Source organism: Bifidobacterium catenulatum DSM 16992 = JCM 1194 = LMG 11043 (assembly GCF_001025195.1).
Lineage (GTDB): Bacteria > Actinomycetota > Actinomycetes > Actinomycetales > Bifidobacteriaceae > Bifidobacterium > Bifidobacterium catenulatum.
In genome coordinates, this window is record NZ_AP012325.1 from 1,840,648 (window position 1) to 1,898,318 (window position 57,671).

At 54.6% G+C, this 57,671-nt stretch carries 35 protein-coding genes, 1 tRNA gene, 3 rRNA genes and 2 pseudogenes (2 of these 41 only partly in view); 11 read left to right on the forward strand and 30 right to left on the reverse strand.

The annotated features are described in order from the left end of the window. On the forward strand, window positions 1–932 hold the 3' portion of the coding sequence (locus BBCT_RS07745; protein ID WP_003833959.1) for a ribose-phosphate diphosphokinase. The gene continues 82 nt to the left of window position 1, outside the view; only the last 932 of its 1,014 coding nucleotides appear in the window; the start codon falls outside the window, past its left edge; the stop codon is at window positions 930–932. A 102-nt stretch (window positions 933–1,034) separates the two neighbouring features. On the opposite strand, the gene BBCT_RS07750 is transcribed toward BBCT_RS07745, so the two are convergent. The 5 genes from BBCT_RS07750 to rfbB form a co-directional block, all read right to left on the reverse strand. Next, complete coding sequence (locus tag BBCT_RS07750) at window positions 1,035–2,015, reverse strand: ribokinase (RefSeq protein ID WP_033512735.1); 981 nt, start codon at window positions 2,013–2,015, stop codon at window positions 1,035–1,037. A gap of 119 nt (window positions 2,016–2,134) precedes the next feature. Then, a complete protein-coding gene (locus BBCT_RS07755; protein ID WP_003834081.1) occupies window positions 2,135–3,091 on the reverse strand; it encodes a nucleoside hydrolase in 957 nt (318 codons plus the stop codon). A 275-nt stretch (window positions 3,092–3,366) separates the two neighbouring features. Beyond that, the gene (locus BBCT_RS07760) at window positions 3,367–4,425 is read right to left on the reverse strand and encodes a LacI family DNA-binding transcriptional regulator (RefSeq protein ID WP_003834079.1); all 1,059 of its coding nucleotides are present in this window, start codon (window positions 4,423–4,425) and stop codon (window positions 3,367–3,369) included. 406 nt (window positions 4,426–4,831) lie between these two features. Next, on the reverse strand, window positions 4,832–6,067 hold the full coding sequence (locus BBCT_RS07765) for an ATP-binding protein (protein WP_003834074.1): 1,236 nt from the start codon (window positions 6,065–6,067) through the stop codon (window positions 4,832–4,834). Between the two features lie 420 nt (window positions 6,068–6,487). Beyond that, a complete protein-coding gene (rfbB, locus tag BBCT_RS07770) occupies window positions 6,488–7,537 on the reverse strand; it encodes a dTDP-glucose 4,6-dehydratase (protein ID WP_172620124.1) in 1,050 nt (349 codons plus the stop codon). Between the two features lie 172 nt (window positions 7,538–7,709). Between rfbB and BBCT_RS07775 the strand changes: the two genes are divergently transcribed. Next, complete coding sequence (locus BBCT_RS07775) at window positions 7,710–9,077, forward strand: ATP-binding protein (protein ID WP_003834068.1); 1,368 nt, start codon at window positions 7,710–7,712, stop codon at window positions 9,075–9,077. Window positions 9,078–9,329: 252 nt separating this feature from the next. Next, entirely contained in the window at window positions 9,330–11,948 is a 2,619-nt protein-coding gene (locus tag BBCT_RS07780) for an LTA synthase family protein (protein WP_047750686.1), read from the forward strand. A 62-nt stretch (window positions 11,949–12,010) separates the two neighbouring features. On the opposite strand, the gene glf is transcribed toward BBCT_RS07780, so the two are convergent. Together glf and BBCT_RS07790 are read right to left on the reverse strand one after the other, a co-directional pair. Then, window positions 12,011–13,189 (reverse strand): UDP-galactopyranose mutase, encoded by a 1,179-nt coding sequence (gene glf / locus BBCT_RS07785; protein ID WP_047750687.1) that lies wholly within the window; start codon window positions 13,187–13,189, stop codon window positions 12,011–12,013. Window positions 13,190–13,302: 113 nt separating this feature from the next. Beyond that, window positions 13,303–15,333 (reverse strand): glycosyltransferase, encoded by a 2,031-nt coding sequence (locus tag BBCT_RS07790; RefSeq protein WP_003836699.1) that lies wholly within the window; start codon window positions 15,331–15,333, stop codon window positions 13,303–13,305. Between the two features lie 186 nt (window positions 15,334–15,519). Between BBCT_RS07790 and BBCT_RS07795 the strand changes: the two genes are divergently transcribed. After that, entirely contained in the window at window positions 15,520–16,434 is a 915-nt protein-coding gene (locus tag BBCT_RS07795) for a hypothetical protein (RefSeq protein WP_003836697.1), read from the forward strand. A gap of 70 nt (window positions 16,435–16,504) precedes the next feature. Here BBCT_RS07795 and BBCT_RS07800 read toward each other — a convergent pair whose 3' ends face one another. After that, the gene (locus BBCT_RS07800) at window positions 16,505–17,803 is read right to left on the reverse strand and encodes a DUF2142 domain-containing protein (protein ID WP_231858056.1); all 1,299 of its coding nucleotides are present in this window, start codon (window positions 17,801–17,803) and stop codon (window positions 16,505–16,507) included. Between the two features lie 175 nt (window positions 17,804–17,978). Next, a complete protein-coding gene (locus BBCT_RS07805; protein WP_003836675.1) occupies window positions 17,979–18,971 on the reverse strand; it encodes a glycosyltransferase family 2 protein in 993 nt (330 codons plus the stop codon). 631 nt (window positions 18,972–19,602) lie between these two features. Here BBCT_RS07805 and BBCT_RS07810 point away from each other — a divergent pair. After that, window positions 19,603–19,797 (forward strand): hypothetical protein, encoded by a 195-nt coding sequence (locus BBCT_RS07810; protein ID WP_128805867.1) that lies wholly within the window; start codon window positions 19,603–19,605, stop codon window positions 19,795–19,797. Between the two features lie 21 nt (window positions 19,798–19,818). Here BBCT_RS07810 and BBCT_RS07815 read toward each other — a convergent pair whose 3' ends face one another. After that, complete coding sequence (locus BBCT_RS07815) at window positions 19,819–21,633, reverse strand: GH25 family lysozyme (protein ID WP_003836671.1); 1,815 nt, start codon at window positions 21,631–21,633, stop codon at window positions 19,819–19,821. A 312-nt stretch (window positions 21,634–21,945) separates the two neighbouring features. Here BBCT_RS07815 and BBCT_RS07820 point away from each other — a divergent pair, with 312 nt between their 5' ends. Next, window positions 21,946–22,758: a hypothetical protein gene (locus tag BBCT_RS07820; protein WP_003836668.1), complete on the forward strand. Its 813-nt coding sequence runs from the start codon at window positions 21,946–21,948 to the stop codon at window positions 22,756–22,758. Window positions 22,759–22,928: 170 nt separating this feature from the next. On the opposite strand, the gene BBCT_RS07825 is transcribed toward BBCT_RS07820, so the two are convergent. The 3 genes from BBCT_RS07825 to BBCT_RS07835 form a co-directional block, all read right to left on the reverse strand. Then, entirely contained in the window at window positions 22,929–23,291 is a 363-nt protein-coding gene (locus BBCT_RS07825; RefSeq protein ID WP_003836663.1) for a hypothetical protein, read from the reverse strand. A 924-nt stretch (window positions 23,292–24,215) separates the two neighbouring features. Further along, on the reverse strand, window positions 24,216–25,133 hold the full coding sequence (locus tag BBCT_RS07830; RefSeq protein ID WP_003836658.1) for a DUF4928 family protein: 918 nt from the start codon (window positions 25,131–25,133) through the stop codon (window positions 24,216–24,218). A 12-nt stretch (window positions 25,134–25,145) separates the two neighbouring features. Then, window positions 25,146–26,324, reverse strand: coding sequence for a DNA cytosine methyltransferase (locus BBCT_RS07835; RefSeq protein ID WP_003836657.1), 1,179 nt, complete (start codon window positions 26,322–26,324; stop codon window positions 25,146–25,148). A 97-nt stretch (window positions 26,325–26,421) separates the two neighbouring features. On the opposite strand from BBCT_RS07835, the gene BBCT_RS07840 reads away from it, so the two are divergent. Beyond that, complete coding sequence (locus BBCT_RS07840) at window positions 26,422–27,183, forward strand: helix-turn-helix domain-containing protein (RefSeq protein ID WP_003836656.1); 762 nt, start codon at window positions 26,422–26,424, stop codon at window positions 27,181–27,183. Window positions 27,184–27,354: 171 nt separating this feature from the next. Here the strand turns inward: BBCT_RS07840 and BBCT_RS09010 are convergent, their stop codons facing one another. The 6 genes from BBCT_RS09010 to BBCT_RS07865 form a co-directional block, all read right to left on the reverse strand. Beyond that, the gene (locus tag BBCT_RS09010; RefSeq protein WP_231858057.1) at window positions 27,355–27,675 is read right to left on the reverse strand and encodes an AAA family ATPase; all 321 of its coding nucleotides are present in this window, start codon (window positions 27,673–27,675) and stop codon (window positions 27,355–27,357) included. 563 nt (window positions 27,676–28,238) lie between these two features. After that, window positions 28,239–28,326 (reverse strand) — tRNA-Ser (locus BBCT_RS07845). Between the two features lie 461 nt (window positions 28,327–28,787). After that, window positions 28,788–28,904 (reverse strand): 5S ribosomal RNA (rrf, locus tag BBCT_RS07850). 222 nt (window positions 28,905–29,126) lie between these two features. Further along, window positions 29,127–32,200: ribosomal RNA gene (locus tag BBCT_RS07855) — 23S ribosomal RNA — on the reverse strand. 453 nt (window positions 32,201–32,653) lie between these two features. Further along, window positions 32,654–34,181 (reverse strand): 16S ribosomal RNA (locus tag BBCT_RS07860). The 16S, 23S and 5S rRNA genes sit together here with 1 tRNA gene alongside, the layout of an rRNA operon. A 679-nt stretch (window positions 34,182–34,860) precedes the next feature. Beyond that, window positions 34,861–37,197: a DUF6541 family protein gene (locus BBCT_RS07865; protein WP_231858058.1), complete on the reverse strand. Its 2,337-nt coding sequence runs from the start codon at window positions 37,195–37,197 to the stop codon at window positions 34,861–34,863. Between the two features lie 238 nt (window positions 37,198–37,435). Here BBCT_RS07865 and BBCT_RS07870 point away from each other — a divergent pair, with 238 nt between their 5' ends. Beyond that, the gene (locus tag BBCT_RS07870) at window positions 37,436–38,761 is read left to right on the forward strand and encodes an ABC transporter permease (protein WP_003833945.1); all 1,326 of its coding nucleotides are present in this window, start codon (window positions 37,436–37,438) and stop codon (window positions 38,759–38,761) included. After that, window positions 38,758–39,876: an ATP-binding cassette domain-containing protein gene (locus BBCT_RS07875; RefSeq protein ID WP_003833943.1), complete on the forward strand. Its 1,119-nt coding sequence runs from the start codon at window positions 38,758–38,760 to the stop codon at window positions 39,874–39,876. Before BBCT_RS07870 ends, BBCT_RS07875 begins: the two co-directional genes overlap by 4 nt. A 117-nt stretch (window positions 39,877–39,993) precedes the next feature. Here the strand turns inward: BBCT_RS07875 and BBCT_RS07880 are convergent, their stop codons facing one another. The 7 genes from BBCT_RS07880 to BBCT_RS07910 all read right to left on the reverse strand — a co-directional run bounded on the left by BBCT_RS07880 (window position 39,994) and on the right by BBCT_RS07910 (window position 50,645). Then, window positions 39,994–40,785 carry an HD domain-containing protein gene (locus tag BBCT_RS07880; protein ID WP_003833941.1) on the reverse strand — a complete coding sequence of 264 codons (792 nt, stop codon included), beginning with the start codon at window positions 40,783–40,785 and terminating at the stop codon, window positions 39,994–39,996. Between the two features lie 125 nt (window positions 40,786–40,910). Further along, window positions 40,911–41,795 (reverse strand): class II glutamine amidotransferase, encoded by an 885-nt coding sequence (locus BBCT_RS07885; protein WP_003833940.1) that lies wholly within the window; start codon window positions 41,793–41,795, stop codon window positions 40,911–40,913. A 200-nt stretch (window positions 41,796–41,995) separates the two neighbouring features. After that, window positions 41,996–44,173, reverse strand: coding sequence for a KUP/HAK/KT family potassium transporter (locus BBCT_RS07890; RefSeq protein ID WP_003833937.1), 2,178 nt, complete (start codon window positions 44,171–44,173; stop codon window positions 41,996–41,998). A 223-nt stretch (window positions 44,174–44,396) separates the two neighbouring features. Next, the gene (locus BBCT_RS07895) at window positions 44,397–45,353 is read right to left on the reverse strand and encodes a TatD family hydrolase (RefSeq protein ID WP_003833935.1); all 957 of its coding nucleotides are present in this window, start codon (window positions 45,351–45,353) and stop codon (window positions 44,397–44,399) included. Between the two features lie 92 nt (window positions 45,354–45,445). Next, window positions 45,446–47,896, reverse strand: coding sequence for a glycoside hydrolase family 36 protein (locus BBCT_RS07900; protein WP_033513196.1), 2,451 nt, complete (start codon window positions 47,894–47,896; stop codon window positions 45,446–45,448). A 320-nt stretch (window positions 47,897–48,216) separates the two neighbouring features. Next, window positions 48,217–50,400, reverse strand: coding sequence for a glycoside hydrolase family 127 protein (locus BBCT_RS07905; protein ID WP_003833928.1), 2,184 nt, complete (start codon window positions 50,398–50,400; stop codon window positions 48,217–48,219). Continuing rightward, a complete protein-coding gene (locus tag BBCT_RS07910; protein ID WP_003833927.1) occupies window positions 50,379–50,645 on the reverse strand; it encodes a hypothetical protein in 267 nt (88 codons plus the stop codon). The genes BBCT_RS07905 and BBCT_RS07910 overlap by 22 nt, the downstream gene beginning before the upstream one ends. A gap of 272 nt (window positions 50,646–50,917) precedes the next feature. Between BBCT_RS07910 and BBCT_RS07915 the strand changes: the two genes are divergently transcribed. Beyond that, window positions 50,918–51,235 (forward strand): glycoside hydrolase family 2 TIM barrel-domain containing protein, encoded by a 318-nt coding sequence (locus tag BBCT_RS07915; protein WP_003833924.1) that lies wholly within the window; start codon window positions 50,918–50,920, stop codon window positions 51,233–51,235. A gap of 30 nt (window positions 51,236–51,265) precedes the next feature. On the opposite strand, the gene BBCT_RS07920 is transcribed toward BBCT_RS07915, so the two are convergent. The 3 genes and pseudogenes from BBCT_RS07920 to BBCT_RS09805 all read right to left on the reverse strand — a co-directional run. Next, entirely contained in the window at window positions 51,266–53,053 is a 1,788-nt protein-coding gene (locus tag BBCT_RS07920; RefSeq protein WP_003833920.1) for an ABC transporter ATP-binding protein, read from the reverse strand. 30 nt (window positions 53,054–53,083) lie between these two features. After that, a pseudogene (locus tag BBCT_RS09800) lies at window positions 53,084–53,863 on the reverse strand (ABC transporter ATP-binding protein); the annotation flags it as partial. A gap of 149 nt (window positions 53,864–54,012) precedes the next feature. Next, window positions 54,013–55,015: pseudogene (locus BBCT_RS09805) on the reverse strand (ABC transporter transmembrane domain-containing protein); the annotation flags it as partial. 398 nt (window positions 55,016–55,413) lie between these two features. Here BBCT_RS09805 and BBCT_RS07930 point away from each other — a divergent pair. Further along, entirely contained in the window at window positions 55,414–56,511 is a 1,098-nt protein-coding gene (locus BBCT_RS07930) for an alpha/beta hydrolase (protein ID WP_003833915.1), read from the forward strand. A gap of 700 nt (window positions 56,512–57,211) precedes the next feature. Here the strand turns inward: BBCT_RS07930 and BBCT_RS07935 are convergent. Then, window positions 57,212–57,671: the final stretch of a glycoside hydrolase family 172 protein gene (locus tag BBCT_RS07935; protein WP_047750775.1), read on the reverse strand. 671 nt of this gene lie beyond the right edge of the window; only the last 460 of its 1,131 coding nucleotides appear in the window; its start codon lies off the right edge, out of view; the stop codon is at window positions 57,212–57,214.

Here is a 57,671-nt window from a genome sequence, read left to right on the forward strand (position 1 = left end):
CCGCGAAATACCTGGGAATTGACGTGCTTGAGACCACGGCTTACGATTTCGCCAACGGTGAGATGTATGTGCGTTACACCGAGCCGGTGCGTGGTGCCGACGCGTTTGTGATGCAGGCGCATACCGAGCCGATTAACAAGTGGATCATGGAGCAGCTCATCATGGTTGACGCCATGAAGCGCGCTTCCGCCCGTTCCATCACCGTGGTCGCGCCGTTCCTTGGCTATTCCCGTCAGGATAAGAAGCATCAGGGTCGCGAGCCCATCACCGCCCGCCTGATTTTCGACCTGTTCCGCGCAGCCGGTGCCGACCGTATTATGACGGTTGACCTGCATGCCGCTCAGGAGCAGGGCTTCTTCGATGGTCCGGTCGATCATCTCACCGCTACTCCGGTGCTGCTTGACTATGTGCGCAACAACATGCCGCTTGAGAACACCACCATCGTGTCTCCGGATGCCGGCCGTATCAAGGTTTCCGAGCAGTGGGCCGCGAAGCTGGGCAATCTGCCGCTCGCCTTCATTCACAAGACTCGTGACACCACTCGCCCGAACCATGCCGAGGCGCATGGCATTATCGGCGAGGTCGAAGGCCGCGACTGCGTGGTGGTTGACGACATGATCGACACCGCAGGCACCATCTGCGAGGCTGTGCGCACACTGAACAACTCCGGCGCGAAGTCCGTGACGCTGGTTGCCACGCATGGCCTGCTGTCTGGTCCCGCCGTGGAACGCCTGAGGAATTGCGGCGCCAGAGAAATCGTACTTACCGACACCGTGCCGGTTCCGGAAGAGAAGCGCCTTCCGAATATGACCGTGCTGTCTGTGGCCCCATTGCTGGCCGCCGGCATCCGCTCCGTGTTCGAATCCGGTTCCGTTTCCACGCTGCTCAACGGCTTGCCCGAAGACATGCGTCCGCGCAACATCTACGCCTGATTCGTAATCTTTTCAAAATAAAAACTCGCCACCACCCGGTCGGCGAGTTTTTTATATGTACTCTATTTCCTTTTCTTAAAGAGAGAAAAGAGAGAAATCTAGCTATCGTCCGATATATGCCTCGCGAATTTGCGCGGCATTGCCGTAGGAGGCCTGCGCGCCGTAACCAGTGGCGGCATATGCGGACACGTACGAGGCGAGTTCGGCAGCTTCGGAAAGTGCCATACCTGAGGCAAGACCGGCGAGCACCGTGCCCATGAATGAGTCGCCGCAACCGGTGGTATCCACCGCATTGACCCGCACGGGGGCTATCCGCTGAATCGGCGTTGCCGAAGTGGAATCCAATACCACCGAACCGTCACCGCCGAGCGTCACAATCGCCTGTTCGAAACCGAATCCGTGCATCGCTTCCAGCGCATGCCCCCAGTCGAAACCATCCCAATCGTCGTTTTCCGGCTCGTCAATACCAAGCAACTGCGCCATTTCGTGCTCGTTGACCAACAGAATGTCGGATGCTTCAACTAGTTCGGCCGGCAGCGACGGAGTGAACGGCGAATCGTTGAGTAGCACCTTCACGCCCGCTTCGTGGCATATGCGTGCGGCGGCCGTCACTGTTTCGATCGGGCTTTCCAAGCATAGGCCAAGCACGGAAGACCGTACCAGCGCCTCACGCACGGATTCCACATAATCCACAGTGACCTGCGCGTTCGATCCCGGAGAGTAGACGATGGTGTTTTCGCCAGTTGCGTCCACGGTGATCACGGTTGTACCGGATGCTCCAGGCACGCGGCGAACATGCGTGGTGTTCACACCAGCTTCACCTAGGGCGCCCAGCAGGAAGTCGGCGTTGGAATCGGAGCCTACCGCGCCGAACATTTGCACGGTTGCGCCGATGCGCGCTGCGGCGGCCGCCTGGTTGCCGGATTTACCGCCTGGCAGCAGCTGCAGCGGACCGCCGGTGATGGTCTCCCCCGGCCCTGGCAGACGCTGTGCGGTAACGGTGTAATCCGCATTCATCGAGCCGATTACGGACACCATGCCGTGGATGCGGTCCAATGCAGAGAGAACTTCAGTCGCGCTCATCTTTGTCTTCCTTAAATGAAAAGGAGATTTGTGAAATATTATTTTTCAGTAATCGCAATTTTACAAATCTCCATTGTTTATATTGAGGATGTTTTATGCGATTGTTTGGCCGGTTACGCTTATTCGGCTTTGGTTGCGAGTCCGGAGATGCGGGTCATGAATTCGTTCAGGAAGCGCGGCACATCAACGCCGACTGCCACCTTCATGGTTTTGACTGGATTGTTCAGACGGGTTTCGTCACCGATGGTACGTCCGCGGGTCGGGCCTTCCACGTCGACCTTCATATTGATGTCAAGGGTGGTGACGAGGGTCGGGTCCACTGCCACGCCGACGGCGAGCGGATCATGCAGTCCGCAGCCGCCCAAGTGCGGGGACGTGGTTTCGTAGGCCTTGATGTAGAAGTCGGTCATGTCGGCCAGAAACCTGCCGGCCTTGGTGCCGAGGTCACGCCACTGCTGGGTTTCCTTATAGGTGAGCAGGGTCTGCAGGGTTACGTCGAGGCCGATCATGGTGGTCGGAGCGCCGGAACGGAACAGGTAGTCGGCGGCTTCCGGATCCTGCGAAATGTTGGCTTCCATGCAGGCGTTGCAGTTGCCAGGTACGGTCAGCGCGCCGCCCATGAGCACGATTTGGCCGATTTCGTCTTTGATTTCCGGAGCTTTCTTCAGTGCAGCTTCGATGTTGGTCATCGGTCCGGTCGGCACGTAGACGAGATCCTTGCCGTAGGTCTTCACTGCGTCGATGATGAAGTCGACCGCGGATTCGGTTTCGACGGAACGGTTGGAATCAGGGATGTCCACGTCACCGATTCCGTTGTCGCCGTGGATGAATGCGGAGATCGGCAGCACTTCGAAGTGGTCGGTGGTGCTGGAGTGCGGCAGACCTTGATACACCTTGACTTCCGGATGGCCGAGCAGGTCGGTCACGGCCAATGCGTTGCGCACACCTTGCTCGACAAACACGTTGCCATAGGTACCGGTGATGCCGATCAGCTTGGCTTCCGGGCTTCCCAGGGCATACGAAATGGCAAGTGCGTCATCAACACCGGTATCAAGATCGAGAATCATCTTTTTCATGTGTGTGCCTTTCCTCTTTGACGAGCCTGACGACGGTCCGCCACCATACGGGTGCGCCGTCAGTTATACATCGAACACATTCTTCGGTTGTATTGTGCGTTGACAAGATTTATGATAAAGCGTTTTATCAATAACGCAAATTCGACACCACACGCACGGCGTGTTGCCTTTATTTCCAACATTTACAGAATATTGGAGATACTGATGTCACTGCATATCGAGATTAATCTACGCCACCCGTTTTTTACCGGTCTGCAGCACCTAAAAATGGCGGTTTACGAGCAGGCCGCCTGCACCAATTTCGGCGTAAGCACCTCAACCTGCGGATCGGAAAGCCACGGACGAGCAGCCACCGAATCCACACCGGACTTAGTATGAACCGAAACATCAATCCGCCCACGCAACATATCCCAACAAGCGGCAGCCAGATCAGTCACGCTCTGTTCAACGGTGGTCATACGCCAACCAAGCCCGAATCGCTTGAGAATATTGTCGTAACCAATCACCTGCATATCCTCAGTAACGCGCAACCCGCGCTCCGCCATACGCTGACGAAAACCAAGCGCCATCACATCATTGCAGCAGAACACGGCAGTCGCACCGCCATCAATAATCTGATCAGCAGCACGATAGCCACTACCGAAACGGTAATCCCCCTCAGCACACAACGCAGAATCAAAATGCTTTCCCGACTGCTCGATAGCATCCACAAAACCACGACGACGCTCCGCGGCACTCAACTCCGCAATATCGCCGGTGACAATACCAATACGAGTATGACCACCCTCCAACAGATACTGGGCAGCCAAACGGCCGCCAAGATAATTATCAAAGCCAACCGCATCACACCAACCGCACTGAGTCAAACGGTCGATCAACACCACAGGGCACGACACAAGCGCCACATCCTCACGCAACCGCCCAACAGCATCGCCAGCACAGGACTCGCGCGCCGGAATCAGCATCACACCGTCCACCCCACGAGCCGGAAGACGCTGCAACAACTCATGCTCAGTAGCACGCGAATCATCGGAATTGGCCACAATCAGCGAATACCCCTGCGCAGCGCATTCATCCTCCACGCACTTGGCAAACGCCGCGAAAAACAAGTTCTCAATATCAGGCACAATCAACGCCACCAACTGGGATTGCTTGGTCACCAAGCTTCGCGCACTCTGATTCGGCACATAATTCAGTTTCTTCGCCGCATCGGCAATGACCCTGCGCTTCTCCTCGGACACGCGAGCAGGACGATTATTCAACACCAACGAAACCGTCGTCACAGACACCCCTGCGGCAGCGGCCACATCCTTCAGTGTCGCACGATACGCCATCCAAACCCCCTTAAAACGTTTATCCCTCCAGCATAAATACCACGCAAACCTGACGCGCCCAGCATCGCAACAACAAACAAATTCCTTTCACAGCAAAATAATCCGCACTATTTCCACCGGTAAATCGTTTTTCGAAAGTGTTTTTGTACACTCGCAACGTTTGTCCAAAATGAAAGCCGCACAAGAAAAAAGAACCAGCAATGCGGCCAACCACGCAGAAAAACAATGCGAGACAGCGCAAAACCATCGCCATCGTCGCAGTGATCGCAGTGGTCACCATCGCGCTCGCAGCCGTCGCCTCTGCGTTTAACGGGGTCAAAGTCGTTCAAAGATACAACTTTGCCCCCGTTACAAGCGCTTTCGCACCGTATCTGCCACATATAAGCGAAATAGCATCCACCAAACGCTATGAGAGGTCGAGATCTCCGTCCGTGCGTAGAAACTCCATCAGGTTGAGATGCCTTACGCCGTCGCGTTGCATTGGCAGCGGGTCCAAACTGAACAGGTATTTCGGATACCCGTCAGCCAGCTTCGTGAACGGACGGAATTCACGCTCCTCAACATTAGGATCCTGCACACTCATCGACACCTGCACATAGGCGTACCGTTCCCGCTTACGCACAATGAAGTCGCACTCCAGCTTACCAATAATGCCCACGCTCACCTCGTAGCCTTTCGACCTCAAATGCACGTACAGCGCATTTTCCAAGGCTGGTCCGTAACTCATTCGCGTATCAGTGTTACGTGCGAATCGTATGCCAGGATCCGCAAGATAATACTTCTCCCCTCCTCTCAACGACCTGCGCGAACGCAAATCGAATCGCGGGCATTTGTAGAGGACCTTCGCACTCTCCAACAGCCGGACATAGTTCGCGAGAGTCTCACGTTTGACCGTCACGCCTTCGCCATGTTTCAGATAATCGACGATCCCCGACAGATTCGTGGGAGCGGCATAGTTGTTGATGAGATAGTCCTGCACACGCTGGAAGGTATCGCGGTGACGAACCACTTTGCGTGCGGCTATGTCTTTGTTGAAGATCTGCCCTATGACATCTTGGATATACATGGCTTTCGCATCAAGATCCTCATATTCCAGCGCTTTCGGAAACCCTCCATAGGTGAGATACTCTTGGAAAATCTGCGACTCCGGCTTTTGGGGAAGTCCAAGATACTCACGCATGCCGAGATATTCGCTGAACGATAGGGTGAACATTTCCAGCTCAATGTAGCGGCCTGTCAATTTGGTGGCAAGCTCGCCGGATAGTAGGTATGAATTGGATCCGGTGATGAAAATCGAGCAGTCGCCTTCTTCACGCCATCCGTTAACGATGGCCTCATACCCCTTCACGTTCTGTATTTCGTCGATGAACAGGTAACGAGTTGAAGCTGACTTACCCAGGCTATGTTCAATGACCGCATCAAGCTTTTCCGGAGTGTTCACGCCTTGATATTCTCGACGGTCAAGATTGATGCAGCAGATATTGCCTTCCGCGACGCCACGTTCCCGCAGCTCATCCATAACGCTGCACAGCAGACTCGATTTTCCGCAACGGCGAATGCCTGTGACCACCTTAATGAGTCCCACATCGTCATAGAACGGACGAAGCTTGGCTAGATAATGCTCTCGACGATACATTTGCATGTTTTACTCCATCATCACGGTTTTAACGGTGATAAAATTACCCAAAAGAACAACTTTGCCCCGTTAAAAGCTCATTTTACATGCTCAACAACAGATTTTATACCCCCATCATCACCTTTAAGTTCTCTTATTACCTGTTTACAGCAATTTAACGGGGTCAAAGTCGTTCAAAGATACAACTTTGACCCCGTTAAATATACTTTCGCACCGTATTTGGCTTATATACGGCAGATTCGGGAGACTTGGATTCACAGCTGGGTCATTAGTCCAGAATGCGCATCCGGCTCTCGCAGCCATTTCCTGACGAAGCCGACTACTTGCAGCACGTTATTTCCCAATCGCCACTTACCGAGCCCAATTGCCAGACCGCGCCGCATCCACCATGACGCACCGTCACAAAACGCTCCCGTCTGACGTGCTTTACTGGCCTTGGGCGCGGTAGCGGGCTTCGGTGGCGGCTTTGGCGGGCTCCCACCAGGCACGGTTGGCAGCATACCAAGCGATGGTCGCTTGCAAACCGGCTTCGAAATCGGTGTGCACAGGCTTCCATTCGAGTTCGGTACGCAGCTTACTAGAGTCGATCGCATAACGCCGATCATGCCCGGGACGGTCACGCACCCAGTCGAACGCATCTTCGGCACATCCCATAAGTCGCAGAATCATACGCATTACAGCAATATTGCTCATTTCGCCATCTGCGCCAATCAGGTACGTTTCGCCGATCCGCCCGCGAGTAAGAATCTCCCACACCGCAGAAGAGTGATCTTCCGTATGGATCCAGTCACGCACGTTCTCGCCTGTGCCATATAGTTTCGGTCGCACACCTTCCATGATGGAAGTGATCTGGCGTGGAATGAATTTTTCCACATGCTGGTACGGCCCGTAATTGTTGGAACAGTTGGAGATCGTGGCGCGAAGCCCGTACGTGCGAACCCACGCGCGCACCAGCTGGTCGGATGCCGCTTTCGACGCACTGTATGGGCTAGACGGCTTATACGGCGTACTTTCGGTGAATTTGCATGGATCGTCGAGCGCGAGGTCGCCGTACACTTCGTCGGTGCTGATGTGGTGGAATCGCACGTCATGCTTACGGGCGGCTTCAAGCAAATGGAACGTGCCTTCCACGTTTGTTGTGATGAAGGGTTCAGGATTGGCGATGGAATTGTCGTTGTGCGATTCGGCCGCGAAATGCACGATCGAGTCATGACCAGACACGATACGTTCCAGTAGTACAGCATCGCAAATATCACCTTGCACAAGTTCGACTTGCGATTGCGGAAGACCGGCGATATTTTGCGGATTTCCGGCATAGGTCAGTTTGTCGAGCACGGTTATGTGCACGTCAGGATGGTTATGTGCCACATAGCGCACGAAATTGGCTCCGATAAACCCACATCCGCCGGTCACGATGATGTTGCGCGGCTTGAAAATCTCACTACTCACTATTTCAGGGTACCGGCAGGGTGGCATAGACATAAAGCGATTCCACAAACTGGCTTACGTATGGCAGATTCGGCAGCCCAACCGGTGGTATCTCAGTTACCCTTGATTTGGTGTATAAATAGCACTTCGCTTATCCTTGATTTGGTGTATAATTGAGCATGTTATTACCCTTGATTTGGTGTATTTACGGCGGTGAGACATGGAGACTTTCGAACGAAAAGCGTACGAAAAACTGGCTTCCTGGAAAGATTCTTCCCAAGGAAGCACAGCCCTGCTCATCGAGGGCGCACGGCGCGTCGGGAAAAGCACCATCGCGGAGGAATTCGGACGACGGAACTATGCGTCGTATATGCTCGTCGACTTCTCGAAAGCCCCCGATGACGTGCTGGGCTACTTCGTCGACCTGCGCAACGACCTCGACGCGTTCTTCATGTACCTGTCATCCTTCTACGGAGTGGAACTGCACAGGAGGGATAGCCTCATCATTTTCGACGAGGTGCAGCTGTATCCGAAGGCCCGCGAGGCCATCAAGCAGCTGGTGGCTGACGGGCGTTACGACTACATCGAGACGGGGTCGCTTGTCTCCATCCGCGAAAACGTCAAGGACATCCTCATTCCATCAGAGGAGGAGTCGATCCGCCTAAATCCCATGGATTTCGATGAATTCCTCTGGGCTTTGGGAGAAAAGCCACTGTCCACGCTCATCGCGGACTCGTTCAAGAAGCGCAGGCCGCTCCCCGATTCGCTGCACAGGAAGGCCATGCGGCTATTCCGTGAATACATGCTGGTCGGAGGCATGCCCCAGGCCGTGTCGAAGTACGTCGAGACCCATGATTTCAGCAAAGTCGACAACGTCAAACGGAACATCCTCCGACTGTACAGGCAAGACATCTCCAAACATGGCGGCAGCGACCGGATACGCATCACGCGCATCTTCGACAACCTGGTGGGCCAGCTTTCCAAGAAAGAGAAGAAGTTCAACATCACATCGCTGGGAAAGGAAGCGAAGACCCGCGATTACGAGGACGCCTTCTTCTGGCTTTCCGACGCGTTCATCACCAACGACTGCTTCAATTCCACTGATCCGAGCGTGGGGCTAAGCATCAGCGAGGACCATTCGACGGTCAAATGCTACGCCGCCGACACCGGACTTCTCACCACTCTCGCCCTGGCCGACTCGGAACAGACCGGAAGCAACCTGTACCGGGACATCCTCCTAGAACGCATCGAAATCAACGAGGGCATGCTCGCGGAGAACGTCGTCGCACAGCTTCTCCGGGCCAACGGACACCGGCTGTTCTTCTATTCGCGCAGCGATCGTGACGACCCGTCGAACCGCATGGAGATCGACTTCCTCATCGTCGAACCGTACGAGAACGCGGCAATGAAGTACAGGGTCAGCCCCATCGAGGTCAAGTCATCGAAACGCTACCGCACGGTCTCGTTAGACAAATTCAAGGCAAAATTCGATAAGAAGGTCGGCACCAGATACGTGCTGCATCCGAAACCGCTGGTCGTGGAAAATGACGTGGTCAAGCTGCCGATCTACATGGCGGGACTGCTGTAGAAGGCTTCACGCAGACAGCGCTTTTTGGTACGCTACCAGCGAATGACGCTCAACACTTGCGCGCACATATGTTGTCCACCTTGAACATCAGATCTGTTTGCCGCTTGCTGCCCATCACCCAGTTAACCGTCCAGCTACCCTTCAGACATCTACTAGACACTCGTTCGTCCACAGCTGAACACTAAGATGTACCCGGTTTAATTGTACAGAGCCTCCAATTATAAAGGGGCTATCTTTTTGAAGGATGCGACGATGCCTATTTTCTCGCCCGACCGTCACGCTTGTGCGCCTTCATACGTAAAACTTACTAAGCAGCCGATTACGGGCGGAGCGTATCGCCCTCTTGCGAATGACGAAGATAGCAACGCTTGCGCTCCATCCGCCCTTTCAGGTCACCATGGTTCAAAGCTGTATACGCAGAAATCAGCAATTCACGCCATCTCCGATAACGCAAGCGTTTTCATTCCCAAAGTCGATGCGCCCCATCTGCCAAAAACAGCTGATGACAAGTCCATTGACGAAGCCATTAACGAAGCTACGAACGACAGTACCCATTCAGTCCCACCATCTGCTGAAATTCAACTCGCGCAAGCTAACGAGCATCCTCTGATGCAGGCTATCGAGGTCTGCAAACAATCCGTACACACTACGGCAAAAGCACTCTCCACCGCAGGACATGCAGTTGCAAAAGCTGCCAAAACCACCGGCCACGCCATCCGCACAGCTGCCACAGCAGTAAAGACCGCATGGCATACCTTCGCTAACTTCAAAGCCGTACAGCTCATCATCAAATTCTTCAAGAAAGCATATGCACTCTGGAAGAAGCGCATGAAGTTCTCATACGCCTTCTACACCATCGTGTTCTTCCTGCTCACTTCAGCGGAAGTCATTTTCCTTCAATGGGGAATGTATTCCGAGCCCGAATATGAAAAGGGCACTGAAATTGACGAAACGACGAAAGTCCTTCAAAGCGTTGGCGGACAAGTCACCAGATTCATCAGTCAAATGTGGCTTGAGCAGAAAAACGTCTGTCTCGTCAGTTTTATGGGACTGGCTTTAATCTATCTTGCGTTAATTTTTGTAACGAACCGATTCTGGATTGCCACTCTTGTTTTTGGCGTTGCCCTTACGGCTTTTGGAGTCGCCAACAGCATCAAAGTCCAGCTGCGAAATGAACCGATCATTCCCGCTGATTTGACATTCATTTCAGGCGGTGACACCGGCAGCATCATGTCATTCGTACCGAAATCCAGCCAAGCGTTCGTTAATGGCGCAATTACTTTCGTAATTTGGTTTGCAATTATCATCTTCGCTCTTTTTGTTCTGGACGGCCGCAGACGTTTCATTTATTGCTCATGGAGACATCCCATTGCCAACATCAAAAACATCATTGGCAATGTCTTCCGCATACTCGCAGCAATACTCAGCGTTGTGCTACTGAGCACTTATGTCATAGGTTTAGGCACGCCCGGCTCAGGCACCTACAAATGGGCTAAAGATAATGGCTACGAGCCCCAATTATGGAATGCCATAGGTGATGCTCAAGCCAATAATCCTGCCACCACATTCCTTAGCCTGTCAAAGGTCAAGGCCATGGATAAACCCGACAACTACAGTCAAAAAACCATGCAGTCTCTCGCTAAGAAATATGCGCAAGAGGCGCAAGCCATCAATCATACCCGATCAGGTGAGCTTACGGACAATACCGTCATCATGATTTTGTCTGAAACTTTCTCCGACCCCACTCGCGTTCCGGGCGTTTCTTTCAGTCTCGATCCAATACCGAACATCCGTAATATCAAAAACACGACCACTTCAGGACTCATGCTGTCCCCCGGTTACGGCGGTGGCACCGCGAATATCGAATATCAGGCTTTGACCGGCTTGAATCTTGCGAATTTCAATGATTCTTTGATTGTGCCGTACCAGCAATTGGTGCCGAACCAGAATGATCCTTATTCGTTCAACCAGATTTGGATGAAAAAGTATGGGAAAAATGCTTCTACTGCGGTGCATCCGTTCCAGCAAAGCATGTATCTGAGGAATATCAACTACAGGAAGTTTGGCTTCTCATACCTGTACACGCTTGATAGCAAAATTCCGCTGAAACATACCGGTTGCATCGACCGTTCGCCTTATGTGAGTGACAGCGAAGCGTATCAGAGCATTCTTGACCTGCTCGATAGGCAACAAGATTCGAAGTCCTCGCAGTTCTTGCAACTCGTCACCATGCAGAACCATATGCCCTATGGCGATTACTATGACAATAACGAGTTTTCAGACGCCAATATTTCAGAAGATTTATCTGATGGGGAACGCTGGAATATCAATACCTACACTAAAGGAATTAACTGGACCGACCAGGAAACGGCGGATTTCCTTAATCAGCTCGACCAAATATACAAGCCAATCACCGTTATCTTCTATGGAGATCATCTGCCCGGCATCTACGACACGGCAGATATGAACAAGAACAATAAAACCGTTTTGCATGAAACAGATTATTTCATTTGGTCAAATTCCGCTTCGCCTTCCCATGGAACGAACGTTAATCCCACAACCACCGCGTACACATCATCCAACTATTTCATGCCGCTGGCTGCAGAACACATGAACGCTAAGGTATCACCGTATCTTGCGATGCTTACGGAATTGCAACAAGAAGTCCCTGCAATGAGCCGTGTGATCGGCACTAACGGCGGTATCGGGCAAGGCAAGGCGACGTACCTGGATCATGATGGCAACAACATCAAAGCCACAGCTTTAAGCGCTAAAGCAAAGGAGCTGCTCAAAGATTACAAACTGGTTCAATATGACCAGACCGTGGGCAAGAATTACCTTAAGGACTTGGATTTCACACAGGTCCCATAGGAATCGGAAAAATAGGGCCGCACAGGAAATGTCTGTGCGGCCCTATTTTCATATGCAGAAAATCACTTTTTGAGGAGTGGTTCGACCTGTTCCTCGTACGCGGTCAGCGCGGTGTCGATCACCTGATGCATGTCGTAGTACTTGTACGTGCCCAGACGGCCGCCGAACACCGTGAGCGGTTCGGCCTTCGCGAGCTCCTCGTACCTCGCGTACAGCGCCTTGTCGGCCTCCGTGTTGATCGGATAGTACGGCTCGTCGCCGCGCTCGGCGAAACGGCTGTACTCCTCCCACACCACGGTCCTGTCCGGGTTCTGCGAGTCCCTGCGTTCCGGGTTGAAGTTCTTGAACTCGATCGCGCGCGTGTACGGCACGTCCGCGTCGGAGAAGTTCATCACCGGGCATCCGAAATGGTCGCCCTCGTCGTAGCGCACCTCCCTGAAGTCGACCGTACGCCACTTGAGCTCGCCCAGCGAATAGTCGAAGTAGCGGTCCACCGGGCCCGTGTACACCACCGGCACGCCCGCCGCGGCCAGGGCCTTCCTGTTGAACGGCTGCGAGGCGTCGAAGAAGTCGGTCTTCAGGGTCACGTGGATGCGCGGGTCGTCGATCATGCGCTCCATCCACGCGGTGTAGCCGTCCGTCGGCAGGCCTTCCCACGTGTCCTTGAAATAGCGGTTGTCGTAGTTGAAGCGCACCGGCAGGCGGTTGATGATGCCCGCGGGCAGGTCCTTCGGATCGGTCTGCCACTGCTTGCCCGTGTAGTTCTTGATGAACGCCTCGTACAGGGGGCGGCCGATCAGCGAAATGCCCTTGTCGTTGAGGTTCTGGGGGTCCGTGCCCGCCAATTCGCCGGCCTGCCCGTCGATCAGGGCCTTCGCCTCGGCCGGCGTGTAACGCGCGTGGAAGAACTGGTTGATCGTGCCCAGGTTGATCGGCAGGGGGTACACCTCGCCGTCGTGCGTGGCGTACACGCGGTGCACGTAGGAGGTGAACGAGGTGAACCTGTTCACGTACTCCCACACGCGCCTGTTGGACGTGTGGAACAGGTGGGCGCCGTACTTGTGGATCTCCGCGCCGGTCTCCTCGTCCATGTAGCTGTACGCGTTGCCGCCGATGTGGTCGCGCACGTCGATGATCTCCACCCTGACGCCCAAACGCTCCACGGCCTGCTGGGCCACGGTCAGGCCGAACAGGCCCGCGCCCACGACCACCAGATCGGGATACTCCACCGCACCAGTCATAAAAACAACCTTCCAAAACAGTCAGTTCAATTGCAAATGCACACTGCCAATGTGCGTTTCGCGTTCATGATACTCGCATACCACGAATGAACGCAGCCGATCCATACTCCGAGTTATTCATCTCCAAAGATTCTTGCCCACGTCTCCATGGAGGTAATCCCATAAGACTGGTATTGGGCAGACAATCGCTTCCAATTCTTCAGAATCTTGCGTGTAAGCCGATATCCTTCCATCATGCTCTTACGGAAACGTTTGTTGTCTCGCTTTAGCCATGCCACACCATTACCGTCTGGCGTGGTCACCAATGCTGAATTAACATGGTCAAAGGCAAGCCAAGTCCAAGCAGTATCGCGTGCGGGGATGGCCGCATCCGGACGAGTGGCTTTATCGGGATTGGCCTTCTTAATAAAGCTCTTCGCGATAAGGCCGACAGCCGCCTTGTACCGGCTTTTCATAGTCGATGGATGGTTCTTTGGCGGTTCAACCTCGCCAGCTGGCTCAGGGAACTCCTCAAAACTCTCCTTGGACTGAGCATCAGGATATTTTGCTCGCAGTTCACGCACTTCGCCAAGTTTCGTCGGCAAGCAATCTACAAGGTACTGTGGGCCTCGAAGAATATCCCTTAGCGCCATATGATGCAATGCCATGGCGGAGTACACAAACCGAAGCCCGAGACTGGCATCACCATACAAGGTCTCCACCAACATGCGAGGCGGCCTATCCGGATACGTCAACAATGCCGCGAGCCAACGGTTACGCTCAGTAAAGTATTCCTCCCACGAACGTGCTGGATCCTTGTCATGCCATGCTTGATGCCATACAGCCACACCTGGCAGGCAGACTGTGGGAAATCCTGCTTTCTTGGCACGAAGACCATATTCAATGTCATCGAATTTGATGAACACCGGCATGGAGAGACCGATTTTCTTCACAACCGCAATCGGAATCAGACACATCCACCACCCATTGAAGTCTTCATCGATGCGCTGATGACGATCCGGAGAGTCACGGAGCGGTTCCACAGAGAAATCATGGTTGTATCCCATGCTCTTGGACGGGTACATCCACATTCGTTGCGCATTGATCCGCTCACCTTGCGTATACAACATGGTGCGATTATCCAAATGGAACATGCCGCCGCCGACAAGAACTGGTCGCACCGTGTAATCAGAGAATTGGATTGCACGCAGAATCGATTCCGGTTCGCTGATGGCATCATCGTCCAACAGCAGCACAAAATCACTATCACCGGCCTTAGCCGTTTCATACATGCCTCGGGAGAATCCTCCAGAACCACCCAAGTTCGCTTGCTGAATGTATGTAAGCTGTTCGCCTAGATTATCGGCAACCTCATCAAAGTCCTTCTGATCCTTAACTAAGTCGCTGCCTTGATCCGTGCAATACACTGTATCCAAACGTTCGCGCAATGCCGAAGCACCGGCGATAGTACGCAATTGATCCATACAATATGAGGCGCGATTAAAGGTCGTGATGGCGATAGACAGGGTTGTCTCATGCTTAGCGGTACGCGCCTCACGGGGTACAGACCATGTAGCATCAGCAATGGTCACGGAACCATCAAGCGATTCCGCATCGAACCAGAAGTAACCGCCATCCATAAGACCTGTCATCGGCACGTCTATGCATACACGAGTTTCAGACTCCGAAGCCGTTGTCGTCTTCGTCGAAACCGGATAAATCAGTCCACGACCTGTGGAACGGAATACGCTGATTTTGGAGTTTCCCTGAACTGTCGCTTCGAATCGCACCGTTTTTACACTGGTCCAACGGCGCCAATATGCAGCGGGGAATGCGTTGAAGAATGCGCATCCAGACATGTGACCACGATTTTTCAAGGTTATAGAGGTACGCCCCGCAATTTCAAACGAATCGCAAGACACTCCTGCAGACGACCCGGCATTGCGAAGCAAGCGTTGCAATGTGGACTGATTCATGGAGCCGAATTCCAAACGGCGCATGTCAATACGGGAGTCCAGCGTGGTCTCCGCAACATGCGGACGAGTCCAATCAAGCGCATACAGCGGGAGAGTTTGCTCAGCGTCCTTGACCGGATACACAACACGCATAACCGTTTCCCAGGTGTTGTTTGCCCCGGCATTCTTCATAGAAGCCTTCTGATTCATGCATCCTCTCCTATCACCATGTGCGTTCATCTACTCATCGTAGTGGCTGCCTCGCACTTTGGACAATCCGTCTGCATAGTCAGTGCACAGGATTTGCTCGAATCCGAATAACCGTACGACGCCGGTTTTTTATATGACATTCCCGTCCTAAAATCAGAAGCGCGTACGTACATCAGTACAAAGGAGATGATGATCATGATTCTCAGAAAGAAAATCATTCGAAGCATCGCAGCCATAACCGCAACTCTTTCGATGCTTGCCTTACCCATTGCCTCAGCCAATGCGGAAGAGATCGTCTCACCGCCATATCCCGAATACACTGGCTGGGTTGTTCAGGATGGTGAGCATTATTGGTTCGATTCCGGTACCATGGCACGTTCAAAGGAAATCTACGATCCGAGCAGTAATGCCTGGTACTGGCTCGACGCAGATGGAACAATGGCACGCAACAAAGATGTTTATCAGCGTTCCAATGGTGGTAAATGGGTTAGGTACGATTCCAATGGCCATATGATCAAGGGCGAGGATTACCGATATGGCGGCTGGTATTATTTTGACCAGACAACCGGCGCTATGGCCAAAGGTATGAAGTATATCGGATCCAATGGCGGCAAATGGGTGTATTACGACTGGACGACCGGCAAGATGGCGCACGGCGAGCAGTATGTGAACTATGACGCGCAGCATACCGGCTGGTACCTGTTCGATCAGTACACCGGTGCCATGTTCCACGGCGATACCTATATCCGATCCAATGGCGGCAAATGGGTTCGCTATGACCGAGTGACAGGAAAGATGGTCAAGGGCTTGCATTATCAGGATGGAGCCTACTATTACTTCGACCAGACCACTGGCGCCATGGCGCATGGACGCGTGTGGGTGCCCGAATGGAACTCATATGCGACCTTTGATTCCGTCTCTGGCCGCTATGTTAGCAAGGATTCAGGCAATAACAATCCGGGAAATACTGGAGGAGAAAACATCCGTGGTCGATTCTGCAAGAAGAGCGAAAAGGGCCAGCAGCGTATCGATGGCGACGGTACACTTATCGTCTGCGAATGCCGCAACGGGAACAACACCCCGCATTGGTATGCCAAGTAGATAACAACCACCGTATGATTCCGTATGATTCTTGGAAGAATCCGGAGATGCCTCCGCTTTCTTCCAAGAATCATTTCCATTGAATCACATACGTAATCGCTATAGCGATATATGAAAATGCCGTTAAAGCCGCCACAGAAATAGCTAATACTCTGCGATTGATATTTTCATCCCTAATAAAGTTGGGGAACAACAGCGCAGCAAGCGGCAATACCGGTATGAAATACCTGTTCTGCAATCCCGAAGCATATGCATCTACATTTCCAACCCATGTGATTGACATTGCCACACACGATAATACGTAATACAGAACTATAATTAATACTATTAATCCAACCTGCAATTTATTTATATTTTTATAGCTCATATGCACAATCAGAAGCATCATAATAGCGATAAGCACTGGAGCCATAACGATTAAAGGCAACTGAATTTCTTCCGTTCCTGTAAAGAACTGAAGATTTCTTCTTGAATTCACCAATTGCCCATTAATCTTCTCAGTATCAAAATCCATAGGCTCGAACAACGACCGGCCGATAAGCGGAAATATTTTCCAGGAAGATTGCAGTAACTGCCCCTCAAGCTCGTGTGTCTTCTCCAATGGAACACGATTCGGGGCAACCGATATCTGCGAGGTCTTCGCCCGCCAAAGCCACATGGAGACAAAAGCAGTGAGAGCAGGAAGCGCCAAGGTGATCTTTTTTACGCATCCGTGAGCCTTAGGAATCAAGAACAATACAAATAATGCGATGATGAAACAGGTAATCTTGACTTGTCCGAGCAGAGCTCCCATCATGCAGAGCAGAGCAATATGCCAGTATTGCAACATGTCATCCCGTTGATACAAACACAGAACAACCGCAATGAACAGCAGACAATAGCTGTTGGTGACGGCATCAGCTGTCGGGAATATCATTGAAAAAAATGTGGTAGGAAGAATCGCTATAGCCAGAATGATATTGACATAAGATTTGGCTACCCATATTGCCACGGCAATAATAGTGGCCGAGCAGATCAATGTTGCCACACTCGATACGCGAAAATTCCCGCGCACAATAAGACTGGGAAAATAGACAAAGGGAGCATTCACCGCAGTGTTGTTGAAGGTTATTATCTTCCCGTGGTCACGGTAAACCACCCAATCATGGTATTCATCAGAAAATACCGGAATTATATTCCCCGCTCTGATTTGCAGGATTCTGGCCCAATGCGCCATTGCATCGTTAAAACAATGCTGTTTGCCACAGAAAATAAGAATGCACCCTGTTGTGATTGTGCCGATCCAGTACAGCAAGGAAATATAATCAGAGGCATGAGGCTCCACATGTTTCAGTTCACGTTGACGCTTCCCCGAATAATGCCGCGGCAAAACAGCCTCCCCCTACTATGAAAAACTGGTTTTGATGCAATCACAACCAGTAATCGCATCAAAACAAAGCTATCTCGGTAGCACACGTTTGAAGAATACCCATTTTTCAGGCACAATATCCGGCTTATTCACTCGGTAATAGTCCTATCTTTCCCTAAAAAAATAAACTGCCCACTCAGAGCGTCGTCTCGACAATATAGCGAGGACGAGCTTTAACCTCTAAATAAATTTTTGCTATGTACTCACCAATAATACCGAGTGCCAGCAAAATAAAGCCGCCTAGAATCCACAGGGAACACATCATTGATCCCCAGCCCGCAACGGCATGCCCTGAGAAAACGGAAACAAGGGTATAAATCAACATGACGATTCCAACGAACACCGAGAACAGACCCAGACCGGTGATCATGGTCAGCGGCTTTGTCGAGAAGGAAGTCACACCTTCAATCGCGAAGGAAACCATCTTTTTCAACGGGTACTTGGATTCCCCGGCCACTCGGGTTCCGCGCTTGTAATATACCTTTGCCGTTTTGAATCCGAGAGAAGGAACCAGACCGCGTAGGAACAAATTCGATTCCTTGTATTGCGATAAAGCCTGCAATGCGGCACGACTCATCAATCGATAATCGGCATGATCCGGCACTGTTTCCGTTCCAAGCCATTTCATCAGGGAATAAAAAGCATGGGCGGTGCCACGCTTGAATGCGGTATCGGTTTCACGGTTGTCCCGCACACCATAGACGATTTCAGCACCCCGGAGGTATTCCTGCACCATGTCGTCGACCGCATTGGGATCGTCCTGCAAGTCAGCATCCATAGAAACAACAGCGTCGACATTCATACTCAATGCATGCATTAAGCCAGCAAAAAGAGCATTCTGGTGGCCTCTATTGTGAGCTAGTTTTACACCACGGAATAAGGAGGGATCTTTCTCATGCAGCGACGTAATCACATCCCAAGTCTTGTCATGGGACCCATCATCGACAAAAATAACAAAGCTATCTCGTGCAACAGCCTGCGAATTCTCAAGCTGAATCATCTTTTTCTTCAAAACATCCGCAGTCATATGCAATGCGGCTTCTTCGTTAAAACAAGGAATCACAAAAGCCAGTGTCGGTTCACATCTCATCTGAACTCCACGCTTGTTCGTTTCCATATCATGAGTCATGTCTAACAGTGTATGTCATGCTATCAATGCAAATAGTCAAACCCTGCCCACAGCTTCATCACGTATCTTCAAAGGCCTCCTAGTATAGCGGTATTGCCACACCTCTAGACATACACCAAAAGCTCCAACGAGTGACTTGCAAAACAAGCTTTTGTTATGGCAATAGCTATAATTGGCCTCGGACAATGAGAAGAAAAAGCAATAATGTTCCAACGGAGAAAAATCCTAATCGGTTTTTAAACCACTACAATGCTACAGGGAATTACTTACCCGGCAATCGCACTGGGCAGCGAGCCTAACGCAATGCAAGCGTCTTCTAATAATCAAACTGCCGTACCGGTTCAGAATCCAAATAGTACCCAGAGAGATGATTCTAATGCAATCGCTTCAGAGGCCAATGGTGCCTCGCAATCTTCTGATTCAGTGTCCGAATCAACACAACTGAAGAAATAATTCAATCCAGCCAACAGAACAGGAATGACAGCCAACCCGACTCTTCCGAATCGAACAGGAATAACGGCAGCGCTAGTTCCAACGAATCGACTAAAACAGAACAACCTGAAAACGGTTGGGATCAGGATAAGGAGCACTACTACGAAAATGGCACTATGGCCATCAGCAAGGAGTGTTCATGCCAAGTTCTCCGACAAACCGCGAAGACGGAATCTGGGTCCGTTTTGATGAAAACGGTAATTTACGTTTCCGGATCATTCAGCGAATCCAAAGCACGAAAATCAGCCATGACAGGCAACACAGTCGCCATTATTATGAAAGCGGCTGGAAAATTCACCATTTTCCAGCCGAATCAATCAAGCAGTATGACTGAGTCTGAAATGTAAATCAGGAATCAACCTCGGCCTGTGACACTATCGAAATAATGCCATGCTTGCCATTGTGGAACCCACGTGTTTCCGTGAGCCATAGCTCCTGTAACTGGATCGAAGTAGTACCATAGACCATTCTGTTTCTGCAAACCTTTTACCATTTTGCCGGTTTTCTGATCATAACGGACCCATTTACCGCCATTCGCACGTATAAAAATATCACCTGTACATCTTGCACCAGTAATGTTGTCAAATAGATACCAGCCAGAATGCTCTTTATCAAAATTAAGATACGCTTCGCCATGCGCCATTTTGCCGGTGACCATGTCGTAGTATACCCATTTGTTCCCATTGGACAGATATGTCATCCCCTTACTCATCGCACCGGTCGTAAAGTCGAAGTTATACCAGACGCCGTATCGGAAATCCTCACCTTTAATCATATGACCATTGGAATCATAACGAACCCATTTACCACCGTTCGAACGCAGATAAACATCCTTATCGTGCGCCATGGTTCCATCTGAATCAATCCAATACCAAGCATTACTCTCAGGATCGTAAATTTCCTTGCTACGCGCTAAAGAACCATCTGAATCCCACCAATACTTTTGGCCATTTTTGGTAACCCAATGCCCACCATTCACATACGCTTTATTCCCAAACGCATTCATGTCCACATTGCCACTGATGCCGTCCACTTTGCCGGAGCTGGTGTATTGCCATCCGCGACTGTCGGTCGGGAACGAGTCGAATCCCATGCGAGCGCCGTACTGCGCCACCCACGTGGTTTTAGCGTAAATGTCGGCATGTTTCAGCGGGCCTTGCAGATAGCTGGTGTACGAGTAGACGCTCAGGTTCTTGTATCCGGCGGACTGCAGTGCGCTGTACCAATTGTTGACGATATCGTTGTACACGTTCGGGTCGGTGGGCGGCTGATGCCCCTCCCACGTCCACTTTTCCAGGTCGTAGTACACGGGGTACGCCAAATCGCTCGCGTTCACACCGAATTGCTTAAGTTTGGCGACCACGTCGGCACCTTCTTCTTTGGCAATCGACGGAGTATCCGCGTAGGAATACCAGTAGATGCCGAACGGGATGCCAAGTCGCTTGCATTCGGAAATGTTACGTTGCGCTTTCTTGTCAGCATTGTTGCCCTCGCCGTAGCCAAGGCGGATAATCACGCCTTCCACGCCGTCGGCTTTCGCTTTGGCCCAGTCGATGTCGCCCTGCCATTCGGAAACGTCAATCACGCCTTTGGCTTGCTGCACGAACAGGTTGTTCTGGTAGTCGAAGAAGGCTTTCGTATTGTTGTAAGTGCCCCAGTGCGCACCGTATTCATTGCTTTCGAATTTGGAGAGCTGTACGTTCGCGTCGGCTACAGCATTTTTGACATCTTCCGCACTTACCGGAATGAAGGATTCGCCGTTGGTTTTGGCGAGCGGATCCGGCTGCTGATCCTGCGTACCGACCAGTGTCGCATCGGTCACGGTTTCGCCGGTTTCAATATTCTTGACCTCACCTTCGGGGGTAACGGCCAGGTCTTCCGAAACCACGGTGGCATCGTCGGAAATCTCGTCACTGACGGTGCCTGGAAGTTTCGCATTCGGATTGTCAGGCATGCTGTCTTGCGATTGCTGGTCGCCCGTCTGATCATCCGACTGATCGTCAGACTGCATAACAACGCCATTATCTGCAGTAACGGCACCTCTCTGCGCAACAGCATCCTCAATCGCAATATCCTGCAATGCGTAAGCCGGCGTAACCGCAACGGAAGCCGTCAACGCAACCGCAGACAGCGCAGTCGCAATCTTCAAAACATGATGTGGCGAAACCATTCGTCAGCCTCTCTTGAATAAAGTCATCAGCCCCAAATATTCGGCGCGAACGCCCTAATCGCCAACTCTAACCGCACCCCGCAACCCCAGCACAGCACTTCTCAAAAAATTTTAAGAAGTTCCGGCAAGCATGCAGAAGTTGAAGAATGGCCACGTGCATTATATGAGGCAACACGAGTGCGGTAAATCGGGGACAAACGGGTATCGTACGCTGTATATTGGCATTTCAGGTGGGCACTCGGCACGGTCAGCATTGACCAGGAACGGAAGCCGGCACCGGGGATCACAGAGCAGGCAGATTCTGGAGGGGTTATGGCACGGCACGGCAAGAAGCCAAGCGAGGAAAATACCTCGTCACGCGCACCGAGAACAATTGCCGGAAGCACAACACCCAACACTTCTGCCGACGGTATTGACGCCGCTACCAGCAGCAGCGCAGCCGACACCAACGCGATCGACACCAACGCAACCGGAACACGCACAATCGTCAGTGGCGACACGGCCGAGACCAGCAATCAGCAATCGCTCGAAGCAGACGGAGCCGTTAAATCCACCGAATCCCGTCAACCGCAAGACCCGTTCGACGAGGTCATAGCGCAAGGCATCAGCGATGGCGACGCTTGGACAAACCAGCATGTAAAGCGCTTCTACCGCCAAATCATTATCACCGTAGTCGTCGTAGTTGTCGTTCTGGGTGCGATTTTCGGATTCACAGGCATACGTACGTCGCAGCAAATGCGTGACCTGGCCGCGCTAAACGACTGCAAGGAAGCCGTCACGGCCATGAACACCTCCTATTCGAAGGCGTTCCAGCTGAAGGCAAAAATCTCCGAAGCGTTCACCAGTTTTGACAAGTCTTACGACCTCGACAAGCTTGCCGAACTTCACCAGACGGAAGTCACCTCTCCGAAAACGCTGAGCTGTGCCGCCGACACCTCCTCCACCATCAGCAAAGCCAACGCCGCAAAAGCCGAGTATGACAAGCAGGCCAAGCAGTTCAAGCAGGCCCTGCAGAAGGCCGACGAGTCCACGGCCACCGATGGCGGTGACGGAACTGACGGAACGGCCAGTGGCAATAACAGCACCAACACCACGGAAGGTACTGATTTCCCAAATCAAAGGTAAGCAGATTGTGCTGAGTGCCGCTGATGGAAGTTCGAATCTTAACACGGTAACTCAAGTGCGTTATTGGTGGAGCGGAAATCCGGCTATTTCCAGTCTGCTCTATAACGATCTTGGATTGCCGGCAAGTCCGTTTATTACGGTTGTTGAGTAGGATTCGCAGCCTTATAACGTTAGTCGACATAGTGCGGGGCGCTGGATGCCATGCGGGGCGTAATACCGTTATTGCCGTTGTCATCGTCATTACCGTCTGCATTGGAATCTTGCGATTTACGAAGCGAGCCTGCAGCCAATGAACGTACGGATCGAACGGAACGGCCAAGCTGCGACTGCTTTTCCTGCTCGTCCGATTGGATTGCAGGAAACGCACCAGTCACGGGGCGAACACGCCCGGTCGCAGTGGGAATGAAGCTTGGCGGCAGCACTTGCGTGGTAATGGCACTCGGCGATGATACATGATAGTGGGCCATCGAAGCCAGGGAATCGCGGGTATCGAGCTCACGCCGAATATCTAGCTCATCGTCGGACTCAGCCATCGCAGCACTTCCTCTCTTCCGGCGCTCTCAGCCGACAATCTCTCCACTGGTAACTGTCACCGTTTTGAGCGTAACGCAAGGCAGTATGCTACTGCGAACGAAATCAGCGATATGTGCAACTCCCCCACTGTTTCGCAACTTTTTCGTCGCACATCTACGCAACAGGCCATTGTAAAATCGCCGTTTTTGGTATGAAAAAAGGGCTTTCGGAATCATCCGAAAACCCTACTGGCGGAGAATACGAGATTCCGGCAGCGACTTGCTGTTTTCGGTGTAATTCCAACGTTTCTAGGCTGCCGATTAAGTGTTTCGCCGCTTAACTCGCCGCCCCTACGGCGTGTCGCGATGGGGTGAAACGGGTGGTTATGAACGGGTGCGTTTTGGATTGCGCGAAACAGGGGAGAGTATTGAGGATGCTTTTTCCATGAAGAGCGTGTAGTTTAACCAGTATATAGAACGGCCTCCCTTTGCCAACAACAGCGATGTGCTAAAGATTACGATTCCGAATGAGGTAATGCGATCTATTCCCCATAGGCAAAGTGAAAGTGTTTTCAAGGATTATTAACCCATCGGAAGAGCTTGATTAGCTTTGATCCTTCGTGTATACAGCGTCTAGTGGGAACTAGAGTGAACCTAGTGAGCCAACATGGAAATTCAGTGGCAGGCGAAGATGTATGTCGGAATCTCAATGATTTCAACGTTTCCAAGGACGCCGGTTGGCACCATCCTGCGGCAACATGGAACCTACATGGAAATTTACAGTGCCTACATGGAAATCAGTTTGTATCAGTCAGTGGGCGCATGATGCGTGCGCTCAGCCCTTGGCTGACTGATACTAGCAAGCTTTTGTCTGACTGAACGCATGCATCATAAAGAGCAATTGGGTATCGAGCTGGTTGCGGGATGCAGGGCGGATAAAACTAATCAGCCGTTATATTCGATATGTAGGCTGGGGTCGCTTTCGTGTTCGTCAATGATTTGGTTGTAAGCCTTGACCAGACGCGAAAGGGTTTCGCGACGTGCTGCGTTGGTGAAGTGGCCATGCTCGTGCACATTGCTGGAAAGGAACGATTGCAGGTCCCAAACTTCAAGGCGGTTTTCGAAGCCCATGTCGGAGGCTAAGTCCCATGCGGTTTTGACGCGGTCGCGTACAGTGATGATGATTGGATGCAGCCCGGCCTTGATGTTGCGCTGGCATTTATCCATGAGTAGGGATGCTGGGGCAGTGGTGCAGTGTATGGCTGTGTCGCCGACATTGAAATCGCCTCCACGCCCAGTCGGATCGTCAGCAACGGACGCGCCGTTGATTTCTACTTCTGGGGCAACGATGGTGAGCTTCGCTGCGACAAGATGTTGCAGAACGGTACCGACGTACATAGTGCCCGGATTTTCCTTTTGTCGCTGCGCTGCCTGCTGCAGCAGATGTTCCACAGCCGCATCGACGGAAAGCGAGTTGTCGGATTCCAATTTGAATGGTTTGCTGGTGAAGAATGCCCGAATTCGTTTGACCCAGTATTGTTCGATCTCGGTGAATTGCTCCGCTGTTGGACGTAATTCGTTAATGAGCTCGGCATAGTCGTGCATCAATGCCATGGTGCCGCGGCTGGTTCGTCCGCCCTCTGCTGCGAGGAGTCGTGTGATGCCATATTCGGCAAGGATTTTCTGGCAGTTGTCTTTGCTGATTCCCTTGACTTGACCTTCCTTGTTCGTGTGATAGTCGCTGGCGTCAATGGGAAGCGTGTCTGCGGAAAAGAAGCGATTGAGCTGGATGGCGGCAGCCAAAGCGCCCTTGGTGTTTACCTGATGGGACTTTCGGAAATCATCGATGGGAGTCAGATCCATTGTTTGCCTCGCTTATGCAGTGTGATTCGAGAGCAGAGTTTGCTCCACGTACAGGTCTTTGCCAAGGGTGTTGTTCAGAGCAGGCATGAAGTAATGCTTGCCGAGCCATTCCACGACAGGGACGGAGACAGCGTCGCCGAATCCGAACATCACTTGATTGGGGCGCAGGCCCGTAATGTTGTAGTGGGCCGCGCCCATAAGAGCAGCGTATTCGCGTGGCGTCATCCAACGGACAGCGGCTTGACCATTGCCCATGCGAATGATTGCCTGGCGAGATGAGCCGCCTCGTGCGGTGCGCAGGCAGCCGGAGATGTCGTCTGCGCGAACTTCCCATACGGCTTTGCCGTTGCGGGTGCGGCGATAAGCGGTCCGGTAGGAAACGGTTGTTTCGTTACGCAACGTTTCCACGCGGGCAGTCTGAACCGGCGACAGCGAATCAAGGAATTTGGCGGTTCTTTCGGCGTCCCACCAGCGTTCGTCGTCATCAGCCATGTTCTCGACGTACATATTGAGGCCGGACATCAGAGGAGACGGCGGCTCAGGCAGCGGTGCGCGATGCGTGCGGAGAGAGGTGTCCGCAAAAACCTGCTGCAGCCAGTCAGGGCGCAACGAAGAATCGAATTGTTCGGCGGACGGCGGGTTCTGCAGGCCAACCAAAAAGAGTCGCGGTCGGGACTGAGGGATAAATCGACGGGTATCGATGGACAATACGTCTACGGAGTAGCCCAGTACATTGAAAGCATGCACCGCTGCGGCGAGATCCTCCCCAGAGTGGGAAGTGGCCAATCCGTTCACATTTTCGAGAATGGCAATCGGAGGACGGCTGTCCCCAAGTTCTTCGAGCAGTCGCACGTATTGCCAGAAAGCGCCGGATTGTTTGCCGTTCAGGCCCGTACGAGTGCCTGCAAGGGAGAGATCCGTGCAAGGAGAGGATCCCCAAGCGATGGAAGCATCATGGGGCAGGTCGTCGCCGGAGAGCTCGCTCATATCCCCCTCGACAAGGGTGTGGCCCGGCGTATCCGTGAAGTTATTGCGATACATTTCGCACTTGGCGGAGTCGATGTCGTTCGACCATTCGACTTGGAAGCCGGATTCTTCGAGCCCAAGGCGTGCGAGGCCTATTCCGGCAAAGAATTCGAGGGCTTGTGGGCACGCCTTGCCGGTAGCCGTGTGCGTGCGATTGTCGTTCATGCTCCCACCTTACCTCGTGCCTGACTGTCGTCCTAACCATGATACTCTATATATAGAACAAGCGTTCGAATAAGTGTCGTGAAGGAAAGAGGATCGTATGACGAAGCTTAGTGATGCTGTTAGCGCGTCGAACTTGGATTCTTATGAATTAGCCCGAAGATCCAACGTGAGTGAGAAAAGACTAAATGGATATCTGTCGGGTCGACATTCGTTTAGCCGGGCACCTCTAGAAGACGCCGTAGCTATTGCTAATGCTCTCGGAGGCCGCATTGAAGATTACATGGAAGATGCGGCGGAGGACGGCGAGGCGGAAAAACTGGATGACCGACTTCGTCTCCAATTATTTCTGGATAGCGTTGACGAATACGAGCTAATTATGAAGAATGTCGGTCGCCCTCAGACAGTGACGATTGGCGGCTCTGGAGAAAAAACTGAGAAAAGGTATAGTCAGCTGATTGTTGAAGGGATGCTATTGCGCAAATATTATTCCTCGGATGAAGTTCAATTGGCGAAAGTGATTGATTCGTTTAGGCGTCTTATCCCAGACGACGCGTCTCCAGATGTGCTGCATACAGTAGATCTGCTGGAAAAAGATACGCCTAGCCAAGGGAATAAGAGCCAGATTGTGTTTTCTAATGCTGATGGTAGTTACTCCAGCAGTGTGGATTTACTTTTTGATGTTCTCTATGGAATTACCCTGCATGGAGATCCTGATAGGATCCAGAGACTTGCTAGATGGCCAATTACGGCACAGTGCCTTGCCTTATATGAGTCTAACGTTGAGAGACGCAAGGGTGTGGTGACTGTTCGACAGTATATAGATCTTGCAATCAAAGATGGTCTTTTTGCGCTGGATTAATGAGCGTATTTGAGAAGGCGCGGGGCAGTTCGCTATGGATTGAATTGCCTCACGCCTTGCTGAGTGAACTCGCTGCAGCAGTTTCTAGGATCAGCTGCTATTCGCGCTCTCGCCGAGCCATCTCGCGACGGGCTTGGCTGGCCCACAGGCCTCCCTTACCGATGAGCTCATTCAATTGCGTGGCGTTGAGCTGTTGGTAGTGCAGGTCTGTTGCGTAGGGAGGGAGACTCGCCTTCCATCCGGCCATACTGTTCCCGTGGTGACGTGAGCTGCGATATCTAAGGCCAAGGTGCTTTTGCCAGTCGCCGGATCACCGTCAATCAGTACGATCTTTCCTTTGGGAATATGGCCCAGCCGCAACCACAACGGTCGCTCCGGTTTCACATCAGCCAAACGGGTCAGCGAATAGGCGCGGGGCGTCAGTTCAGTCTTAAGCTCAGACTCAGGCTGGCTGCTTTCGCTTGGCAAAATCTCAAACTCCAAGCCGCTCATCACCGCGTTGGAAGCGTCGTGAGCCTCACCCAGCCGCCTGGATAAACGTCAACGACCGCACGAACGGTGTCAGCGTCGGCGGCCATCCACAACGGGTGCTTGTCGGCGGTGTTGCTGCTTTGCCTCGTTGAGCCATGCTTCCGCCTAGGTCTCATAGCCTTTGTCGAATCGCTTGTGAATGCGCGCAGGAAGATGCGGATACTGGGATCGGGCTTCGACGGGCGGGATGTATGAGGCGTCGTAGGAGATCTGCCCGTTGGCACCGACTTTTCTCTCAATCTTGCCGAACCGGCGTCGTCGGCTGGCTGGCCGTGTGCTTTGTGAAGTGCGTGCTATGATGATCAATTCCAACCGACGTAAAAGCTGCCAAGCGGGCGACTCTGAAGTCTGCCGCTCAAGTGCTTAAGCGGCACCGCTTATCTTGCCGCCTATCTTACTGTAAAAGACGGGTCGAAAAGGATGATGAAGGAGAGTGGGTAATCGTTGAAAAACCGCCAAAAACGTTGAAATTCCGCCGTTTTGGGTATGAAAAAAGGGCTTCCGGAATCATCCGGAAACCCTACTGGCGGAGAATACGAGATTCGAACTCGTGAGGCTGTTACACCAACACGCTTTCCAAGCGTGCGCCATAGACCACTAGGCGAATTCTCCAATTATGCAACGCCTCACAGTGTCTGTCTGTGAAACGCAACTTGATTAGAATACAACAGTTTCTCCTAAACCACAAATCGGCGTGTCGCAACATCCCAGATCACCCACTCACTGAAGGAATCCGATGCATGCGGACTTCCCCGCGTACAAAATCCCCCAACCTCTGGGACAATTCACCTGCCAACACATCTCTCAACGTCCCAAATTCCTCCACTCACTGGAGGAATCCTCCCGCTGCCAAGCCTCTCACGGTCCAAATTCCTCCACTCACTGGAATAACCAGTACGCCCACAGGCCTTCCACAGTCCGAAAACCTCCACCCACTGGAGGAATCCTCCCGCAGGCCGGCTTGCCGACGTCCATAATCCCCCACCGGGCGGAGGAAAACACCCTGTGCGAATAAAAAAAGGGACCTTCCGGGAATCCCGCAGGGGACTCGACCAGAAGGTCCAGACAGTTGGATGCGGCGGCGTGCTACTCTCCCACACCCTCTCGAGTGCAGTACCATCGCCGTGCCAGGCCTTAGCTTCCGGGTTCGGAAAGGGACCGGGCGTCTCACCTGGGCCATGACCACCGCAAAACCACTCTAAACGGCCAACCCCCAACCGGGATCGGCCGGCAACGGAACCAGCCACACGACCGATTCCGGTCGTGGCGGTCCGGGAACCGGACAACGGACGCAAGCAAATCAAACGCCTTACCAGTATCGTCGTCGTGACCACAAGAAACAGCGTTCCTTGCCATCCAACGAGAAAACCACCACAGGACGAGACCCAATCCCCAACCAGGGGATCGGAAAGAGTGTGCCGCGTTCGCCCGTTAGTACCGGTCGGCTCCATCCCTCGCGGGACTTCCACCTCCGGCCTATCGAACACGTGTTCAACATGCGGGCTACAGACACCGAAGTGCCAAGGAATCCTAATCTTGGAGCAGGCTTCCCGCTTAGATGCTTTCAGCGGTTATCCCTCCCGAACGTAGCCAACCGGCCATGCCGCTGGCGCGACAACCGGCATACCAGAGGTCCGTCCACCCAGGTCCTCTCGTACTATGGGCAGGCCTCCTCAGGATTCCAACGAGCGCAGAGGATAGAGACCAAACTGTCTCACGACGTTCTGAACCCAGCTCGCGTGCCGCTTTAATCGGCGAACAGCCGAACCCTTGGGACCTGCTCCAGCCCCAGGATGCGACGAGCCGACATCGAGGTGCCAAACCATCCCGTCGATATGGACTCTTGGGAATGATCAGCCTGTTATCCCCGGGGTACCTTTTATCCGTTGAGCGATGCCGCGCCCGTGCGCCGGCACCGGATCACTATCTCCGACTTTCGTCCCTGCCCGAACCGTCGTTCTCGCAGTCAAGCCCGCTTGTGCGATTACACTCGAAACCCGATTGCCAACCGGGCTGAGCGGACCTTTGAGCGCCTCCGTTACTCTTTGGGAGGCAACCGCCCCAGTTAAACTACCCGCCAGGCACTGTCCCTGAACAGGATGACTGTTCGAGGTGAGACGTCAAACGAGAACAGAGCGGTATTTCACCTTGCGGCTCCACACGGGCTGGCGCCCGCGCTTCGAAGCCTCCCGCCTATGCTACACAATCCGCGCCTAACGCCAATACCAAGGTATAGTAAAGGTCCCGGGGTCTTTTCGTCCTTCTGCGCTTAACGAGCATCTTTACTCGTACTGCAATTTCGCCGAGCTCCTGGTCGAGACAGTGGGGAAGTCGTTACGCCATTCGTGCAGGTCGGAACTTACCCGACAAGGAATTTCGCTACCTTAGGATGGTTATAGTTACCACCGCCGTTTACCGGGGCTTGAATTCACCGCTTCACCCGAGGGCTGACGGATCCTCTTAACCTTCCGGCACCGGGCAGGCGTCAGTGCATATACAGCGGCTTGCGCCTTCGCATGCACCTGTGTTTTTGGTAAACAGTCGCTACCCCCTGGTCTGTGCCACCCCCGAAAGCTCCGGAAGCAAGTTCCATCACCATCAGGGGTCTCCCTTATACCGAAGGCACGGGAGTGATTTGCCGAGTTCCTTGACCAGGATTCGCTCGATCGCCTTGGTATTCTCTACCTGACCACCAGTGTCGGTTTGGGGTACGGGCGGCAACGCCCCTCGCGCCGAGGCTTTTCTCGACGGCCTGGACCACCGGATATCGCGCCTGAAAGGCGCCCATCATCGCACCTCACCCTGCATGTCCCACGGATTTGCCTATGGGACGGGCTGCGTGCTTGACCACGGAAAACCACCTCCGCGGCCGGCTCCCATTCCGTGTCACCCCTGTGCGCTAACCTACCAGGACTACATTCCCAACAATCGCGCGCCCCGAACCCCGAAGGGAACGACGCCACGCGACCGGAGGTTAGTACTCATCCGTTCGGCTCTTGCGGTTCGCTGCCGGTACGGGAATATCCACCCGTTCATCCATTCGACTACGCCTGTCGGCCTCGCCTTAGGACCCGACTCACCCGGGGACGACGAACGTGGCCCCGGAACCCTTGGTCATCCAGCGGACGGGATCCTCACCCGTCTCTCGCTACTCATGTCTGCATTCTCACTCCCCCGAAGTCCACGGCGCGCTTGCGCGGCCGCTTCGCCCCTCGGGGGACGCTCTCCTACCCAACAGCAAAAAACTGTTGCCGCGTCTTCGGTGGTGTGCTTGAGCCCCGCTACATTGTCGGCGCGGAACCACTAGACCAGTGAGCTGTTACGCACTCTTTCAAGGATGGCTGCTTCTGAGCCAACCTCCTGGCTGTCTATGCGACTCCACATCCTTTCCCACTTAGCACACGCTTCGGGACCTTAGACGACGATCTGGGCTGTCTCCCTCTCGACGACGGAGCTTATCCCCCGCCGACTCACTGCCGGAATACACATCAACGGTATTCGGAGTTTGGCTGCTGTTGGTACCCCATACGGGCCCGCAAGCATCCAGTAGCTCTACCCCCGCGATGCAATCAACCGACGCTGCACCTAAATGCATTTCGGAGAGAACCAGCTATCACGGAATTTGATTGGCCTTTCACCCCTAGCCCCAGGTCATCCCCCCGGTTTTCAACCCAGGTGGGTTCGGTCCTCCACGCGGTCTTACCCGCGCTTCAACCTGCCCAGGGCTAGATCATCCCGCTTCGGGTCCAGGGCACGCGACTCAAAACGCCTTTTGAGACTCGCCTTCGCTACGGCTCCCCCACGACGGGTTAGCCTCGCCACGCACCACTGACTCGCAGACTCATTTTTCGATAGGCACGCCGTCACCCCACTTGAGGAGGCTCCGACGGATTGTAGGCGCACGGTTTCAGGAACTCTTTCACTCCCCTCCCGGGGTGCTTTTCACCTTTCCCTCACGGTACTGGTACGCTATCGGTCAGACAGGTATGCTTAGACTTACCCCACGGTCGGGGCCGATTCACACGGGATTCCACGAGGCCCGCGCTACTTGGGACACATGATCGGAAGACGGCAAGCTTCCAGGTACGGGGCTGGCACCCTCTGCGGCCAGGCCTTCAAGCCTGTTCCCCTGGCAAGCCGTTTTATGACTCCCGCCCGGTCCGTCGGAACCGGGACACACGCTCCCGCAACACCACGGACGCAACCCCCGACGGGTATCACGCGCCCATGGTTTGGTCTGATCCGCTTTCGCTCGCCACTACTCACGGAGTATCCCTTCCTGCAGGTACTGAGATGTTTCACTTCCCTGCGTACCCCCGGAACAACAAGGTTCCGTGCCGGCCCATGACGGCCGGCGGGTTGCCCCATTCGGAAATCCTCGGATCGAAGCCATGTTGGAGGCTCCCCGAGGCTTATCGCATCCTCAAACGTCCTTCATCGGTACTGTCTGCCAAGGCATCCACCATACGCCCTTCAGGGCGGCACACGCCCCGAAAAAACCTAATGATAGCTTTTCTACGCCAGACGACAAATCATCACACTGTAAAAAATGATCACAAAACGATCGATCTCGAAACCAGACTCCAAAAAATAGAGCCTGGCGAAATCGCGATAAAGCAAACGATGACATCAAAATCATCGCATTGCTCGCGTCCACTATCCAGTTCTCAAACCACCACGCACCCAAGAAACGATCCGGACACGGCACACCGGCCGGCCGACCGCCCCAAGGGGACATCCGGAAAACCGCACGCGACCAAGTCGCGGGTGGCGGTCCGGGAACCCAAAAGCATACCCATACCACTGCCCGCAGGCCCCCAAAAGAACCCGCGAAGCCAACGATCTCTTCCACACCAGCACGCCCACACCACTCCGGGAACCGTTCCCGGCATGTGGGCCACACGACGGACGCCAGACCGGCGTCCTGAAAACTCCGTAGAAAGGAGGTGATCCAGCCGCACCTTCCGGTACGGCTACCTTGTTACGACTTAGTCCCAATCACGAGTCTCACCTTAGACGGCTCCATCCCACAAGGGGTTAGGCCACCGGCTTCGGGTGCTACCCACTTTCATGACTTGACGGGCGGTGTGTACAAGGCCCGGGAACGCATTCACCGCGGCGTTGCTGATCCGCGATTACTAGCGACTCCGCCTTCATGGAGTCGGGTTGCAGACTCCAATCCGAACTGAGACCGGTTTTCAGGGATCCGCTCCATGTCGCCATGTCGCATCCCGTTGTACCGGCCATTGTAGCATGCGTGAAGCCCTGGACGTAAGGGGCATGATGATCTGACGTCATCCCCACCTTCCTCCGAGTTGACCCCGGCGGTCCCCCGTGAGTTCCCACCATGACGTGCTGGCAACACAGGGCGAGGGTTGCGCTCGTTGCGGGACTTAACCCAACATCTCACGACACGAGCTGACGACGACCATGCACCACCTGTGAACCCGCCCCGAAGGGAGACCGTATCTCTACGGCTGTCGGGAACATGTCAAGCCCAGGTAAGGTTCTTCGCGTTGCATCGAATTAATCCGCATGCTCCGCCGCTTGTGCGGGCCCCCGTCAATTTCTTTGAGTTTTAGCCTTGCGGCCGTACTCCCCAGGCGGGATGCTTAACGCGTTAGCTCCGACACGGAACCCGTGGAACGGGCCCCACATCCAGCATCCACCGTTTACGGCGTGGACTACCAGGGTATCTAATCCTGTTCGCTCCCCACGCTTTCGCTCCTCAGCGTCAGTAACGGCCCAGAGACCTGCCTTCGCCATTGGTGTTCTTCCCGATATCTACACATTCCACCGTTACACCGGGAATTCCAGTCTCCCCTACCGCACTCCAGCCCGCCCGTACCCGGCGCAGATCCACCGTTAAGCGATGGACTTTCACACCGGACGCGACGAACCGCCTACGAGCCCTTTACGCCCAATAATTCCGGATAACGCTTGCACCCTACGTATTACCGCGGCTGCTGGCACGTAGTTAGCCGGTGCTTATTCGAAAGGTACACTCACCCGAAGGCTTGCTCCCGATCAAAAGCGGTTTACAACCCGAAGGCCGTCATCCCGCACGCGGCGTCGCTGCATCAGGCTTGCGCCCATTGTGCAATATTCCCCACTGCTGCCTCCCGTAGGAGTCTGGGCCGTATCTCAGTCCCAATGTGGCCGGTCGCCCTCTCAGGCCGGCTACCCGTCGTAGGCTCGGTGGGCCGTTACCCCGCCGACTACCTGATAGGACGCGACCCCATCCCATACCGATGAAATCTTTCCCGACACCCCATGCGAGGAGTCGGAGCATCCGGCATTACCACCCGTTTCCAGGAGCTATTCCGGTGTATGGGGCAGGTCGGTCACGCATTACTCACCCGTTCGCCACTCTCACCAGGCAGCAAGCTGCCTGGATCCCGTTCGACTTGCATGTGTTAAGCACGCCGCCAGCGTTCATCCTGAGCCAGAATCGAACCCTCCACAAAAAAATTTCATGAAGAGAACCAACATGTGACTCTCAAAAAATAAGAAAATTGACGATCGCCTTATAAGGAAAGGCGCATCGCACGAAAACCCCACCGTCCTTCAAAGGCCTCCCGGCCACTCCCCCACACGGGAGAAGCGGACGATGGACTGGCAATCATTGACTATAAAGAAGTAGTACAAATACGCTCTTGAGTTCTCAAACCACCACCACTCACCCACCTTACGGAACCCCGACCGGGGAACCACTCGCTGAGCGGCAGCGAAGAGTTAATTTACACGAACCCCGGCAATCACGCAACCCGGCCCCTCACGGACACCCCGCGAACCCTTGGAAGACAACGCATCCACCGGCGTGTCGCAAATACGGGAAAACGGGCGGCGAACGCCACCGCACGGCACAAGACCGCCGGAAAAACCCCACCACAAACCAACACCCGGGCGTGTCACACACCGAACTATCTCATTTACGGCCATTCCCCTAAGCCAACCCATCCGAGAAAACCTCCCAACTGAAAGCAGAAATAGGAGAAAACAGAGGAAAGCAGAAGAAAGCAGATAAACGAAACCGCACCGCCGATCGTTGTCCTGAACAAATTCAAATCTCAACTAATCGAAAGTGTGGTTTTGCATATGCGCGCGCAAGCGACGACAGAACAAGGCAGCGCAGCCAAAAATCGATTAATCGGCGCAACCGAAACGGTAGAGGGCCCAACCCTGGCCGTATTGCGAATAATCGGCAACCTTCACCAACGTGCCGCCATCCACATACGCATCAATCAATTCCTCATTATGGAAGGAATCGTATTGGGCGCGATACGGGAACGACTGCAAGCTTTGCGCCTGGTCGCCCATCGTAAGGAAGTACTCCGGAGCGTCAGTCAGCGGACATACCGTGCCAAGCACCTGCTGCCCATCGCCGGAAGCAAACGCGGTCTCCACCTTGCCGAACGGAACGGATGGCACATCGGTGCGCGCATTGATGATCGGATACAGCATGCTCGCATTGAACAGCGTCTCCGCATACATCGAGCCGTTCAACGGGTCGGAAATGATGGTGGCCTGAGTGCCAGTACGTTCCATGACCTTGCGCAGCACAGTAATCTTCTGCTCGGTGAGCTGCTCGTTGGGGTCGCTTTGGTTCAGGCTGGAATGCGCGATGATCGCATCGCGAGCCGCAGTACGAGACGGGCATACGATCTGAGCGGAAACCGCAAGTATCGCAATCACAAGGAATGCGGCGATTGGGCCGATCCAATTGGAAGCGAAAGAAACGTTCTTCACGGAAGAAACAGCAGACGCAAAAGAAAGGGAGGGAACGGAAGAAGCACTATTCTTCGCGGAGAAGGAAGATGCAGAAGGAACGAAAGAAGCGGATGCGGCACACACGGAAACGCATTCGGAAAGCGCGTTGACGCCAATGACAAGCAACGGCAACGCAACCAGCGGAAGCATGGTCATAATGCGGTTTTCATCGCGATACCAAGGAGAGCTGATGATATTCGGCAGCGCGCCAACCAACGTGACCGTGCACGCATATACCAGCGTGACCAGCAGAAACGCGGCCATCAACGCGATCACGTCACGCAGACGATCGTTGCGGCGAGGTCGAGATGGTTCGGACGGTGCGGATAAGGAGACATCAGCAGCATCGGAACACGAAGCAGCCGGCAGGTCGGAAGCGGAAACCAAGGAGACCGTAGCATCGGAAACCAAAGCATCAGCATCAGCGGAAAAAGCGGGAGCCACAGTGGAAACAGCAGCCGAAAACGAATCCGAAGAGCGCACAGCAGCGCGGCGGAAGGCGCAAACGAAAGCGGCAACGGTTCCCGCAATCAGCAATAATGCGAACAAAATCGCAGGAAAACCGTCAAGGCCATCCGTGAAGCAGAACGAAATCGACTCCCACAAATTCTTGAACGGCTGATGGCTATGGAACCAGGAAGCGGGATTCGCCCAACGATCCGATTTGAACGACGTAAGCATCAGGGCCACAAACGCGACCGCGCCGACACACATGGCGATAAACGCACCCAGAATCAGCTTCCACGGCAAACGCAACACAATGAACGGCACCAGAATCAGAGCATACGTGAATGCGATACGCGGGTGTGCAACGAGGCAAACCACGCCTGCGACAGCAGTGATCACAAACCATTTCACTATATGCTCGCGTGCGGCGATCGCATCGAACAAGCGCAACGTGGCAGCGATAAGAAACGGCAGCAGCGACGTGGCGAAACCGAATGCGATCAGCGGACCGGCATTCAGCAGTCCGTACGGGTGGCACACCGAGCTGACGGCAAGCACGGGCACGAACAGTCCAATCAGATTCTGCAGAACGAAAGTAGCGTCGAAAGTGGCGTTATATTGCCGATTCACAGCTGACGATACCTGCTGATTTGAAACATTCGACGCTTCAGATACGGACGACGATTCAGGCGTAGACGATGCTTGCGAAATACGTGAAATTGGATTGCCGCGATTCCAACGTTGTAGGAAATACCTGCACAATACCAGCATTCCAGAAGGGAAAATCACGCCCGAAGCGATGATCCACGTGATATTGAATGCCGCGTAAATAGAGCATTGCACGCCGAACAGCGCCGCGATTTTGATTACGAAATAAGCGCAAACATGGAATAACGGCGGATAGAACGAATTATGCGGCCACAAATGCAGTGCCGCCCCCAAACCTTCGTCAAGCAAGCGGCGAATGAAATAGTAATGCGCAGGGGCATCGCTGCTGACAATCGGCGTATTCCACACCGTGGAGGGGAACCACGCAATCACCAGGCATAGTGCGGATGCGATGCCGATAATCGACGTAAGCCACGGCAATAACACGCGGAGCGACGCCGGATGCAGCATCGCGGGACGCCATCGCAGGTCACGTTTCCGTTCGGACGGGCCGCCATTGGACGAGCCGTTCTGCCGAAGCTGAGTCTGCGCAGGCGTCTGAATCGAGCCATGATTGGCCATTACGGAACCGGTATTCGTAATTTGTTCGGAAATCATCGATTCCATCGTAGCGAGTGCCGCAACCATGCTCAACGGTCGATTTTCAGGAATCATTCAGACTTCATGCAGGGGTATAACAGTGTTGCGCAAGAAAACAATCACGTTGGAAGCCCAAGATGATTTCACGGGACGCACCATGCGCTACGGGCCTGCCTTGCTGCGGAGCGCGCGTCCCGGCCAACGCTGACGTCGGCATGCGCCGGCGCGCAATAACAGAGAACTGGAGAAGTACCGCATGTTCGTTCTCAAGAACGCATGGGCGGCGCTCGGCCGCGTCAAATGGCGCACCGCGCTAATCGCCCTACTCGCATTACTGGTGTCTTTTTCGGCTGCCGTGGATCTGGCAGTCATACGAGCAGACGACACCGCCAATAATGAGACATACCAGTCGCAGAAAGCCACTGCGGTGATTCGGCCGACCGCGCAGACCAAAGCCAAGCGCGACGGCGCCGATTCCAGCTATACCGACAAGTACTTGACGTGGGAAAAGTACAGCACGTACGCAACGGCCGCGCAGAGCAACAGCGTGACCTTCGATTACACGTTGGCAACGTCAGTGCCGGTGCGTGAAAGCAAGTCATTGCAGGCGATCGCCGCGAAAAGCGATACTAGCGAAGACAAGACCGGCGGCAATCTGACCCTGCAGGCGTTCTACACGTTGGACGCCGCGAAAATCAACGATTACGGCTACTACAAAGTGGTCAAGGGCAAGCATTTGAGCTATAAGACGCAGAGCGACGGCGTACTCATTTCGCAGGCGCTGGCCGATAAGAACAATCTCAAGGTCGGCGACAAGGTGACGGTCGGCAATCCGTCGAAGGCTTCCGAAACGTACACGTTCACCGTGCGCGGCATTTACGAATACGACAGCGACGTGCCTGAAGGCAACGGTTCCGACGCGAAATACGCGAAGGACAATCGTGAGAACGTGATCTACACGACGTATATCAACTTCGCCAAGAACGGGCTTGACACGACGGAGGCCACGGGATGGGGCGTTCCGAATCTCAATATTGTGTTCTCTCTGGCGAATCCTTCCACGTATAACAAGTTCGTGCGCTTGGTGAAGAAGGCCAAGTTAGACACGAAGACGTACGAAATCACCTCGCCGTCGCTTACCGCTTATAAGAAGTCGATCGAGCCGCTTGATTCCGCCGCTTCGTCCGCGCGCATCGTACTGTTGGCCATGACGATCGTCGGCGGAATCGCGTTGCTGGCATTGATTGTGTGGGCGGCGGTCGGTGGCCGTCGCGATGAGATCGGCATGGCGATGATCACCGGCGTAACCAAGGGCCGTTTGGGATGGCAGTTCATGCTGGAAACGTTCATGATGACGGTTCCGGGTTGGATCATCGGCTTGGGTGCCGGCGCGCTGTTGGCGAAACCGATCGGTACCGCGTGGGCTGGCGGGCAGGCTGTGACGATCACGTCCGCTTCGGTGTGGAATGTGATCTGGTACGGCTTGGGTGCATGCCTGGTGCTTGGCATCGTGGCGTTCGCGCGCGTGGCCTGCTTCAACCTGAACCAACTGTTTGAGGAACGCTCGGAGGTGACGGCATGAGCGACAATATGAACGATAAGAACGAGAACATCGACAAGACCATGGTTGACGAGGCTGTGGTTGACAAGACCGCTGAAGCCGAGGCAAGCGAAACCGTCGATGATGCTGCAATCGGAGATATTGCAGCTGACGAATCTTCCGCAGATTCCATTGAATCCATCGATTTTACGGTGGTGTACGACGATGACAACGCAGCGGTTGCAGGCAACGATACTGCAGATGCCGCCGAAACCGCCGATGCTGCAAATAACGCTGCGGATGACACGAATGACGATTCGGACGTGGCTGTGAATAACGCGAATCAAGTGAAGGAAACGCTCGCTTTGCGTTCTTTCGACGCACCGACCGCACTGGAAACGCATGAAGCGGTGAAAGCCGATTCCGCAACCAGCGTTTCGTCACAGCTTGACAACGAAATCAAGCGCAATCGCAAAAAGGATGCGCTCTTCTTCAAGGCGAATCCGACGTTCGCGCTCGACCATGTGACCGTGACCAATCGCAAGACCGGCCGCAATATTCTTGACGACCTGTCGTTGTCGTTCCATGCGGGCGCCACGCATGCGGTGCTCGTGGACGCGGAGGATCGCGAACAGCATCAGGCATTGCTGGCCACCATGGTCGGCATGGTGCGCCCGGACCGCGGCAATGTGATGCACAAAAGCGCCAACCTGAGCGACGTCGAACCGGTCGAAATGTTGGGGCACCGCATCGGATTCATTCCGCAACGTTTTGCTTTCCGCCCCGATCTCGACGCGGAAAGCAATGTGCTGTACGCCATGGATGCGTCGAACCGCAACTTCCTCAAGCCGAAGCCTGTGACCGCCCGCGAACTGCTCAAGCGCGTGGGCTTCGATGAAGTGACGTCCGGACTGGCAGTCGGCGAAGTAAGCGAACTGAACCAGCGTCGCGTGGCCATCGCTCGTGCGCTGAGCTGCGAGGCTGAAGTGATCATCGCCGACGAGCCGACCGCTGGATTGGATGCCGACGATGCGGCCGTGGTGTTGGATCTGTTGAAGAAGTTCAAGCGCGATGCCGATCGCAAACGCGCCATCATCGTGGTGACCACCAATCCGGAAGTCGCCGATGCAATGGATCACAGCGTGGAACTCGACTAGCCGCCTAGTGCAACGGGCGCACGAACATAGACTTTTCGCGCGCCCATAGGTAAGCCCTTTGGAATTCTGGTTTTAGCCAAATTCCAAAGGGTTTACGTGTTCTGAAAACGGTCTGCCTTACTCCGCGATACGCATGTGGTACTGCTCGGCGAGCGGCGTAACGTCAAGCACGCCGTATCGTTCGAGCAGCCGCAGCCATTCGCGCCTGTTGCTTTCGCCGAAACGGGCCGCCTTGCGCGCATAGGCTTCGGCCGTCAGGAACTTCGGCGGAATCGACTTGCTGTTGTACTTGTCGGCCACCATCACCACTTCCTGCTCAAGATTCATGGGCACATAGTCGGCCGGAGGCAGCGGCAACCCTTGCGATTCCACCGTTTCTTTGGTGAGTCCCACACCGGTGTGGTTGCGCGCGAACTGCGCGATCGACTCGTCAACACCCTCGTTCAACAAATATTCGTAGCCTTTAAGCCCATGCCGTACGTAATTCGGACCGTCGAATTTCAGCGGCCCACCGTCGGAACCGTCTTGTTTGAGCAGAAAATACGTGCCGATATCATGCAGCAGACCACCGATCACCACCAAATGCTCGTCGATCAGCCTCGGCGGAACGGTTCCGCCCGTAATCCCGTCCGATGATGGAACGGAAGGAATGCGAAGCATGCCGAACGATTCGCTTCCATTACCGTCTTGCGTAAGCCTAAGGCCGAAATCGCCCGCTTTTTCAGGGGCATCGTCCGGTAGCGTGCAGCGGCGGGTGAACAGTGCGTTCTGTCTGCGTGCCATGCGACGTGCGATGTCGGCAACGACTACGCAATGTCCGTGAATCAAATCGTATGCGGCTTGCGATTGCGCGATTTTTCGATGCAGTTCGTCAACTTGGGCGAGTGTAGGAATATATCCGGTTGTCATACCGCCTATATTAGGCGCTGTATGACGATTGCCACATGCTGAATCCGGTCGAAAAAAAATGTCTGGAAATCCCAGATGAAAATTCCAGTCGGAAATTCCGAAATACGGATTTCAGATTACGGATTTCAGATGGAACGCACACGAAATGCGCCGGTACGGTTGGAAGCGATAATCATCTGATCGTTTTCCAAACGAGTCCAGCCATCTTCGGCACACTGATCGAAACCGGAGCTGGCCACAACCACGCCCTTCAGCTGGCCTGCAGCCTGATCCGCTTCGGATTCACCGAGCGTACGATAGCGCATCACACGATAATCATGCGCCTGGTTGCCACGGCCGTACTGGTCGTAAATTTCCACGATGCGCTTGGACGTGACCTCACGACCGGCCGCGCACAGAGCGATGAACTGGTCTTGGCTCTGGATCATGCAGTTGTAGCTGGACTTCGGATAGCTTTTGCGCAGTTCGCGCACAGCCTGCGCGACCGCCTCGTCGAGTGCGAAACCAAAACCGATGTACTGCAGAATCACTGCGAAGAAAATGGCGGAATCGGAACGGCCGCCGGTAGACTGCACGATGCTCGGATCGACTGGGAACGCACGGTTGGTGATGATATTGCGGCCCTGATCGTCGGAGATATCGCCATTGTGGATGAAGCTCAATCCGTTGGCGTAGAACGGCTGCTGATTCTCGAGAATCAGCGGCAGGTTCGAGCTGGCCAAACGCAAGTGCCACAGGCCTCCACGAGCCGGAGTGTTCGCAAGCTCGTCGAAAATCGGATCATGTCGGGCTGCGATCGTGTTCTTGTAGATGGCAGTACCGGTTTCCGGAGTGGGAGCGCCACCGTCACGCAGATACGGCGACTCACTCGGCACGGTGACCAGCGCGGAGCCCCAGCCATCGTTGTGGATTTCGCTCAGATCGCGGAAATCGCGTACGGCCTGCATGCCGAGCACGCCATTGAGACTGGTGTTGCTTCCTGCTGCCGCGAATCCAAGTAATCTGCACATGGTTGATTACTCTACAGGGCTTGTGATGCAACGCGCGCATATGGCTATCGACATTGCTTATAGCGTGCGAAAAACAGCGGGATTCCAACGATTCTTCGCGATAAGACCATGCAAAACCTACAAAATGTCCTACGAAAACGGGCTGCGCGATGATGGCGGATACGATCACCATCATCGCGCAGCCCGTTTCACGGCTTGTTTCACACGCGCTTTAGCCGCGGAGGACGCTGAGTCGCGAGGAACAGCGGCTGTATCTCAATCAGCGGATTGTAAGGCGCAAGGCCGAACCATTTGACCGGAGATCCCGCAAGACGACGAATCGCATACTTGACTTCCAAAGAAATCGCGCCACGCTGCGACACCTTCGACTCAGGCATAAGCGCCTTGTGAATCAGCACATATCGAATCGGACCGATATTCGGATCAGCATCAAGCTTCGGATAGCGGCTTTCCTGCCTCGGTAGATCCCCAGACTTCGACAAATCGTTCATGATCTGATGAATATAAGCTGGAATCGACTGAGAAACCTTGAAACCAAGCCGAATGCGAACACGGAACATGTAATCCGTGCCGAAATTCTCAACCGAATACTCGCGGGTGAACGGCTCATCGGCGGTCTCGACGGAAACCGCCCACCAAGCGCGGGCACGTTTTGGATGGTCGGCGAAAATCGAGAAGAAGATATCAGTATCGATACGTTTCGTTTCCGGATCCGACGTGAGGTAGACGATATTGTCTGCAAAATACGGAATCGTATCGTCATCATGCAGCCGCTTCAGCACCGGTAGACATTCGGCGGGCTGCATATGACGACGCTGCGCACGTTCCAGCTTCGTGCCTTCGTTCCACGTGTACATAACCAGCAGAATCGCGAAGGTAAGCAACATCGTGAACCAACCACCATGCAGGAACTTCGCCATGGAAGCGAAGAAGAACATGAATTGGATCGCAAGGAACAACACGGTGAATACGATCGCTCCGAGACGACGCCCCGAATGCCAGATATAGACGGCGAGCAGAATGGTGGTGGTGATCATGGTGATGGTCAACGCCAGGCCATATGCCGCGGAAATATGCTCGGAATCGCGGAATAGCGCCAAAACCAACAGTGTGGAAACGCAAAGCACCACATTGACCACAGGAATGTACAGCTGACCGCGGGTACGGGCCGGGTAACGGACCTGAAGATGCGGCATCCAGTTCAGATGGGTGGCTTCAGACACCATCGTGAATGCGCCGGTGATCAACGCCTGCGAGGCGATAACGCCCGCGACCACAGAAAGCACGACAGCCACGTAACGCACGCTAGGCGTCATCATTTCGAAGAACGGATTCAAACCGTGCGTGCGGATATAAGCCGAATCATCCCAATGATTGAGCATCCATGCGCCTTGGCCGAAATAACAGAGCACAAGCGCGACTTTGATGAACGGCCACGTGAAATAGATGTTGCCACGGCCAACGTGACCCATATCGGAATAAAGCGCTTCGGCACCGGTAGTTGACAGGAACACCGTACCCATGATGGCAAGGCCAGCGGCATTATGACCGCTGAACAGGAATCTAACACCGTACACGGGGTTGAGCGCCGCGAACACGCTCCAATACTGACTGAGGTTCGCCAAGCCGACAACCGCCAAGAACGAGAACCAGACAAGCACGACCGAACCGAACGCCTTGCCGATACGCTCAGTGCCACGCGACTGCACAGAGAACAGCATCAGAATGATGGCCGCGGTGATCATCAGAGTCAGCTGTTTGTTTTCAGTAAAAAGTTTTTCAAAAGCCGGTAGCGTTTCCAAGCCTTCCACTGCCGAGCTGATGGACACGGCCGGGGTAAGCACGGAATCGGCGAGGAACGCGGCTCCGCCGAGCATGGCAGGAATCGCAAGCCATGCACCGTACTTCCGAACCAACGAGTACAGCGCGAAAATGCCACCTTCGCCCTTGTTGTCGATGCGCATGGCGATCAGCACGTATTTGACGGTGGTGATAAGCGTGATTGACCAGAACACCAACGAAAGCACGCCGAGCACGGCTTCGCGGTTGGCATGCGCAAGTCCGCCCTGCCCGTTGAGGAACGTCTGCATGGTGTACAGCGGCGAGGTGCCGATATCGCCATACACAACGCCCAACGCCACAATCGCCATGGCGGGCGTGATTCTGTTTGGCCCGGATTGCAGACGGCTCCACCAGCGGCCGATGGGACCCTTGCTAGCCACCTGGTCAAGGTGAGCAGCCTCCTGCTGCTTCTCCTCGTGCTGCTTGATCAGCACTTGTCGCTCTTCCTTGGTCAGCACCTTGTGCGAGACCTTCGGCGCCTGCGTGTATGTGGCTGCGTGAAACAGCGGCTCATCCTCGTTCGGCTCGTTAGCCATAACGCTACCTCCAAGTGGCGGGCCTTCCAACCCACTCCCCAAAATAAACGCAAAAAGGCACGTTAGGAGCCTTACGAAGTCTTGTCAAATCTTCACATTGTTTCTTGCGATTCCTGATCTCGCACGAAGTAGACTTCCTGTGGGTTTCTTTTCTTATTTTTCCTCTTGTTTTTCTCTTATTTTCGGATAAATCGTTTCCATCCTGTCGATTTTCGGAATTTGTTCAGATTCCATACACTTCGCGCGTAGTCTTTCGTGTTGCCTGCGCGACTTCTGTCAGCGGTTTATCGAGATAATTCGCCAACGACTGCAGGGTGTAGGGGATCATGTATGGCGCGTTGGTGCGGCCACGATACGGCATCGGACTTAGGTAGGGGGCATCGGTTTCGACCATGACATGGCTCAATCCGACAATGCGCGCCGACTCGCGTATACCATCGTTGCCCTTATAGCTGGATGTGCCCGAAAGGCTGAGATACCAACCGTTTTCACGCGCGATCTCACCCATTTCGGCATCACCGGAATAGCTGTGGAACACGGTCCGTTCGGGAGCGCCGTCCGCCAGCAGCGTTTCGATGACTTCCTTGTGTGAATCGCGATCATGGATCTGCATGGGCAGGTTCAATTCCTTGGCGAGCGCGATGTGCGCGCGGAAAGCTTCCCTCTGAAGTTCTTTGGCAGCTTCGCCGGTCCGGAAGAGATCCATGCCGGTTTCGCCTATGGCCACAACCTGATTGGGGTAGGTGATAGCGAGACGGTGCACCTCGGCCATGGCGTCTTCGAAGCTGGTGTCGTGCCAGGGTTTGTATTTGAGCGGAAGTCCGTCTGGTCCGGGCACTCCACGATGGCCGTGGAGCACGGATTCGTTAGGGTGTATGGCGATGGCCGCGTGAACGGTTTGGGAGTGTTCGCGTGCCATGTCGATGGCTGTCATGAGGTTCGGCAGTTCGCATCCGCAGTCAATGACGCCTTCGACGCCGACTTGTTGCGCTTGGTTCAGCAGTTCGTCAACGCTGTATACGGGGACTTCCGGCTGTCCTTTTTCTTGCGCTTCATGGCTCATGGCCTGCGAGAACGGCACGACGGACGCCACATGCGTGTGGTTGTCGATGACGTGCGCGTTCTCGGGAAGTGGTTGCGGTGCTGGCGCCCAGCTGCGGTCACGATGGTGTTTGCTCATACCTCCAGCCTACGCTCGATGGCAGTCTTGCGGTTGCAGTCGACATGATTGTCGAGCGAACCGAACGGCCAGCCAATCAAACGGACGGCCAATCAACCGCGGCGGCGAATCGCGAAAATTCGGGCGGATGGACGCTTGGAAGTGGTTGCGTTCAGGCGCACCGTTTCCGGATCCATGCGTTCGATGGTCCACGGTTCGGCGTCCGGAGCATGATCGGGTTCATCCGGATTCGGGAAGACCTGCTCGATGGTCCTGCCGGCTTCCAGCGGTATGTTCACCGAGGGGGTGCCTCCGCGACGCCATACGATGATGTAATCGGGTTTGTCTTCCTGCTGAATCTGCTGGTCGTTCTGCCGATTGGACGGATCGGCGTTCTGCCCGTTCGAGGCGTCACAACCGAGCACATGCTCGTCGCACATATCCGTTTCGACGTGGCGCAAACCGACGGTAAGCCAATCGCCGTCAAAATCAGGAAGTCCAGACGGCCAGAACGGCACCATATGCTGCTGGTCGGCAAGTACACAACGATGTAAGGCGATGGCGTCGCGAACGAGCGAAAGACGCGGCTCGGTCATGCGGTCGATGAAACCAGACAGATACAGTCTGCCGAGCACGCCCGTGGCGAGCGTGAAAACAGCCGTCTCATCGTCCATCTCCTGCTGGGCGTAGCCCCAATTCCCCTGCTGTTCCGGCAGAATCGTCATGCCCGCTCCGGCCGCGATAGCCGCGTAAATCAGCGGATCGCATTGGTCGGAAGTGGATTGCAGATCCAAGCGGGACAACTGCACATAATCGGCACGCATGGCGCCGGAGCCGCAATTTTCGATCATCACATCCGGGTGACGACGACGCAAATCGTCGAGCCAATCCAAATATGCGCGGCAATGCTCAAGCAAGCCGTCGCCAACGGATTCGGTATTCAAATCAGTGCCGACGCCGGGAATGGTGTTGTAGTCGAACTTGAAGAACACCGCGCCGAAATCGTCGATCAGACGATCAACGGTACGCGTAACATGCTCACGCGCTTCGGGGGAACGGAAATCAAGCAAATATCGACCCGAATCACACACACGCACGCCATGGCGTTGGAAGAACGCAGAATCCGGCAGCGTGCTTGCCAACGGCGATTTCGCACCGATCACTTCAGGTTCGAGCCACAGGCCCAAGCCCATGCCGTGCGCACGGATGTTTTCGGCAAGACCGCGCAAACCGGCGTCGCCGAAACGGTTGGTGGAAGCCTGCCATTCGCCGACCATATCCCACCAGCCGCCGTCCGTGCTGTCGTACCAGCCGGCGTCGATGCAGAAAATATCCGCGCCAACGCTTGCCGCGCCTTCGATCAGCGGCAGTTCCTTCTCAATACGTGGGTCACCGAACAGCGTGTTCATGTAATCGTTATAGACAACGAGACCTTGCGTACGCTTGAACTGCTCGGCACGACCCAGTTCGCGGGCTTTGGCAACGCGCAATGCGCGACGCTGCAACGTCATTTCGGCGACGGCCTGCTGCCAATCGCCGGCCGCGATGGCGAACGACACGGGAACCGACTCGAAATCATTGCCCTCACCAAGGTTGGTGAACCAGCCGTGATTCTGATATTCCGGTCCGAATGCACTGATGTGCAGACCGGGATCATCCTCACCGACCTCCCACTCCCACGGGCCATTATGCTCAATCTGCCACATTACGGAGAAGTCGCGGGCGCGGCGCATGGAACCTTCGACCTGTACGATACCGGCCGGCTCATGCACCCCTGTGCTCCATGTGGAGGTGGAGCTCATGGCGAATCGCGAGCTGGACTGGCCTGGATTGATTTTCTGGTTGCGGTTGCGCACCTGGGTGTCTCGCAGCGGGCGGACGCGCCAATCGTTTTCCACGGCCCAGGCAGCGTCGCCCCAGAAAATATTCGAACGATGGACTTTGCCGCAGTTGACGCGCATGGGAACGGTCAGGTTCAGCGACGACACCGCTTCAATCGGCAGTTGTTTGGCGGATTGCAGGCGCGTGTGCGTGCGCACCGCGGAAAGATTAGGGAACGCTTCGAACACGGAGGTGACCACCAGACCCTCATGCGGGTCGGCACAAACCGTTACAGGCGCGGGATTCGCAGCAGAGGCAGCCGCATCGCGCTCACTGGCGGTCGACTCGAATTCGCGGCCTTTCGGCTCAAGATCGGCATACGACGCGAATTGCGTGATCTCCAAACGGAACGGATCGGCGGAACCCTGTCCCGGTTCGGACGCGAGCGCGGAAACGAAGCGTAGTTTGCTACCGGCGACCGTGGCGATCAGCGCGAGGCGGTTGTCTTGCGAACCGGTGTTCGCGGCGAGCACCTCCACGATCGGGCGGGGATCTTTTTCCACTACAGGCGTTCCATCATCGGACAGGCGACCGTCAATGGGGATCATGCCTCGCCCTACAACGTTGCATAGGCGGACGGGAGAATCCCCCGCGATGTCGAACAGCATGGACACCACACCATTGCCCCATTCGAGACGTCCATCCTGACGAGGAAGTAGAGGGTTCAACATGCCGGCTGCCATTGCCATCTCCTTCGTGCTTCGAATACCGCCTGTTTATTGACGTGTATCGTTTGACGTACCTTCACTAGCTTAAACGGGAAAACGAGGCATGCCGTGCATGCGTGTCCATAGGCATTCAGGAAACGTTCAGCAACAGGATTGCAGCAAATGCATTTTTCGGCAAAGCAAAAACGCAGCCATCGGCAACTCATGTAGCGTCTTCCATTTCGACTGCTTCGCGTACACGTCGGATCAGGAAAGCTCGGCTACGGCCGCCTTCTGCTCGTCGGAAAGTGCATAGTCATCATCATGCCGTCCAACGGGATGTTGGCCGTCAAACGTCAGCTGCGCAGGAACACCGTCATCTCGGTTTCGCCACGATTGGCCCATGCGAAATACGGAATCAGTGTGACTTCCGTCGGTTGACGTTGTGCCGGCTGCCACAGTGCGTACAGCGACTTGTCGGCGGCGCCCTGCGAGGACTCCCGCCAAGCGGGAATGGTCAGCGTGACCATTGGCAGATCGACCGGTTCCACTTCGCCCAAGCCTCGTTCGTCCTGTGCGGCGGCCTGCGCATGGAAGGTGATTTCGTTGACTTTGACGGAGTCCGGATCGGCGGCGATCGTCTCGGCATCAGCATGTAGCAGATGCAGATTGTCGCCATTGTCGGTGCCTTCCGCGCAGTAGGCCAGCGGGCCGCGTATGAAGGCGACCTTGCCTGCGTCTTCGCGTACGAGAGGATTGGCCGCAATCATCCTGACCGGCATGGGGAAGTCGAAATCGATGACGTCACCGTCACGCCAAGTACCGGTGAGGTAGAGGTAGCCGTCACGGGTGGTGCGTGTGATGCGAGAATCCTTCTCACCCGTGGCATGGATGGAGTCGGCGGCCGACTCGCCACCGGCCCAGGCAGGCAGGCGAAGGGCCAAGGCAAAGGACTCCGGAACCTGCCCCTCATCGGAGGAAGGAAGGGTCACGGTGATGGCGCCGGCGCCATTCCACGGCATACCGGCCCGCACTTCGAGGGAGACATCGGAACCGCCGAGTTTCGCGGACACCACGCCACCCATATACAGGTGCACATACAGCGTGGAGGCATCGTCGGCCACCGTGTAGGCGTACTGTTGCACACTTTCGACCATGCGGGCGATGTTCGGCGGGCAGCACGCGCAGCCGAACCACTTCTGACGGACCGGCTTGACGTGGAACTTGCGTTCGTCGCGATGGCAGGCTTCGGGCACGACCTCCAACGGATTCACATAGAAGAAGCTTTTGCCATCGAGCGCCATGCCGGCCAGCGTGGTGTTGTACAAGGCCGATTCCATGACGTCCGCATATTCGGATTTTGGCTGAATCTCAAGCATACGGCGCGCAAAGAACGCGAGTGCGATGGCCGCGCAGCTTTCCGAGTAGGCGGTGTCGTTCGGCAGATCGTAGTCGAAGGAGAACGCCTCGCCCATATGCGTGGCACCGATGCCGCCGGTGATATACAGTTTCCTGTCGACGATGTTGCGCCAGAGCGTCTCGCAGGATTCCAGCAGTGCTGCTTCCCCGGTGATTCTCGCCACGTCGGCCACGCCTGAGTAGAAGTAGGCGGCGCGCACGGCATGACCGAGCGCCTCCGTTTGTTCCGTGACCGGCTTGTCGGCTTGATAGTAGGTGTAGTTCTGTTCACGTGGCTCGTAGTTGCGACCGTCCTCTTCGGCACGGCGGCGATCTTCGAGTGCAAAGTACAGTGGTTGCTGTCCACGCTGCCATACGAAGTATTCGGCCAGGTCGGCGTAACGGGTCTCGCCGGTTACCGCAGCCAGCTTCACCAGCGCCATCTCAGCGATCTCATGGCCCGGATAGCCGTGCAGCCTGCCTTCTTCCGTACCAAATCGGGAATCGATGTAATCGGCGAAACGGCAGGCCGCATCAAGTAGCTTGCGTTTGCCCGTGGCCTCGTAGTAGGCGACCGCACCTTCGACCAGATGCCCGAAACAGTACAGTTCGTGATGGTCCTTCAGATTGGTGAAGTGGCGGTCCATGCCGTTGAGAATGTAGTAGGTGTCAAGGTAGCCGTTGTCCAGCTGCGCCGCGCACACGATGTCGATGGCCGCGTCGGCTGTGGCCTCGAGTTCGGCGTCGGGATGATGGGTCAGCGAGTAGCCGACCGCTTCGATCCACTTGGAGAAGTCGGTGTCTTGGAACACAAATCCATAGAATTTGTCCGGGTCGGGATTGGCCGGGTCTTCCGGCAGCGCCTCGAAGCCGCGGAAGGTGTATTTCGGCGGCACGAAGGCCTTGCCCTGCTCGTGACGCTCGGCATTCTGCGCGGCCGCGGCCTTGAAGTTGTGCATGCAGTAGCTGGGGGCGGCACCGGGAACGTTGTCGTTCAACGCATTCCACTGATATGGAATCACCGCGGTGCGTACGAGCTCCTGCTCGGCGGCCCAGAACGGGTCGGTGACGGTGGCGTCGCGCAGCTCTATTGGATGGCTGTGGCGGTTATGGATGTCGGTCACGAGAGATTGTCCTTCCATGCGGGGGTTGTCGTACCGGCAGGGCCGGCGTTCTGGTCTTGTCCGATGGGTTCGAGCACATGTACGTCCATGCCGGGCAGTCGGCCCCACGAGTAGACGGCCATCATGGTGGCGAAGATGAGCACGGCCACACCGAATACCATCATCAGGCCGGGCAGCGTATGCGCCACGAAGGCGACGTTGACGACGACGATCATCATGATGATGCGGCAGAGGGATTCGTAGCCAACGGCGAATCGTTTCATGGCACTACCTCGTTGTATCGCAGTTTCGTTGAAATCCCAATATTTCTATCGTCATAATCATATGCCATCCCAACTGCACGACGTGCGTAAAGATGGAGAATTCATTCCGGCACTGGGACTGATAGGTATGCGATCCCTCCGGCGTGAATGGCCTGAAATCGCTCCAGGGACCGTGCAGGTTGGTGGCTGTGACGACCATGTTGTCGCTGCAGTCCCAGCCGGTCAGTTGCGAGCCGAACCAGTAGTAGACTCCATACGAGGCGATTCGAGGCATGATTGCGCGCGACAAGAACCACCCGTGCGTAGTAATGTGGTCGATCGCCAATGAGCCAGGATTGGATGGTGACGGGGAACGTCCACAGCAGGCGTATGACTACTTTCGTCCGCTGTATGAGCTGGCGCACGCCAGCGACCCGCAGAACAGGCCGGTCACACTGGTATGCTGCCAAAACGACTACACGACCGACATCGCCGAACGAACCATGGATGTGGTGTGCATCAACCGCTACTACGGCTGGTACAACCTGAGCGGTCGAATTCACCCAGTAGCCGGAGGAATCACCCCGCCAGAGAGGCCTTCAGCGGGGTGATTCCTCCAATCCTTGGCGGATTTACCCCGCTCAGACCTTGATCATGGCGTATTGGGAATCGTAGAGGCGATAGTAGGCACCACGCTTGGCAAGCAGCTCGGCGTGGTTGCCTTGCTCTACGATCTGCCCATGGTCGATGTAGCAGATCATGTCCGCGTTCTCGATGGTGGACAATCGGTGCGCGATGATGAAGCTCGTACGTCCCTTCAGCAGGTGGTTCAATCCGGCCTGAAGCGCCTCTTCGGTACGAGTATCGATATTCGACGTGGCTTCGTCGAGAATCAGAATGCGAGGATCGGCTAGCAGCACTCGCGCGAACGCAATCAACTGGCGCTGACCTGCGGAAAGCGTGGAACCACGCTCCTCCACCACCGTGTCGTATCCGTTCGGCAAATCCATGATGAACTCGTGCGCATGCACCGCCTTCGCAGCCGCTTCGATCTCGGCATCGGTCGCATCCAACTTGCCGTAACGAATATTCTCGCGCACATTGCCAGAGAAAATGAACGTATCTTGCAGCATGACGCCCATCTGCCGACGTAACGATTCCAATGTGACCGAACGCACGTCATGCCCGTCAATCGTCACCGACCCTTCTGCAACGTCGTAAAAACGCGACAGCAGGTTGATGATCGTGGTTTTGCCGGCCCCGGTCGGGCCGACCAACGCAACAGTACTGCCTGGCGCAACATGCAGATCAACCAGATTGAGAATATTGCGACCGTCAGGCTCGTAACGGAAGATGACATCGTTGAAATCGACGCGACCTTCGATTGGCGGCAGTTCGGTCGCGTCAGACGCATTGCGGATCTCCGGCTGCACATCAAGCGTTTCGAAAATACGCTCAAGATACGCGGAACAGGTAATCAGCTGATTGTAGAAATTGCCGATGCTGATCACCGGATTCCAGAAATTATTCGCATACCCGACGAACGCGATCAGCACGCCGGTGGAAACGTTTACCGCGCCGAAGCCCGTAACGCCCACATAGTAGATGAACGCGATCGTCATGACGGAAATGGTCTGGATGCCCGGCCACATGAGGAACTGAATGTGCACAGCCTTCATCCACGAGGTGCGCACGTCGTTCTGCTGCTCCTGGAAGGTTTTGAACTGCGCAGTCTCCTGAGCGAAGGTCTGCGTGGTTTTCACGCCGGCGATCGACTCGTGGATGAATGCGTTGAGATTGCTCTGCTTGTTCGACAGCACCTGGTACGCGCGGCGCTGGAAATGTTGCAATATCAGCACCCATGCGATCAGGAACGGGAAAAGCGCAAGGCTGAACAGCGCGAGCCGCCAATCGACCACAAACATGACCACCAGAGTGATCAGGAACGTGAACGCGTCGGAAATCACATTGATCAAGCCGGAACTCAACGTGTCGGAAAGGGTGTTCACATAATTGACCACGCGAATCAGGATTTTGCCGTGCGGACGCGAATCGAAATAGCTGAACGGCAGCGTTTGAATATGCGTGAAAATATCGCGACGCATATCTTTCAACATGAGCTGACCAACTCGAGTAATTTCAACGGTACGATAGCGCAATCCGAACTCGTACATCACGATAAGCACTGCCATCAATCCCGTTAATTCACCAAGTAAGGTGAGATTTTTCGACGGAATCGCACTATCGATCATGATTTTCGTCAAATATGGCACGACTACCGCGATGCAGCTCATCATTACGACGACGGCAAGAATGCGTGCGATACGTGACATATATGGTTTTAAATAGACGCCGATACGCAGAATATCGCGCAGATTAATCTGCTCTTCCAGTTCCTCGTCTTCACGGAATGTATTACGTTTTGCCATGGGGTTTCCTCCTTTCTTGCCTTGGTTGCGTTACGCTTCGAAACCATGGGAACGACCAGCCTGCAGGCCGAGCTGCTTGTAGTAGATCTCCCAGTAGCGGCCATGTGCGGCCACGAGTTCGTCATGCGTGCCGCGCTCCACAATGCGGCCGTGTTCGAGCACGAGAATCAGATCGGAATCTTTCACTGATGAAATACGGTGTGCGATGGTGACGATGGTTTTCTGCTCGTCCAGCTCGCGCAGGTGACGTTGGATTTCCGCTTCCGTTTCCATATCGACGGCGCTGGTCGTGTCGTCCATGATGAGGATCGATGGATTGTCGGCAAGCGCGCGGGCGAGGCTCAGGCGCTGTTTTTGGCCGCCGGAAAGGCCGACGCCACGCTCTCCAACCACGGTATCGTAGCCTTCCGGCATGCTGCGGATGAAGCCGTCCGCACCGGCGATGGTGGCCATGCGGCGAATGTACTGTTCATCGTATTCGCGCTGTTCGCCCACGCCGAAGCTGATGTTGCCGCCGATGGTGTCGGAAAACAGGAACGTGTCTTGCGCGACGACGCAGACTTGCGAGCGAAGTGTGGCGAGCGGCCAGTCCCGCGCGTCGACGCCGTCGATGAGCACGCTGCCTTCGGTGGGGTCGTAGAAGCGGGAGATGAGGTTGACGAGGGTGGATTTGCCTGCGCCCGTTTCGCCGAGAATGCCGAGTTTGGCGCCTGCCGGAACATGGAAATCCACATCTTCAAGCACGGGGGTGTTCGGTTCGTCGGGGAAGGCGAAGCTGACATGCTGGAAGTCGATGCTGCCGGCGATGCGGGTCGTGCTAGTCGTTACCTGTGTTGCCTGCGCAGCTTGTGTTGCCGATGTTATAAACGTCGCCTGCGATTGCGAGGCGTTGCCAGTTGCATCGTTTACACCGTTGGCATTGTTCGCATTCGGAGTTGCGGTATTTGCGTTTGCGCCGACTCCCGGCTTTTCCGTGATGTGCGACTGAGAGGTGAGCAGTTTGCGGATTTTGATGCAGGATGCGTTGAAACGCTGCCAGTCGTTGATCAGCCATCCGGATTGGCGCACCGGTCCGTCGATCATCCACAGGTAGGAGTTGAACGCCACGAGATTGCCGAGCGTCATGTGCCCGGTGATCACCAGGAATCCGCCGAGGCCGAGCGTGATCAGCTGCAGCGAGAAGCCGAGGCCGTCAAGCCACGGCATGTATTTGCGGCTGTTGTAGGCCTGAGCCATGTTGCGTTGCATGTAGTCGTCGTTGCGTTCATCGAATTTTTCGGTTTCATACGGTTCGCGTACAAACGCTTTGACCACACGGTTGCCTTCGATATTTTCTTCAACCATCGAATTCATTTCGGCGAGCGAATTGCGGATGGCGAAGAACAGCGGCCTCGCGTGCGTAGAAAGTCCGCGTGTAAGAATGAAAATGAACGGCGTAATGCACGCGAGCGCGAGCGCGAGACGCCAGTCGATGGTGAACATCATGGCGAGAGCGCCGACGAACATGACCACACAGTCGAGCGCCTGGTAGCTCACCCAGCTCAACGCGTGGCGGATGGCGTCGGTGTCGGAGGTCATGCGGCTCATAATGTCGCCGGTGCGTGTGTGGTTGAAATACGTGAAGTCAAGTTCGTGCAGTTTCTCGTATTCGTCGCTGACGAGACGAAATACGGAGTTCTGCCCGAAACGTTCCATCCACATTTGGTAGCCGTAGCGTGAGGTGACGCGCACGATGGTGAACACGATCATCATGATGCACAGTCGCGTCAGTTCGCTGACGTGTCCTTGCACGATCACACGGTCCACGATGAGACCCGACAATAGCGGAATGATGAGAGCCATGGTGTTGTTGACGCAGAACAGCACTATCGCGCCGACCACCCGTGGCAGGTCGGGTTTGCAGTATGGCAGGATCCATTTGAGGTTGCCTGCTTCTTTGTTACGATTCGGATCGACGTACATACGTAGCGTTCCTTCAGATTGTTTGCTTGGGTATTTGGGGTTTCGTGGGCTGTTGTTACGTTGATTCGTTGCTTTTCGGCTATTCGTTGCCGTTACGATTCACGTCCGTCGTTTGTCGAGCGTCCCGTTGCCGTCTCTCTCGGTCGAAACCCCTGTTCGGACTCGTAAACGCGACTTATTCTATGCGAACCGTTTTTCGATGCAACGTAGGTGATTCCGGCGTGTCGCAATCGCAATAAAAGCAACGCATGCACCGTTACATAAACTCGCTGTGAGCGCAACGAAAATATGGATGATTGCAGTAGCGCTTTCCGTATCGAACCGATACGATATATCGAGGCGCGGCATTCCGATGACGGCAACGACCGCAATCGTATGAAAAACACGAAAGGACGGCAATGATGTCGGACGAACAGGCACTCATCGCACAATATGCGGAAAAATATGGTCTTACCGACGAGATGATCAAGCATGCGGAACGTTGGACGGAAACCGACGGCGATCTTGCGGGACTTTCCGAAAAGCGAGTCCGCGGAATTCTTGACCTGCGTTTCAGCGCGATCGCAGTAGACACTCCACGTTCCGAACTGTGGCATACTCCGGACACGATCGATGTGATCGAAGACCTTCCATACCTGCCTGACGGCGGTTACGATACGGAAGCCGGGCAGTGCCGCGGACACTTACTTGATCTGTATCTGCCACATGATGCTGTACTGCGCGCCGGGCACACGACACCGGTGTACATCGATATACATGGCGGCGGTTTCACCTACGGATATAAGGAACTGAACCGTAATTTCAACGTGCATCTGGCCGATATGGGATTCGCCGTGTTCTCACTGAATTATCGCCCGGCCCCGCAGACCGACTTGAGGGGCCAGCTGGCGGATGTGCAAGCGGCATTACGTTGGATCAAGGCGCATCTGGCCGATTATCCAGTCAATCCAAACGCCGTATTCCTCACCGGCGATTCGGCCGGCGGCGCATTGACCATGCTGACATTGGCCATTGAAAACAGCGCCGAAGCTGCGGCCGCGTTCGGCATTGACGAGCCTTCGGGCATCGGTTTCGCCGGCGCGGCTCCGGTTTGCGGCGTGTACAGCCTGGCTTCCAAGCAGACCGCCGACGAAGCCGGCTTGGGCTCTACCGCATTCTCCCCAGACACGCGAATCGCGCTCGACGAAGCTCTTGGCACGGAATTCTTCGCCGGCCTCGAAGCGGCTGATCCGCGATTCCTCACTGCAGAAGGACTCGTCAACAACGTTGATCTGCCGCCGCTGTTCATTACCACCTGCAGCGACGATTTTTTGGAGGCAGATAATCTGGCGCTTGCCACGGCCCTATCGCGCAAGAGTGCCGATTTCGAACTTTTCGACCCGAAAACGGGCCGTCACGAAGCATTGGGGCACGTATTCGTGATCGGCATGCCATGGCTGACGGCCAGCGTGGATTGCCTCGAGCGCATCCGTGATTTCTCATACGACCGCTGCTGAATCACAAACGCTAACGCGCAACCACACATAATCACAGACCGCCAACGGTCGGCCATACGCAAACAGGCGCGTGGCCGACCGTTTCTTTTCATGCGCCTTTTACGCAACCGAAAACACCAATCGCAATCGCATGCATCCTGTTCAGAAAAGAAAAAGCCGGCGGAGAGAAAGGCCGCCGGCTGAGAGAGAGAAGAGAGAAGAAGGGTTCAGTTATGGGGTTCTTCGGGAACCTCGCCAGCTGCCGTAACCGCTGACATGTTCTATATAACCGCCCAAGTCTTGGAAGAATGATGCGTGTTCCTGTCAATTCGCTGGGAAAAATGTATCGAACATGTAAGCGGAACATACACATTCGTGAATTCCGTCGAATGATCGCAACATTACTTCCGATTTGTCCAATCGCACGTCCATATCACTCACCCACTCTGCAAAATCATCCAGTGAAATGGACAATTCTGCAATAATCGCAAAATCATCCATTTCACTGGACGATATGTCGAGCTTAAGATGCTGCCACTGTCTTTCTCGGAATACCGAAATGCATTGCAATCAACAGCAAATGACAATGCGCTGTTCGACCGGTATCTCACATATGGAGGACTCCCCCAAGTTGTGCAGGCACAGAACGCAAGTTGCACAGACAGCACAACACCCCCGAACCGACCGGATAGACCGGAAATCGCAGGTTCGGGGGCGAAAATCAGCGGGGCTGACGGAAGTGGCGATCGCCAATCGGCGTGAACGGTGTGTGCGGCTCGAGCTGATACCAGTACGCGACGGAAGCAACGTCGTCCTGACGCTCGAAATTGCCACCCTCTTCAGTGCCGATCTGCTGCCATTCCACACGCAGATCGTGCTCGAAATAAATCGGATCGGGAATGTGCCAGCGATACAGTCCACGGGTCACAGGCGTATTCACATCCCAATACGCGCTTTCGCGATGCGAGGCGAGACGCTGTGAGTAGAACGGGAATCCGACGTACGGCGCGCAGAACGTCTGCTCATGCATGCGCCCATGCTCGTCAAAATCAGCGAAACTCCACGCACCACCGAAATAATCCTCAGCACCAGTACTGCACCATGTAGGGTACTGGTCGTCTCCATCGATGTACATTTTGACTTCGCCCTCGCCCCACCAACGGCTTTCCAACGCGGTGAGC

Excerpts from the sequence above, each read along its gene's own strand:
- BBCT_RS07750 (WP_033512735.1), bottom strand. The coding sequence starts at position 2,015 with ATGAGCGCGACTGAAGTTCTCTCTGCATTGGACCGCATCCACGGCATG.
- BBCT_RS07755 (WP_003834081.1), bottom strand. The coding sequence starts at position 3,091 with ATGAAAAAGATGATTCTCGATCTTGATACCGGTGTTGATGACGCACTT.
- BBCT_RS07760 (WP_003834079.1), bottom strand. The coding sequence starts at position 4,425 with ATGGCGTATCGTGCGACACTGAAGGATGTGGCCGCTGCCGCAGGGGTG.
- BBCT_RS07765 (WP_003834074.1), bottom strand. The coding sequence starts at position 6,067 with ATGCAAATGTATCGTCGAGAGCATTATCTAGCCAAGCTTCGTCCGTTC.
- rfbB (WP_172620124.1), bottom strand. The coding sequence starts at position 7,537 with ATGCCACCCTGCCGGTACCCTGAAATAGTGAGTAGTGAGATTTTCAAG.
- BBCT_RS07775 (WP_003834068.1), top strand. The coding sequence starts at position 7,710 with ATGGAGACTTTCGAACGAAAAGCGTACGAAAAACTGGCTTCCTGGAAA.
- BBCT_RS07780 (WP_047750686.1), top strand. The coding sequence starts at position 9,330 with ATGCCTATTTTCTCGCCCGACCGTCACGCTTGTGCGCCTTCATACGTA.
- glf (WP_047750687.1), bottom strand. The coding sequence starts at position 13,189 with ATGACTGGTGCGGTGGAGTATCCCGATCTGGTGGTCGTGGGCGCGGGC.
- BBCT_RS07790 (WP_003836699.1), bottom strand. The coding sequence starts at position 15,333 with ATGAATCAGAAGGCTTCTATGAAGAATGCCGGGGCAAACAACACCTGG.
- BBCT_RS07795 (WP_003836697.1), top strand. The coding sequence starts at position 15,520 with ATGATGATCATGATTCTCAGAAAGAAAATCATTCGAAGCATCGCAGCC.
- BBCT_RS07805 (WP_003836675.1), bottom strand. The coding sequence starts at position 18,971 with ATGACTCATGATATGGAAACGAACAAGCGTGGAGTTCAGATGAGATGT.
- BBCT_RS07810 (WP_128805867.1), top strand. The coding sequence starts at position 19,603 with ATGCCAAGTTCTCCGACAAACCGCGAAGACGGAATCTGGGTCCGTTTT.
- BBCT_RS07815 (WP_003836671.1), bottom strand. The coding sequence starts at position 21,633 with ATGGTTTCGCCACATCATGTTTTGAAGATTGCGACTGCGCTGTCTGCG.
- BBCT_RS07820 (WP_003836668.1), top strand. The coding sequence starts at position 21,946 with ATGGCACGGCACGGCAAGAAGCCAAGCGAGGAAAATACCTCGTCACGC.
- BBCT_RS07825 (WP_003836663.1), bottom strand. The coding sequence starts at position 23,291 with ATGGCTGAGTCCGACGATGAGCTAGATATTCGGCGTGAGCTCGATACC.
- BBCT_RS07830 (WP_003836658.1), bottom strand. The coding sequence starts at position 25,133 with ATGGATCTGACTCCCATCGATGATTTCCGAAAGTCCCATCAGGTAAAC.
- BBCT_RS07835 (WP_003836657.1), bottom strand. The coding sequence starts at position 26,324 with ATGAACGACAATCGCACGCACACGGCTACCGGCAAGGCGTGCCCACAA.
- BBCT_RS07840 (WP_003836656.1), top strand. The coding sequence starts at position 26,422 with ATGACGAAGCTTAGTGATGCTGTTAGCGCGTCGAACTTGGATTCTTAT.
- BBCT_RS09010 (WP_231858057.1), bottom strand. The coding sequence starts at position 27,675 with ATGAGCGGCTTGGAGTTTGAGATTTTGCCAAGCGAAAGCAGCCAGCCT.
- BBCT_RS07865 (WP_231858058.1), bottom strand. The coding sequence starts at position 37,197 with ATGATTTCCGAACAAATTACGAATACCGGTTCCGTAATGGCCAATCAT.
- BBCT_RS07870 (WP_003833945.1), top strand. The coding sequence starts at position 37,436 with ATGTTCGTTCTCAAGAACGCATGGGCGGCGCTCGGCCGCGTCAAATGG.
- BBCT_RS07875 (WP_003833943.1), top strand. The coding sequence starts at position 38,758 with ATGAGCGACAATATGAACGATAAGAACGAGAACATCGACAAGACCATG.
- BBCT_RS07880 (WP_003833941.1), bottom strand. The coding sequence starts at position 40,785 with ATGACAACCGGATATATTCCTACACTCGCCCAAGTTGACGAACTGCAT.
- BBCT_RS07885 (WP_003833940.1), bottom strand. The coding sequence starts at position 41,795 with ATGTGCAGATTACTTGGATTCGCGGCAGCAGGAAGCAACACCAGTCTC.
- BBCT_RS07890 (WP_003833937.1), bottom strand. The coding sequence starts at position 44,173 with ATGGCTAACGAGCCGAACGAGGATGAGCCGCTGTTTCACGCAGCCACA.
- BBCT_RS07895 (WP_003833935.1), bottom strand. The coding sequence starts at position 45,353 with ATGAGCAAACACCATCGTGACCGCAGCTGGGCGCCAGCACCGCAACCA.
- BBCT_RS07900 (WP_033513196.1), bottom strand. The coding sequence starts at position 47,896 with ATGGCAGCCGGCATGTTGAACCCTCTACTTCCTCGTCAGGATGGACGT.
- BBCT_RS07905 (WP_003833928.1), bottom strand. The coding sequence starts at position 50,400 with ATGGAAGGACAATCTCTCGTGACCGACATCCATAACCGCCACAGCCAT.
- BBCT_RS07910 (WP_003833927.1), bottom strand. The coding sequence starts at position 50,645 with ATGAAACGATTCGCCGTTGGCTACGAATCCCTCTGCCGCATCATCATG.
- BBCT_RS07915 (WP_003833924.1), top strand. The coding sequence starts at position 50,918 with ATGATTGCGCGCGACAAGAACCACCCGTGCGTAGTAATGTGGTCGATC.
- BBCT_RS07920 (WP_003833920.1), bottom strand. The coding sequence starts at position 53,053 with ATGGCAAAACGTAATACATTCCGTGAAGACGAGGAACTGGAAGAGCAG.
- BBCT_RS07930 (WP_003833915.1), top strand. The coding sequence starts at position 55,414 with ATGATGTCGGACGAACAGGCACTCATCGCACAATATGCGGAAAAATAT.